Origin of the sequence: Rhizobium sp. BK377 (assembly GCF_014193935.1) — a bacterium.
In the GTDB taxonomy this organism is placed as follows: Bacteria; Pseudomonadota; Alphaproteobacteria; order Rhizobiales; family Rhizobiaceae; genus Rhizobium.
The window spans coordinates 172,074-229,744 of sequence record NZ_JACIAC010000006.1 but is presented as its reverse complement, the minus strand read 5'-3'; the positions used below and the strand labels follow the sequence as shown (position 1 = coordinate 229,744).

Here is a 57,671-nt window from a genome sequence, read left to right as displayed (position 1 = left end):
GGCAATGGCAGCGTCCGAACCCTTCATCCTGTTCCGGGACGACACGACCGGCGAAGTCATGCTCTTCGCCGGCCCGCAACACGTGATCGTTGCCCGCACGCGCGCCAAATTGCTGCCGGCGCTGGAGCGGATGGAAGAAGCGCGCAAAGCCGGTAAATGGCTTGCCGGTTACATGGCCTATGAGGCCGGCCATCTCTTCGAAGAAAAGCTTGCCGCCTTCGCCGAAGAGGACCGGGAGACGCCCTTGCTGCTGTTCGGCGTCTTCGATGCGCCGCAACCGGAAAATCATCCCCTCGCAACACCGCGTCAGCGGCGCGAAAATGAAGAGTTCCTGACCGCACCCAAGGCAGCCTGGAATTTCTATATATATAAAGAGCGTTTCGAACGCCTCCATCAGCATCTGCGCCTCGGCGATATCTATCAGGCCAACCTGACGATGCCGATCGAAGCCCGCTGGAGCGGTGATCCGCTTGCCGCCTTCTGGTCGCTGATCGACCGCCAGCCCGTGAAATACGGCGCGTTTGCCAATCTCGGCGGCCCCATCATTCTTTCCCGCTCGCCGGAACTGTTTTTCCGCACGGACCAAGATGGCTGGATTGAGACCCATCCGATGAAGGGTACGGCCAAGCGTGGTGCGACACCGGCCGAAGATGCCCAAATCGTCGAAGCCATGAAGGCCGACATCAAGACACAGGCGGAAAACCGCATGATCGTCGACCTCTTACGCAACGATATCTCGCGCATCAGCGAGGTTGGCACGCTCGACGTTCCAAAACTCTTTGAAATCGAGACCTATCCGACCGTCCACCAGATGGTCAGCCACGTTCAGGCGAAACTCCTGCCCAACCTTTCCGTCCGAGACATCTTTGCCGCCCTTTTCCCCTGCGGCTCGATCACAGGCGCGCCGAAGATCCGCGCCATGGAAATCCTCCACGATCTCGAGGATGGTCCGCGTGATGCCTATTGCGGCGCAATCGGCATGATCGCGCCCAGTGGCGCGATGCGCTTCTCCGTTGCGATCCGCACCATGACGCTCTTCGGCGGCGGCAAAGCAGTCTTCAATGTCGGCGGCGGCATCGTCTTCGATTCCACTGCTGAAGCCGAATATGAGGAATGCCTGCTCAAGGCCCGCTTCGCCGTCGGCGACCAATGGATTGCCTGATGACGGATTTTTCGCTGATCGAAACGCTACGCTGGCAACCGGACGAAGGGTTCATTCGCTTGCCCCTTCATCTCGCCCGCCTCTCCCGCTCCGCCCGACGCATCGGTTTTCCCGAGCCAATGGAAGTGGTCGCGAAACTGGAAGATGCGGTAAGGGATGACAAGGAGCCGCGCCGTGTCAGGCTGATCTTCGACGGCCAGGGCCGGATCGATATTACCACCGCGCCCTTCACCCCGCTGCCGCAAGTGACAGTCTGGAAACTCCGTATCGCCAGCACGCGTCTCGATTCCACCGACAAACTGCTGCGTATCAAGACCACATGCCGGGCTGTCTATGAAGCGGCCCGCGCCGAGTTCACGCCGCAGCAAGCAGATGAAATCATCCTGCTCAACGAACGGCAGGATGTCTGCGAGGGAACCATCACGTCAGTCTTCCTTGATGACGGTTCCGGCATTCTCAGAACACCGCCGATCTCCTGCGGCCTGCTCGCCGGCGTGCTGCGCACCGATCTCATCTGCCAGCGCAAGGCCCGCGTCGGTCGCATCACGCTCGATGATCTGGAAAATGGTATGCTTTACGTTGGAAATTCGCTGCGCGGCCTGATCCGCGCTACGCTGCAAAAGGACTGACCTTGCTGATCCTCTCCCTGAATTATGTGAAGCCGAACGAAGAGGCCGACAAGCACATGGAGCCTCATATGGCCTGGGTGAAGGAAGGATATGCAAAAGGCTGGTTCCTCGCTTCCGGCCGCAAGGTCCCGCGCACCGGCGGAGTCATTCTCGCCGTCGGCGAGCGCGCCGAGATTGAAGCCTATGTCGCAGCCGATCCCTTCACCATCCACGGTGTTGCCGAATACGAGATCATAGAAGTCGGGTTGACGACGGTGACGGAAGGGCTGGAGACCCTGAAGCGCTGAGCCACCAACCACGTGCGGCGAAGGGAACTCGTGCGGAGATTGCGCGCAGTTTGCAGCGCCGATATTTAACCTTTGCAGGGGGATCGCTCTTTATTGTGACGCCGTTTTGTGATTAGAGCCGGTCACTTCGCGAGCTTCGCGGCATCTTCACATGAATTCTTTAGGCTGAAAGCCTTCGTTCCCTTCCAATAGGAGAAAAGAATGACGGAACAGAACTATCCGGTATATGGCGAAATTACCGGTCCGATCGTCATGATCGGCTTTGGCTCCATCGGCCGAGGCACGCTGCCCCTGATCGAGCGCCACTTCAAATTCGACAAGAGCCGGATGGTCGTCATCGACCCGCGCACGGATGATGCCCACATTCTGGAAAAGCACGGCGTCAAGCACATCCAGGCGTATGTGACGAAGGACAACTACAAGGAGCTACTGAAGCCGCTGCTGACCGAAGGCGAAGGCCAGGGCTTCTGCGTCAATCTCTCGGTCGACACCTCGTCGCTCGACATCATCAAGCTCTGCCGCAAGCTTGACGTGCTCTACATCGACACCGTCGTCGAGCCGTGGCTCGGCTTCTATTTCGACAAGGACATGAAGAACGAGGAACGCACCAACTACGCGCTGCGCGAAACCGTTCGCAAGGAAAAGGCCAAGAATCCCGGCGGCACCACCGCCGTTTCTACCTGCGGCGCAAACCCGGGCATGGTTTCCTGGTTCGTCAAGCAGGGGCTTTTGAACCTTGCCCGTGATATCGGGCTGAAGTTCGATGAGCCGGGCCAGGACGACCGCGAAGAATGGGCAAAGCTCATGAAGAAGGTCGGCGTCAAGGGCATCCACATTGCCGAACGTGATACCCAGCGCACCATCCACCCGAAGCCGCTCAACGTTTTCTGGAACACCTGGTCGGTCGAAGGCTTCATCTCCGAAGGCCTGCAGCCGGCAGAACTCGGCTGGGGCACCCACGAAAACTGGATGCCGAAAAACGCCAAGAAGCACAAGAAAGGCTCCAAGGCCGCCATCTTCCTGGAGCAGCCTGGCGCCAACACCCGCGTTCGCACCTGGTGCCCGACGCCTGGCCCGCAATATGGCTTCCTGGTCACCCACAACGAATCGATCTCGATCGCCGACTTCTTCACGGTCAGAGACAAGGACGGCGACGTCACCTATCGTCCGACCTGCCACTACGCCTATCACCCGGCGAATGACGCAGTTCTCTCGCTGCATGAGATGTTCGGCAACGGCGGCAAGCCGCAGCCGGTCCTGCACGTTCTCGATGAGAATGAACTGGTCGACGGTATCGACGAGCTCGGCGTATTGCTCTACGGCCATGACAAGAACGCCTACTGGTACGGTTCGCGCCTGTCGCTGGAAGAGACCCGCCGCATCGCCCCCTACCAGAACGCGACTGGTCTGCAGGTAACTTCTGCCGTTCTCGCCGGCATGGTTTGGGCGCTTGAAAACCCCAAAGCCGGCATCGTCGAAGCCGACGAGATGGATTACAAGCGCTGCCTCGAAGTGCAGCTGCCCTATCTCGGCCCAGTCGAAGGCCACTACACCGACTGGACCCCGCTCGATGGCCGTCCGGGTCTTTTCCCGGAAGACATCGACACCAAGGATCCGTGGCAGTTCAAGAACATCCTGGTTCGCTGATCCTTGCCCTAAATGCTTTCGAAGATGCCCGCTGTCAGGCGGGCATTTTTGTAACGCCTGCTGTCTAAATGCCGGCAGACCTCCGTCGAAGGCTTGCCTTCGCGGAAGGCCCGCGCCATGTTTTTGGCGGACTGTCGCGGAAAGCTTCCGCCTAGATTCGCCGGAGAAGTCTTATGAAAGTAAAAACTGGTCTCGTTCTTGCGGTTGCATCCGCAGCGCTTGCCGCCTGCGTTTCCTCCGGTCCGCGCCCGCTCCCAACCGCATCGGCGCCCGCTCCTGCCGGTGTCGAAGGAAACTGGGCCGATCCGAATGGCATCGTCTCCACCTTCCAGGCTGGCACCTTTACGACGCGAACGACCGACAGCAACCAGCTTCTGGCCTCCGGCACCTATACCAATACCTCGCCCACGCTGGTGGAAATCAACATGACCTCGCTGGTTCGTAACAAGCAGTCGAAGGTCAATTGCGCGCTCGTCACTACGAGCCAGCTGAACTGCACCTCGGACGCCGGCGCACAGTTCGTCCTGACTCGCCGCAGCTGAAAAGGGCATGGGTAAAGGCTAAGCACACATGCGGCTTTCGCCGGTTATCCCGTCCTGCTGCTCGCAATGCCGCTTGCCGCGGCGATAGCAATCCGGCTTTTTTGCCCGGCTCCCCTTGGAAAGCGGTTCTCCTGGCCCAGCTTTCCCTTGCGGCCGTGCATCGTCCGATGGAACATCCGCATGCCGGGAACCCCCGGCTGACTATGGAAGGGACTGGCGAGGATCAGGGGGATCTTCGCCCTTTTAATCAGGAGAACAGGGATGACGAAGTCTTTCAGCTTCGGTCTTTTGACCGCGTCCATGCTGGCGCTGAGCACAGGCGCTGCTTTCGCGGATTACGAACTCAATATTCTTCATATCAACGATTTCCATTCACGCATTGAATCAATCAACAAGTTCGACTCCACCTGCTCGGCCGAGGAAGAAGGCAAGAACGAATGCTTCGGCGGCGCCGCCCGCCTGAAGACCGCCATTGATCAGCGTCGTCAGGCTCTGACTGGTAAGAACGTGCTGCTGCTCAACGCCGGCGACAATTTCCAAGGCTCGCTGTTCTACACGACCTACAAGGGCGCGGCTGAAGCTGAAATGCTGAATCTCATGAAGTTCGATGCCATGACGGTCGGCAATCACGAATTCGATGACAGCGAGGATGGGCTGGCGACCTTCCTCGACAAGGTGCAGTTTCCCGTCGTGACCGCGAACGTCAAGGCGACAGCTGCCTCCAAGCTCGGTGACCGCGTCAAGCCTTCCCTCGTACTTGATGTCAGCGGCCAGAAGATCGGTATCGTCGGTGCCGTCACCAATGACACGCCGGAGCTTTCCTCGCCCGGCCCGAACGTGACGATCGCCGATGACGTCCAGAGCATTACCGCAGAAGTCCAGAAGCTGAAGGGCGAAGGCGTCAACAAGATCATTGCGCTGACCCATGTCGGCTATCCGCGCGACCTTGCCTTGATCGCCAAGATCCCCGATGTCGACGTGGTCGTCGGTGGCCATTCGCACAGCCTGCTGTCGAACACTGATCCGAAGGCCGAAGGTCCCTACCCGACAATGGTCGACAATCCCGGCGGCTATAAGGTGCCGGTGGTGCAGGCAGCTTCATATAGCAAGTACCTCGGCGATCTCGTCGTCAATTTCGACGACAACGGCGTCGTCAAGGAAGCCAAGGGCGATCCGATCCTAATCGATTCCACCTTCACGCCGGACCAGGCTGTCGCCGCGCGCATCGTCGAACTGGCAAAGCCGATCGAAGAGCTGCGCAAGAAGGTAATCGGCTCCTCGGAAGGCCCGATCGAGGGCGACCGCAAGGTCTGCCGCGTCAAGGAATGCTCGATGGGCAATCTGGTGGCTGATGCCATCCTTGACCGCGCCAAGAACCAGGGCGTGACCATTGCCATCCAGAACGGCGGTGGCCTGCGCGCCTCCATTGATGGCGGCGACGTCACCCAGGGCGAAGTCATCACCGTGCTGCCCTTCCAGAACACGCTCGCAACCTTCCAGCTAACCGGCGCCGATATCGTCAAAGCGCTCGAAAACGGCGTCAGCCAGATCGACCAGGGCGCCGGCCGTTTCCCGCAGGTCGCCGGTCTGAAATTCACCTTCGACCAATCGAAGCCGGTTGGCAGCCGCGTCAGTGACGTCCTCGTCAAGGACGGGGACAATTTCGTGCCGATCGACAATGCCAAGACCTATGGCGTCGCCACCAACAACTTCATGCGAGCCGGCGGCGATGGCTATGTTGCCTTCAAAGACGGCCAGAATGCCTATGACTTCGGTCCGGACCTGGCCGACGTGACAGCCCAATATATCGCGGCGCATTCGCCCTATAAGCCTTATACGGACGGCCGTATCACCGAAATTGCGCAGGCGGCACCTGCTCCCTCCGCAGAGCAGGCTCCTGCAGCCCCTGCACCCGCGGCACCGGCTCCATCTGCCGAACCGACCCCAACTCCTGCAGCACCAGCCCCGGCGGCTCCCGCTCCAGCAGTTGAACCTGCCCCGGCAGCCTCCGCATCGGCCACGCCCTCGACCCACGTCATCGCTGCCGGCGATACGTTCTGGGATCTCGCCAAGACCTTCTACGGCGACGGCGCCGAATGGCGCAAATTGTCGGAAGCCAATGGCAGCCCCAACCCGCGCCATCTCCGGATCGGCGAGAAAATCCAGGTTCCGGCCAAGTAAGACGATTTGTCCCGATCATCAGAGCCGGTCCGGGGTTCCCCGGGCCGGCTTTTCTTCCTATAGGGTGAACCGTGACCGGCCGGCTGCGTATGAGCCGGCGAGGCACGAAAGCGCGTTGGGGCCAGAATGACAGATACTTCACTCCGCCCGGCGGATCATCCCGCCGTCAAATTCGGCAAGGTCGGCGTCCTGCTGGTCAATCTCGGCACGCCTGATGGCACCGATTACACGTCCATGCGCCGCTACCTGCGCGAATTCCTGACCGACAAGCGCGTCATCGAATGGTCGCCCTGGAAGTGGTACCCGATCCTGTTCGGCATCGTGCTCAATACGCGCCCGCAGAAGGTGGGCAAAGCCTATGAGACGATCTGGAACAGGGAATTTAATGAGAGCTGGCTGCGCACCTACACCCGCAATCAGTCGGATTTCATGGCCGAACGCCTGAAGGACCTGCCAAACGTTAAGGTCGATTGGGCGATGCGCTACGGCACCCCTTCGATCCCCTCGCGCATCGATGCGCTGAAAGATGAAGGCTGCGACCGCATCCTGCTCTTCCCGCTCTATCCGCAATATGCGGCCGCCACCACCGCAACCGTCAATGACAAGGCCTTCCGGAAGCTGCTCACCATGCGCTGGCAGCCGGCATTGCGCACGGTTCCTGACTACCATGACGACGAGACCTATATCGAAGCCTTGGCAAAATCCGTCGAGCAGCATCTCGCTTCCCTCGACTGGAAACCGGAGATGCTGCTCGCCTCCTTCCATGGCATTCCGCTCTCCTATTTCCAGCAGGGCGATCCCTATTACTGCCAGTGTCAGAAGACCGGCCGCCTGCTGCGCGAGCGCCTCGGCCTGACGAAGGAAAATTTCATGGTCACCTTCCAGTCCCGCTTCGGACCGGAGGAATGGCTGCAGCCCTATACCGACAAGACCGTCGAGAAGCTGGCACAGGACGGCGTCAAGCGTATCGCCGTCATGAATCCTGGCTTCGTTTCCGACTGTCTGGAGACGCTGGAAGAGATTGCCGAACAGGCCGCCCATTCTTTCAAGCACAATGGCGGCGAGCAGTTCACGCATATTCCCTGCTTGAATGACAGCGAGGACGGCATGCAGGTGCTGGAAAAAGTCGTGCGCCGTGAGCTGCTGGGCTGGGCATGATGACAGACGCGGCGCCAGATTTTCTGGCGGCCTGCAATAGATAAAAACGTCCCTCGCACCAGATCTAAGGAATGGCCGATCGCAATCGCGTCAGAGGCGCGATTGCGGCCCGTGGATTCGTGGCCTGCTGCTTTGTCGATCTGGACGTACTTTATGATTTCGGGTTTCAGAAAATTGATTGTCATCGCCTGCCTGCTCATCATGGCAGGTGGCGGTTATCTCGCGTGGGAGCACTATCAGCGGGTCTATGCCAACGCCCCTCCCAAAGGCATTGTCGGTCAGGTCGCATGTCAGCTTCGCCTCCACGATGTCAAAACCAGCAGTCCGAAGCTGGATGACCAGCCCTTTCTCACCAATTGCCTGATGGGCGGCTACATCACAAAGAGCGACCTGGACGATGCCGGCCTATCACCCTGATTTGACAGGCGAGGCTGTCATTCCTTCCTTGCAAAGAACGTGCTAACTCACCACGTCAGATAGGTGGGCCTAGGGAGGAATGCATGCTGCTCGGCGGCTTCGATATCGTCGTGATCGTATTGGTGGTTTTTGTCATCCTGGTGCTCTTTGCAGGCATCAAGACGGTTCCGCAGGGCTACCGTTATACGATCGAGCGTTTCGGCCGCTATACGCGGACGCTGGAGCCCGGCCTGAACCTGATTACCCCTTTCATCGAACGCGTCGGCGCCAGGATGAACGTGATGGAGCAGGTGCTGAACGTGCCGACCCAGGAGGTGATTACCAAGGACAATGCCTCAGTCTCGGCCGATGCCGTGTCCTTCTTCCAGGTGCTGAATGCCGCTCAGGCCGCCTATCAGGTTTCCAACCTGGAAAATGCCATCCTGAATCTCACCATGACCAATATTCGATCCGTCATGGGCTCTATGGATCTCGATGAGCTGCTCTCCAATCGCGATGCGATCAACGACCGGCTGCTGCGTGTCGTGGACGAAGCCGTGCAGCCTTGGGGCATCAAGGTCACCCGCGTCGAGATCAAGGATATCCAGCCGCCGCGCGACCTCGTCGACGCGATGGCCCGGCAGATGAAAGCCGAGCGCGAGAAGCGCGCCCAGGTGCTGGAGGCCGAAGGCGCGCGCAACGCGCAGATCCTGAGAGCCGAAGGCGCCAAGCAGTCCGCCATCCTTCAGGCCGAAGGCCAGCGCGAAGCCGCCTTCCGCAATGCCGAAGCCCGCGAACGCTTGGCCGAAGCCGAAGCCAAGGCGACGAAGATGGTCTCGGAAGCGATCGCCGCCGGCGACGTCCAGGCAATCAACTATTTCGTTGCCCAGAAATACACCGAGGCGCTCGCTTCGATCGGCTCGGCACCGAATTCCAAGATCGTCATGATGCCGATGGAGGCTTCTTCCATTCTCGGTTCGCTTGGCGGCATCGGCGCGATTGCCCGAGAAGTCTTCGGCGAAAGCAACAATCCGCCCCCGCCGCGTCCGAGTCCAGGTCCGGTGCGCTCCACACCGCCGGTCGCTCCGCCTCCGCCCAATCCCTTCAGTCCCAACTCGGAGCGATAAGCCATGCTGGCGAAAATCGTCGGCGAACTTGGGCCGTGGAGCTGGTGGGTGGCAGGCCTCGTGCTGCTGGCAGCCGAGATGATCGTGCCGGGCTTCTTCCTGGTCTGGATCGGGCTTGCCGCCCTTGCCGTCGGTATTCTGTCACTGCTCTTCTGGGATACCGCCTTCTGGGTTTGGGAGCTTCAGGCAATCCTCTTCGCCATCCTCGCGGTCGCCGCCACGCTCATCGGCCGGCGGCTGACGCTGCGCAACGCCACGACGGACGAGCCGTTCCTCAATCAGCGCGGCGCGAGCCTCGTCGGCCGTACCGCGACGCTGCACGAGCCAATCCGCGAAGGCCGCGGCCGTATTCGTCTCGACGATACGACGTGGCAGGTCATGGGGCCGGATCTTCCGGCCGGAACGCAGGTCAAAGTGGTTTCGAGCAACGGCCGCGACCTAACGGTTGAGCCAACCTGATCAGGCGACGCCGATCCGCAAGAGATCGTGGAAGTGAACCAGCCCGATCGGCCGCTGCTCGTCGTCCACGACGATAAGCGCACCGATCTTGTATTGCTCGAGCAGCGCCAGGGCCGCCGTCGCCAGTATCGTCGGCCTAACCGTCTTCGGCGCGCGCGTCATGATGTCGTCAACCGTCAGCTCCGCGAGATTGCGGTTGAGGTTGCGGGACATGTCACCATCCGTGACGATGCCGCAAAGCCGGCCCTCCGCATCCAGCACGCCGACACAGCCGAAATGCTTGTGCGACAGTACCTTGATCGCCTCAGGCACGGATGTGCCCGTTACGACCAGCGGCAGGCGGTCACCGGTGTGCATGATGTCAGCAACATGCATCAGGCTCGCCCCCAGCTTGCCGCCGGGATGGAAAACATGGAAATCCGTCGCCGTGAAGCCGCGCGCGTCCAGAAGCGCGATCGCCAGGGCATCGCCGAGCGCAAGCTGCATCATCGTCGACGTGGTTGGCGCCAGCCCATTGGGACAGGCCTCTTCCTCATTGGGGATCAGCAGCGCAATATCCGCAGCCGTCGCCAGTGAGGACTGCGGGCTGCAGGTCATGGCGATCAGCGGAATGGAAAAACGCCGCGTGTAGGAAATGATACTCTTCAGTTCCGCGCTCTCGCCGCCCTTGGAGATCGCAAGGACTACATCGTCGCCGGCGATCATGCCGAGGTCGCCGTGATTGGCTTCCGCCGCATGCACGAAAAAAGCGGGCGTTCCCGTTGAAGCGAAGGTGGCGGCGATCTTGGTTCCGATATGGCCGCTCTTGCCGACGCCGGTCACGATCACCCGGCCGGTATTCTCTCCGATCATCTCGATCGCACGTGTAAAGGGACCGGCAAGCCCGTCATCGAAAGCACGTTCCAACGCCTCGAGGGCGCGTCTTTCGATACTGACGGTGCGCTTGCCCGACTCCAGCACGCTGTTTTCGACGAGTTTTACCGCTCTCCTGATCATGGCAATGCGTTAGACCTTTTCACTTTACCTGTCCACCCGACAATGTTTCCCATGTGTGAACGCGCGACCCGCGCAGCAACGAATGGTTAACCACAAGGCTTTACGCTTGAGTAAGACTTCGAAGCATTTCAGGCGCGGATTGAATGGGCCAGGGAAAACAGACGAGCAGTGTGACGCCGCTCCGCGCCATGAGCCGTGCCGTCTCCATCACGGCTATCAGTCTGCTGGTCGCGCCCTCAGCTTTCGCACAGCAGATCACGCAACAACAATCGGCGGGCACGACGAATTCTCGCACCACGGCCACCTCCGCCACGCAACGCACCGGCGCAAACAACGCGGCGCCGGACGCCGATGGCGCAGGCGATGATACGACGGCCCCCGCCAACCCTTCTGCGCAGGCCCGGGATACGGAAAGCGCAATTGCACCCACTCTGACGACACAGCCCGACGACCAGACGACCGGCTCGATCCTCGACGAGGATATGCGCAGGCTGAACACCCGCGAACCGCGCCTCGATGAGACCCCGGTACGCAGGGTGCCTGAGAGCGTCTCGACCGAGCAGACGCCAGGCATCCCCGTCGGCAGTTTCGTGCTGCGCCCGAGCGTCACGCAAACGATCAACACCGAGACCACGAAGGACGGCGGCACAAAAAAGAGCCGCGGCTTCCTCGAAACCGATATGGGCGCAACGTTGACCTCCGACTGGAGTCGGCATCAACTGACCGTCACCTCCGAGGGCGCTTGGCAGAAGAACATCAGCGGCGAGGGTGAAGAACAGCCATCCTTCAAGATCAATGGCGATCTGCGGTTGGACCTGACGCGCGACACCGTCGGCCATATCACCGGCGGCTATAATTTCTACCGCGAGGATACGGATGATCCGGATGCGATCACCAATGCCGATCAGCAATCTGATGTGCAGGAATTTACCGGCGGCGCTTCCATTGAGCATGACTTCGGCATCTTGCGCGGAACCGCCGCCGTCGCACTCTCGCGCTCGATTTATTCCGACGCCGTGCTCTCGAACGGCACGACAGTCTCTCTGAGCGATCGCAACCAGACTACAGGAACCGTGCGCGGCCGTATCGGCTACGAACTCTCGCCGGCACTCATTCCCTTCATCGAAGCGTCGATCGGCAAGACCAATTATGATGAACGCACCGATTCCTCGGGTTACCAGCGTTCCGGAGATAGCTACGGCGCCAAGGGCGGCGTCCAGGTCGATATGGGTGAAAAGCTGAAGGGCGAGGTCGCGGTTGGTTATGCGACGGCGGATTTCGATGACGACAGACTGAAATCGATCGATACAGCGACACTCGATGCCAGCCTGCTCTGGTCGCCGATCCGCGGGACGAATGTCAATCTCGACCTCCAGACCAGCATCCAGCCTTCCACGGCAGCCGGCGAAAGTGGTTATGTCTCACATCAACTGAGATCCACGGTCGATCATCAGCTGCGCGACAATCTGGTGGCGACGGTCATCGGTGGCGTGACGCTGCGCGATTATCCGAGCGGCAGCACAATAAGCGACGAGACGGTTTACACCGCCTCGACTGGTCTTGTCTGGAATATCAACCGCTATCTCGACTTCACCAGCACGCTTGGCTACGAGCTGACGACACGCAAGGAAGGCGACGACTCGCAGCAATGGCGAGCCGGCGTCGGTCTCAAGGTGAAGCGCTGAACAACTTTACTTCAGGCGAGCAAGCAGGTTCTTGAAGCCGTCTTCGACGGTCGGACGGATGTCCGCGCGCTCGAGAGCGAAGGCGACGTTGGCGAGGATGAAACCATCCTTGGCACCGCAATCGTAAGTCTCACCCTTGAAGTGGTAGCCTGCAAAATCCTGTTCCTTGAGCAGCTTCAGCATGCCGTCGGTAAGCTGGATTTCGTTGCCGGCGCCGCGTTCCTGGGTTTCCAGGATCTTGAAGATTTCCGGCTGCAGGATGTAACGACCGTTGATGAAAAAGTTGGACGGAGCCATACCCTTGGCCGGCTTCTCGACCATGCCGGTGATGCGGAAACCTTCGCCAACGGATTCGCCGACACCAACGATACCGTATTTATGTGCCTGGTCGGGAGCGCATTCCTCGACGGCGATAACGTTGCCGCCGCTATGCTCGTAGAGCTCGATCATGCCCTTCATGCAGCCCTTTTGATCCTTCATGATCATATCGGGCAGCAACAGAGCAAAAGGCTCGTCGCCGACGATCTCGCGGGCGCACCAGACGGCGTGGCCGAGGCCGAGCGGCTCCTGCTGACGGGTAAAGCTCACCGTGCCTGCCTTGGGAAGCTGCTGCTGCAGCAGGGTGATTTCCGCCTTCTTGGCGCGCTCCTTGAGCGTCTGTTCAAGTTCGAAATGAATATCGAAGTAATCTTCGATGACATGCTTGTTACGACCAGTAACAAAAACCAGATGTTCAATGCCAGCTTCAAGTGCTTCGTCGACAACATACTGAATGATTGGTTTATCGACGACCGTAAGCATTTCCTTTGGAACCGCTTTAGTGGCTGGAAGGAACCGCGTTCCCAGACCTGCGACTGGAAATACTGCCTTGCGAACTTTCTTATTCAGAGCCACACCGACCTCCTGTTTTGACTATACCGCTTTTAATTCAACGCTATATCGATTTGAACTAGTATAGAATTGCTACCGTTTTGCAAATGGTGACTGGACCGGCCGCCCATGGTAAAGAATTTGTTGACTCCGTTCCTGTAATTTCGGCGTAGGACGGACATGACGTACCGCCCCGGCTAAAACTGAAGATGACGGATACGACTGCCGATGACCCAGAAATACGCACACTCCCTTCGTGGTCTTGCTCTCGCCCTCGTTGTCGCCACCGCGACCGGACTGGCCCCTCATAACGCAAAAGCGGATGCCCGGTTCCAGAAGTGGATCGCGGACTTCTACCAAACTGCCGCGCAGAGTGGCATCAGTAAGGCAACCTATCAGAAAGCCTTTTCTGGGGTAAGCGACCCAGACCCGACGGTACTGGAAAAGGCGACCTATCAGCCTGAATTCACATCGAAAATCTGGGATTACATCGATTCCCGCGTCAATCCCTACACTGTGGAAATCGGCCGCAAGATGGCCGCCAAATATGCCAAGACGCTGGATGCGATCCAGCGCCAATCCGGTGTCGACAAATCGATTCTACTCGCTATCTGGTCGATGGAATCGAATTACGGCGCAGTTCTCGCTAAGGATGAGCGCCTTCACTATGTGCCGCGCGCATTGGCAACGCTTGCCTATGCCGACCCGAAGCGTGCCAAATATGCCAAGAAACAGTTGATTGCAGCGCTGAAGATCCTGCAGAACGGCGACGTGCCCGCCAAGGAAATGACCGGGTCCTGGGCCGGCGCCATGGGCCACACCCAGTTCATCCCGACAAGTTATCTTCTTTACGCTGTCGATGCCGATGGCAACGGTCATCGCGACATCTGGAATTCGGTGCCCGATGCGCTGGCGACTTCGGCCAACCTCCTGATGAAGAACGGCTGGGACACCGGCAGGACCTGGGGCTACGAGGTCGCGGTGCCGGCATCCGCCGCCCAGCAGGTCGGCAAGACGCGCACGCTCGCCCAGTGGGCGGCCCTCGGCCTGAAGCGTCCGAATGGCAAGCCTTTCAAGGATGGCGAAACCCGCGCCATGCTGAAGATGCCGGCCGGTAGCGATGGCCCGGGCTTCCTGATGACCGCGAACTTCTTCACCATCAAGAACTACAATGCCTCGGATAGCTACGCTCTTGCCGTCGGCCTTCTTGCAGACCAGATCGCCGGCTTTGGCGGGATGCAGCAGCGATGGCCGCGTCCCGAAGGGTCGCTGGACATAACCGAGAAGTTCGAATTGCAAACGCGACTGAAGACGCTTGGCTATTATAGCGGCGATGTCGACGGCAATTTCGGATCCGGCTCCAAGGCAGCCATCGCCGCCGTTCAGGAGCGCATCGGCATGCAGCCGGATGGCGAACCCTCACTTTCGCTTCTCCACGCGCTGCGCCGTTAAAGCGCGACACATCCAGACACATGAAGGACGCCATAACTCCTTGAATTTACGCATCGTGCCGCCCGGAAATCGATTATGATTTTCAAACCGATACCGTAGAAGCGCGGAAAGCCTGACCTAAATCATACGGGTAGAGTGGACGGAAAGCTGCTGCCTATGCAAAATGCCCGGCAGATGCGGAACTGCCCGATGACGATACAAATTGACCGGACGCGATGGATTCGTCGGCTTGCGCTTGCCGCGGCCACGTTGTCTTTTTGCCTGGGTTCGATGCTGCCGGCGGACTATGCTGAGGCGCAGGAGCTCCGATACCAGCGCCGCTCCATCCTCGATTTCTTTCTCGGCCGGCGTTACATCGACGAGAATCCACAGCCCGAAATGCGGGACCAACCGCGGCGGCAACAGCAGCCACGCAGGCGCCCACCCACGCAGAAGGCCGTGACACCAATGCGCACGGCGCCCGTCGCGCCCGCTGAACCCGTGGTTCAAAAGCAGGACAACGCCCAGAAAATCCTTGTCGTTGGTGACTTTCTCGCCGGTGGCCTGGGGGATGGCCTCGCCGCCGCGTTCGAAACCTCACCCGGTGTCGTGGTCGAAGCCCGCAGCAATGTCTCGTCCGGCCTCGTGCGCGACGACTACTACAACTGGCCGGGCGAATTGCCGAAGATGATCAACGAACTGAAGCCGGCAATGGTGGTCGTCATGATCGGCACCAATGATCGGCAGCAGATGGTAACGGATGCCGGCAAGGAGAAATTCCGCACCGACGGCTGGTTTACCGAATATCAACGCCGCGTGCTGGCCTTCGGCAAGGAGGTCACGAGCCGAAAGATCCCGCTGCTCTGGGTCGGACTTCCTGCCTTCGAATCCGATTCGATGACGGCCGATGCCGTGCAGATGAACCAGCTCTACCGCAATCAGGTGGAAAGCATCGGCGGCGAATTCGTCGACATCTGGGACGGCTTCGTGGACGAGAACGGCAAGTTCATCGTCACCGGCTCCGATGTCAACGGCCAGCAGGTGCGCCTGCGGACCGCTGACGGCATCAACCTGACCCAGGCCGGCCGCCGCAAGCTCGCCTTCTACGTGGAAAAGCCAGCGCGCCGCCTTCTCGGCACTCAGGCAAGCCCCGATCTCGTGCGCCTCGATCCCGGCAACCTGCCAGCGCTGACGCTGCCAGCCAATCCAGTGGAACATACGCAACCGATCAGCTTGTCCGACCCGAATCTTGATGGTGGAGCTGAATTGCTCGGCGCCAGCAGGACGCCGGTCACGCTGACGAAATCGCCACGCGATCTTCTGGTCGAACAGGGAGAGATGGCTCCGGCGCCGACAGGCCGCATAGACGACTACCGTATGCCGACGCCAAAGACGACGGCAGAAGTTTCGGTGAAGTGAGAAAGGGCCGCTTGAGCGGCTCTCATCGATCTTCCGGACTTACCTGGCCGTCACCTGCGGCCAGGTCAGGTAGTAGTAGAAGTCGGAGCCGATCTGGCCGAAATAGGCATCGCTGCCGTCGAGCTTATCCACAGAGTGAGTGGCCTGCCTCGGCCTCCGGTCAGTCGCTGCAGGCCGGTTCGGACCTGCCTACGCAGGAAAACTGCAGCTCGACAATTACAGGAAGCTTGCCGGAAGCCGCAGCGCGTCACCGGTCTTACCACGAGAAACTCCGCCGGAATGCGGCGGAGTTTCTTGTTCGACGAATTGTTTGAGGCGGATCAGCGCGGCAGGACGGTGGAGCCCATCAGCGCCTCGTCGATCGCGCGCGCCGCCTGGCGGCCTTCGCGGATCGCCCAGACCACCAACGACTGGCCGCGGCGCACGTCGCCTGCCGTCCAGAGCTTGTCGACCGAGGTCTTGTAGTCGCGATCGTTGGCAACGACGTTGGTTGATCCGCGCTTGTCGATATTGAGCGTCAGTTTGCCGTCGAGTTCCTTCAAAACGCTGTCATTGAACGGACCGCTGAAGCCGATCGCAATAAAGGCCAGATCCGCCTTGATGACAAAATCGGTACCCGGAACCGGGCGGCGGCGCTCGTCGACTTCGCAGCACTTCACGCCAGTCAGCACACCATCTTCGCCGACGAATTCGAGCGTCGCGACCTGGAATTCGCGGATCGCGCCTTCGGCCTGCGAAGAGGAGGTACGCATCTTCGTGGCCCAGAATGGCCAGACGGCCAGTTTGTCTTCCTTCTCCGGAGGCTGCGGACGAATGTCGAGCTGGGTCACCTTGACCGCACCCTGACGGAAGGCCGTGCCGACGCAGTCCGACGCCGTGTCACCACCGCCGACAACGACGACATGCTTGGCGCCGGCCAGGATCGGATCGGATGGCCAGCCGGTGCTATCGATATTTTCGCGGCCGACACGCTTGTTCTGCTGAACCAGATACGGCATCGCATCGTGAACACCGGAGAGATCGGTGCCTGGAATACCGGCAGCGCGTGGCGTTTCGGAGCCGCCGCAGTAAAGCACGGCATCATAATCGGCGAGCAACTGTTCGACCTTCACGTCAACGCCGACATTGACGCCGCAATGGAACGTCACGCCCTCGCCCTTCATCTGCTCTACCCGGCGATCGATGAAGTTCTTCTCCATCTTGAAGTCCGGAATGCCGTAGCGCAGCAGGCCGCCCGGCTTCGTCTCGCGCTCATAGACGTGCACGTCATGGCCGGCGCGGCCGAGCTGCTGGGCAGCAGCCATGCCGGCGGGGCCGGAACCGATGATCGCGACCTTCTTGCCGGTATGTATCGTTGCCGGTTGCGGACGGATGAAGCCGAGCTCGTAAGCCTTGTCGGCAATTGCCTGCTCGACCGTCTTGATGGCAACAGGTGCATCCTCGAGGTTCAGCGTGCAGGCTTCTTCACAGGGGGCAGGGCAGACGCGGCCGGTGAATTCCGGGAAGTTGTTGGTCGAATGCAGGTTCTGGATCGCCGCTTCCCAGTTGTTGTTGTAGACGAGGTCGTTCCAGTCCGGAATCTGGTTATGAACCGGGCAGCCGGTCGGGCCGTGGCAATAGGGGATGCCACAGTCCATGCAGCGGGCTGCCTGTTTCTGCACTTCCGGGTCCGACATCGGGATCGTGAATTCGCGGAAATGACGGATGCGATCCGACGCCGGCTGATACTTCGCTACCTGCCGGTCGATTTCCAGAAAACCTGTAACCTTACCCATATTTTCGTCCCTTACCCTCATGACCGCCTCGCCCGCGGCCAGTTGTCTGTTCAGCCTCGGTCGCGGAGGCAGGTTGTTTGTCTTGACCGTCATCAGAACATATCTCCTGTCGCCATCCACGCTGTTGCGCAAGCTTCAGGCTCGCGGCTGATCGTCGTTGAGTCATTGAGATATTTCGGTCATCCGCCACGCGCTTCCGGCGTGGCGGATTGTTCGGTGCAATTATTCGGCAGCGATGCCCATCCGGCTGCGTTCCATTTCCTCAAGCGCGCGCCGATACTCGACGGGCATGACCTTACGGAATTTCGGACGATGGTCGGCCCAATGCTCAAGGATTTCCTTGGCGCGGGTGGAGCCCGTGTAGTGCAGATGGTTGGAGATCAGTTGGTAGAGGCGCTCCTCGTCGTGGCGCGTCATGTCACCGGAGACGTCGACCCGTCCCTTGTGCATGAGGTCGCCGCCGTGATGGTGCAACTTCTCCAGCATGTCGTCCTCTTCCGGAACCGGCTCCAGCTCGACCATGGCCATGTTGCAGCGGCTGGCGAAATCGCCGGCCTCGTCGAGAACATAGGCTACGCCGCCGGACATGCCGGCCGCGAAGTTGCGGCCCGTTGCGCCGAGCACGACGACCACACCGCCCGTCATATATTCGCAGCCGTGGTCGCCCACCCCTTCGACGACAGCGATGGCACCGGAGTTGCGCACCGCGAAACGCTCGCCCGCGACACCGCGGAAGTAGCATTCGCCCTCGGTCGCGCCGTAAAGAACGGTGTTGCCGACGATGATCGAGTTCTCCGCGACAATCCTCGAATTTTCCGGCGGGCGAATGATGATCTTGCCGCCCGAAAGGCCCTTGCCGACATAGTCATTGCCGTCGCCAATCAGGTTGAAGGTCACGCCGCGTGCCAGGAATGCGCCGAAGCTCTGGCCGGCCGTGCCCTTCAGGGTGACGTTGATCGTGTCTTCCTTCAGGCCGCGATGGTTATAACGCTTGGCCACTTCGCCCGACAGCATCGCACCCGCCGAACGGTCGACGTTCTTGATATCGACTTCGAAGGCGACAGGCGTCTTCGATGCCAGTGCCGGCTCGGCGGCCGCAATCATCTTGCGGTCGAGAATGTCGTCGATCGGGTGCTTCTGACGGGTCGTCCAGTAGGTCTCTTCCTTCGGTGCATCAACCTTGTGGAAGATCTTCGCGAAGTCGAGTCCCTTGGCCTTCCAGTGCGCCAGCATCTCATCCTTCCCGAGCAGCTCAGAAGCGCCGATGATGTCATCGAGCTTGGTAAAGCCGAGGGAGGCCAGAATTTCGCGCACTTCGTTGGCGACGAAGAAGAAGTAGTTGATGACGTGCTCGGGCGTGCCCTTGAAGCGCTTGCGCAGAACGGGATCCTGCGTCGCCACGCCGACCGGACAGGTGTTCAGGTGGCACTTGCGCATCATGATGCAGCCGGCCGCAATCAGCGGAGCCGTCGCAAAGCCGAATTCGTCGGCGCCGAGCAGCGCGCCGATGACGACGTCGCGACCAGTCTTCAGACCACCATCGACCTGGAGGGCAACGCGCGAGCGCAGCCCATTCAGCACCAGCGTCTGCTGGGTTTCGGCAAGGCCGATTTCCCAGGGTGAACCGGCATGCTTCAGCGAGGTGAGCGGCGATGCGCCGGTACCACCATCGAAACCGGCAACCGTGATATGGTCGGCGCGTGCCTTGGCAACGCCGGCGGCAACCGTGCCGACACCGACTTCCGAGACGAGCTTGACCGAGACATCCGAGGTCGGGTTGACGTTCTTCAGGTCGTAGATCAGCTGCGCCAGATCTTCGATCGAGTAGATGTCATGGTGCGGCGGCGGCGAAATCAGGCCGACGCCCGGCGTCGAATGACGGGTCTTGGCAACGACGGCATCGACCTTATGGCCGGGCAGCTGGCCCCCTTCGCCGGGCTTGGCACCCTGCGCAACCTTGATCTGCAGCACATCGGCATTGACGAGATATTCCGTCGTCACGCCGAAGCGGCCGGATGCGATCTGCTTGATCGCAGAGCGCTCGGGGTTTGACGAACCATTCGGCAGCGGCATGTAGCGGTCGCTCTCTTCGCCACCCTCACCGGTGTTCGACTTGCCGCCGATCCGGTTCATGGCGATCGCCAGCGTCGTATGCGCCTCACGGCTGATCGAGCCGAAGGACATGGCGCCCGTGGAGAAGCGCTTGACGATATCGACAGCCGGCTCGACGCTGTCGACCGGCACCGGCTTGCGGCCGAGTGCCTCGGCACTTTTGATCTTGAAGAGGCCGCGGATCGTGTTCATGCGGAGCGCCGACGTGTTCACCATCTCGGCGAATTCGCGGTAGCGATCCTCGGCATTGCCGCGCACCGCATGCTGCAGGGCAGCCACGGCATCCGGCGTCCAGGCATGGCTTTCGCCGCGCATGCGGTAGGCATATTCGCCGCCGATATCGAGGTTGCTTGCGAGGATCGGATCGCGGCCGAAGGCTGACTTATGACGGGCAACCGTCTCGTTGGCGATCTCTTCGAGACCGACGCCTTCGATGGTCGTTGCCGTGCCAAAGAAATACTTGTCGACGAATTCCGACTGCAGGCCGATCGCATCGAAGATCTGCGCACCGCAATAGGACTGATAGGTCGAGATACCCATCTTCGACATGACCTTCAGGATGCCCTTACCGACAGCCTTGATGTAGCGATAGACAACTTCGTTGGCGTCGACTTCCTTCGGGAATTCACCCTTGGCATGCATGTCGAGCAGCGTGTCGAAAGCGAGATAGGGGTTGATCGCTTCCGCACCGTAACCGGCCAGCAGGCAGAAATGATGCACTTCGCGCGGTTCGCCGGTCTCGACGACGAGGCCGACCGACGTGCGCAGCCCCTTGCGGATCAGGTGATGGTGCACGGCAGCAGTCGCCAGCAGCGCCGGGATCGCGATGCGATCCGGACCGATCTGGCGGTCGGAGAGCACGATGATGTTGTAGCCGCCCTTGACTGCCGCTTCCGCACGCTCGCACAGACGGTCGAGCATCTCAGGCATGCCTTCGGCGCCGCGCTCGACATCATAGGTGAAATCCAGCGTCTTGGTGTCGAAACGGTCTTCCGTGTGACCGATGGAGCGGATCTTTTCGAGATCGCCATTGGTCAGGATCGGCTGACGCACTTCGAGGCGCTTGGCGTTCGCCATGCCTTCGTGGTCGAGAATGTTCGGACGCGGGCCGATGAAGGAAACGAGGCTCATGACGAGCTCTTCACGGATCGGATCGATCGGCGGGTTCGTCACCTGCGCGAAGTTCTGCTTGAAATAGGTGTAGAGCAGCTTCGACTTCTCGGACATGGCCGAGATCGGCGTATCCGTGCCCATCGAGCCGATCGCTTCCTGACCCGTCGTCGCCATCGGCGACATCAGGATCTTGGTGTCCTCGGTCGTGTAGCCGAAGGCCTGCTGGCGATCGAGCAGCGAGACGTCGCGGCGAAGCGCGCGCGGCTCGACCGGCTTCAGATCTTCGAGAATGAGCTGCGTGCGGTTGAGCCAGCTGCGATAGGGATGCGCGTTCGCAAGCTGCGCCTTCACCTCGTCGTCGGAGATGATCCGGCCCTCTTCCATGTCGATCAGCAGCATCTTGCCGGGCTGCAGGCGCCACTTCTGGATGATGCTCTCTTCGGCAACCGGCAGCGTGCCGGCTTCGGAAGCCAGGATGACGCGGTCGTCATCGGTGACGAGATAGCGCGCCGGACGCAGGCCGTTGCGGTCGAGCGTCGCACCGATCTGCTTGCCATCGGTGAAGGCGACGGCGGCCGGTCCATCCCACGGCTCCATCAGCGCGGCATGATATTCGTAGAATGCCTTGCGCTCCGGCGACATGGACTGGTTGCCGGCCCAGGCCTCGGGGATCAGCATCATGACTGCATGCGACAGCGAATAGCCGCCGCGCAGGAGGAATTCGAGCGCGTTATCGAAACAGGCCGTGTCCGACTGGCCCTCGTAGGAAATCGGCCAAAGCTTGGAAATGTCCTCACCGAAGAGCGGGGAGGAAACCGAAGCCTGACGTGCTGCCATCCAGTTGACGTTGCCACGCAGCGTGTTGATTTCGCCGTTATGGGCGACCATGCGATAGGGGTGCGCGAGCTTCCAGGACGGGAAGGTGTTGGTCGAGAAGCGCTGATGCACGAGGGCGACCGCGCTTTCGAAACGCGGGTCTGACAAGTCCTTATAGTAGGCGCCAACCTGGTAAGCCAGGAACATGCCTTTGTAGACGACGGTCGTGCTGGACAGCGAAACCGGATAGAAGTGGCTCTCCTCACCGTCGAACTCATCATAGATCCGGTTGGAGATGACCTTGCGAAGCGTGAAGAGCCGGCGCTCGAATTCGTCGTTCGTCGCAGCATCCTTGCCGGCGCCGATGAAAACCTGCACGTGATGCGGCTCGGTCGCGGCAATCGCCGGAGCTTTGGAAAGCGAGGAATTATCGACCGGCACGTCGCGGAAGCCGAGGAAGATCTGACCTTCTTCGGTGATTACGTCCTTGATCACCTTCTTGAAGTGTTCGATCTGCTTTTCATCGCGCGGCATGAAGATATGGCCGACGCCATATTCGCCGGCCTTCGGAAGTGTAATGCCCTGCTTGGCCATTTCCTCGCGGAAGAAGCGGTCGGGAATCTGCACGAGAATGCCGGCACCATCGCCCATCAGCGGATCGGCGCCAACGGCACCGCGATGCGTCAGGTTCTCGAGAATGAAGAGACCGTCCTTGACGATCTGATGCGACTTCTGCCCCTTCATATGCGCGACAAAGCCGACGCCGCAGGCGTCATGCTCATTGCGCGGATCGTAGAGCCCCTGTTTCTTCGGAAGACCGGAGGCAGATTTACGCGTATTGGCCGTTGCGCGCACGTCTGCTGCTGCGAACCGGTCAATCTGCGTGGATGGCGTCTTCTTCGTCATCGTCTTTCCTCCTGTCGAAGCCCGCGGGGCTGCGGGCGGCTTTTCGTCGCGCACCGCACCTTTAAAGATAGGTCCGGCGCGTGACGGCGCTGTTGCGTTATGAAGATCCGGGCGCAGACATCTGCTTTTAAGGAAAGCAAACCGTCGCGTTCCGCGCTGCCATTCGCTTCCGCGCGCCGCCATGTGAAGGCTTGACGCTCGAAAGAACTATAGCGTGAAAGCCGCTCTGTTCCAGGGCTTTCGGCGCCTCTTCGGCCATGAAGACCAAAATAGGACAGCAACCCTGTCCTAGTTCACCCGTTCAATGCCAGAAACAATTCCTCTTCGCAAGAGCGGCATCTTAAAAAAATGTCAGTTTGCGACGGAAGATTGCCAAATCAATCAAAATGGCGACATAAAATTACCTCTCACCTTATCATTTCGTATATTGATTGCGCAGTTCAATTTTTGTGATGCATCCAGGTTTCCGCCCTTGATCCTGTGAAGCTTTGGCGTAGTGTCCAATCCCGAAACTCCCGCCCCATCATTTTCAATGGTTTTCTCAATGATTTTTGCTTCCGACAACTGGGCTGGCGCCCATAAATCCATTGCCGAACGCCTGCTCGCCGAATCCACCGGTTTTGCCGCCGCTTACGGCAACAGCGATCTCGACAGACGGGTGGAAGCCCGCTTTTCGGAAATCTTCGAGCGCGAGGTTTCCGTCTTCTTCGTTGCGACTGGCACCGCTGCCAACTCCCTGGCGCTGGCGAGCGTCCAGCGCCCTGGCGGGATCACCTTCTGCCATTCGGAAGCCCATGTGATCGAGGACGAATGCGGCGCGCCGGAATTCTTCTCCGGCTCAGCCCGTCTCATCGCCGTCGACGGCGAAGCCGGCAAGATTGATCCGACCAAACTCTCGGCAAAGATCGCGCACTTTCCCGAGGATGCCCTCCGTCATGGCCGCGCCACCGCTGTGACCATCACCCAATCGACCGAAATCGGCACCGTCTATTCGCTGCCGGAAATCGGCGAGATTTCCGCGATCGCCAAGAAGCGAGGACTACCCCTGCACATGGACGGCGCGCGCTTTGCCAATGCGCTCGTTGCATTGAATGCAACACCTGCCGAAATGACCTGGAAGCGCGGCGTCGACATCCTCTCCTTTGGCGGCACCAAGAATGGCTGCTGGTGCGCGGAAGCGATCGTCTTCTTCAATCCGAAGCAGGCGAAGGAAATGCACTTCATCCGCAAGCGCGCGGCCCAGCACTTCTCCAAGTCTCGCTTCATCTCCGCCCAGTTCGACGCCTATTTCGAAAACGGTCTCTGGCTCGATCTCGCCCGACACTCCAATGGCATGGCCGAACGTCTGCGTGCCGGCATCGGCGCCAGCAATTCGGCCCGGCTCGCCTGGCCGACCGCGTCAAACGAAGTTTTCGCGGTCATTCAGAAATCAGCCGCAAAGACGGCTGAGGGCAAGGGCGCAAAATTCTACGAGTGGCCGCTCCCGGCCGGCATGCCGGACCTCGTTTCGGAGGGCGAAATGCTCGTCCGCCTCGTCACCTGCTTTGCAACGACCGAAGCGGATGTCGACGGCTTTCTGAAGTGCCTGGCAGCCTGATTTCGCAAACGCCCGGAACGCCCGCTCAAAAGAGCCCGTATCCAGCCACTACGGAACAAAGTGCATTTCTTTGGCATTCCTTTCTCAATTCATAGGCGGTCCGTGTCACCCGTTTCCTATGAAGAGGTGAAGAAATGAAGAAGTTGGCAATCATCGTCCTGACCGTGGCGACGGCTTTTACCAGCGTCGCACCGGCGCAGGCCTTTCCGACAATCGCAAAGCCTGATGTGCCCCAAGTTTCGAATGTCGAGCAGGTTCAGTATTATCGCCGGCACTGGGATCGCTATCGTTACGACGACGATAGGTGGCGCTATCGTTATGATGACGACAGGTGGCGCTATCGCCGGCACCACAGGCACAACAACGCTGGCGCGATCATCGGCGGCCTTGCCGCAGGTGCCATCATCGGCGGCATCATAAGCTCGCAGCGCCAGCCGCGTTATTATTACTCCAGCGGCAGCTACCACATCCGCTGGTGCTATTCGCGCTACCGCTCTTATCGCGCCTACGACAACACCTATCAGCCCTATTACGGTCCGCGCCGCCAATGCGTTTCGCCGTAAAGTCCTGATTTCGAAAACCAAAGTCCCGCCTTTGCCGGCGGGATTTTTGATGTGAAGGTGTTTAGGCCGATCGCAGGCCCCTGACCTTCTTCAGAATGTCATCCGAAAGGGCCGCCACAAGCGCCTGATCGGCACCCTTTCGCGGCACCAGCACGAATTCGACATCCTCAAGCACCGGTAGCCTGGCCGGCGCGATTTCCTTCAGCCCGGAAGGCGCCATGCTGCGTGGCTGCACGAGTACGCCCATGCCGGCACGCGCGGCGGCCGTCAGCCCGCTCAGACTGCCGCAGGTGCAGACGATGCGCCAGGCGACACCGTGCCGGCCGAGCGCTTCCAACGCAATGGCGCGCGTCACACTCGGCGGCGGGAAAGCGATCAAAGGCAGTGGGTGGGATGCGAGCACATGCTCCGGATCCCGCGCCAGCCACACCAGCGGCTCCCGGTAGACGAGCTTTCCGTGCTCATCACCGAGCCGTCGCTTGGCAAGCACAAGGTCGATAGCTTCCGCATCCTGCATTTCGTACAGAACACCTGAAAGCGCCACCGTCAGTTCCAGATCGACGGAGGGATGCGAGCGCACGAAGTCTTCCAGCACCGCCGGCAGTTGGCTCGTTACGAAATCTTCGGAAACGCCGAGCCGCAGGCGTCCGCGCAGGCTGCCGCCCTTGAACAGTGATCGCACCTGCCCTTCAATCGACAACATGGACCGCGCATGCGACAGCAGCGCCTCGCCATCGCTGGTCAGCACCACCTTATGCGTATCGCGTTCCAGCAGCCGGCGCCCCAGCGAGGTCTCCAGTCTTTGGATATGCTGGCTGACCGTCGACTGCCCAAGACCCAGTCTCTCGGCTGCCAGCGTGAAGCTGCCCATCTGTTCGACGGTGACGAAACTGCGAAGCTGCGATAGGTCCAGCATATGCGCAATCCTGACTCGTGATAACTGTTATTCGTTGCATCCTGTATCATAATGAGCGACAGAATAACGACTGATTTATTCCAGCGAGACTGTCATGCGCCGCTTTCTGCCCGATACATTCACGACCCTGCTCGTCTGCACAGTCGTCCTCGCCTCAATCTTTCCGGCGAGCGGCACTTTTGCAAGCTGGTTCGGTGTGGCGACCGATATCGCCATCGCGCTTTTGTTCTTCCTGCACGGCGCGCGCCTCTCGCGCGATGTCGTCATCGCCGGCTTGCTGCACTGGCGGCTGCATCTCGTCATTCTGCTAACGACCTTCGGCATCTTTCCGATCCTCGGCCTGGCGGTAGGCTTCATCCCGGATTCGATCCTGCCGCAGCCGCTTTATCTCGGCATCCTCTTCCTCTGCGTGCTGCCGTCAACGGTGCAGTCCTCGATCGCCTTCACCTCGATGGCAGGCGGTAATGTGCCGGCAGCGATCTGCTCGGCATCGGCTTCCAATATTTTCGGCATGTTCCTGACGCCGCTGCTCGTCGGCCTGCTTTTCTCGGTCGGCGGTCATGGCGGCTTTTCCTTCGATGCGCTGGAACAGATCCTGCTGCAGTTGCTGGCTCCGTTCGTCGTCGGCCAGATCCTGCAGCCCTGGATCGGCGAATGGATCCGCTCCAAGAAGAAGATCCTGATGCCGGTCGACCGCGGCTCCATTCTGATGGTCGTCTACCTGGCCTTCTCGACCGCCGTTGTCGAAGGGCTGTGGCACACCTTCTCGATCGCCGATATCGCCGCCGTCATCGTCGCCGACATGGTGCTGCTGGCGCTCGTTCTCGTCCTCACCATGTATGGCAGCCGCTGGCTGGGTTTCAACAAGGCCGATGAAATCACCATCACCTTCTGCGGTTCGAAGAAGAGCCTCGCAAGCGGCGTTCCAATGGCGAACGTCATCTTCGCCGGCCAGTCGATCGGCGCGATCGTCCTGCCGCTGATGCTGTTCCACCAGATCCAGTTGATGGTCTGCGCGGTCATCGCCCAGAAATATGCGGCAGCAGCAGCCCGCCGCGCCTCGGAAGAAGAACTGGAAGAAGCCGCAAGTCCGGCCTGAACGAGCGCAACAGGCGCAGAACAAAAACGGCGCCATCGTTGGCGCCGTTTCCCGTCTGATTCGTAAGAAAGCGGATTAGCTATTGACGACCTGCGCTTCAATTGCCTTGGGAGCTTCGACCGGCTCAGCGGCAATAGAAATCTTGCGGGGCTTCAGAGCCTCTGGGATGCTGCGCAGAAGGTCGATGTGCAGGAGGCCGTTCTTCAGCGAGGCGGCAGTCACCTCGACATGATCGGCAAGCTGAAAGCGGCGCTCGAAGGCGCGCTTTGCAATGCCGCGATACAGATACTCGCTGCTATCGGCATTTTCCTCACGCTTTTCACCCTTCACGGTAAGAGCGTGAGCATGTGATTCGATGGCGAGTTCGGTTTCGTCGAAGCCGGCAACGGCCATGGTGATGCGATAGGTGTTCTCACCGGTTCGTTCGATATTGTACGGCGGATAGGTCGGAACCTGATCCGGCTGAGCGAGGCTGTCGAGCATCGTGAAGAGACGGTCGAAGCCAACGGTGGAACGATAAAGGGGAGAGAAGTCTACGTGACGCATGATGTCCTCCTAGGGAAGCGACGTGTTGCGATAGGATGCCCCAGAAACCCCGTTCTTGGCGGTTTCGGGACGGCTGTGCGGACCCTTCCGGCGCCCGCAAAGTTCAGATGGGGATAGGTTTCCGAGACTTCAAGCCCCTCTCTGAGGCACTGCCTTTGCTGCGTGAACCCTGTATGAACGGCAGGTTCGGCGAAGGTTCAGGCGATGCTCGCTAGAAATAGGTGCATCGGGTGACACTGGCCCGAAGGCTGAAGTGTATCGTCCCTTCTTCTTCAGCCTCAATTCGGCCGGCAGCGAGCCCCTCAGCTCCGCCGGCCTTTTTTCTCAAAGACTTGCAAGTCGAAAGATGACTGTCGCTCTCATTGTCGCCATTGTGCGAAGGCGGCGCGGTTCGGTCGCGCTAACCTTGGCGTGTCTCTTTTTCGAAGCTTGTCGTATGGAACACCATATATATTATAATTATCTGATATTAAGGACCATTTCGACATTGATTTTCCCTGTCCCTGCGCTATCCCCTAGTATATCTCTCACGCGAAGAAACACTCTGCTCATGGAACAGGTTCTTTACTCCACTCCAGACAATCCGGCGCCGGAGAACCGCACCGAGGGGTTTTTCGAGACTTACGACGGCCATAGGTTGCGTTATGCCGTCTTCCGTTCGCAAACACCAACCGCCCATGGAACAGTGGTGCTCCTGCACGGACGCAGCGAATATATCGAGAAATACTTCGAAACCATCCGCGATCTCACCGCCAAGGGCCTCTGGGTTGCCACCTACGACCTTCGCGGCCAGGGAGGTTCGCCGCGACTGCTCAAAAAGCGCAATCACGGCCACATCCGCCGCTTTTCCGATTACGAGCGCGACCTCGACACTTTCCTCGAAAAGGTCGTGCTGCCGGATACCCGATTGCCCTTCTACATGCTCGCCCATTCCACGGGCGCGCTGATTGCGCTCTCCGCCGCACCTTATCTATCGACTCGCATCGAGCGCATGGTGCTGTCAGCCCCTTTCCTTGGCCTTATTGGCCAGGCTGCGTCCGAGGGTATCATTCGCGCGGTGTCGGCCACACTCAGCGCTGTCGGTCTTGGTGGCGTGCCGCTCGGCAAGATGAAAGAACTGCAATTCCTTGATAATCCACTGACATCGGATGAGACGCGTTTCGAGCGCAACGCGGCGATCGCAAAGGCCCACCCGGAACTCACACTGGGAGCGCCAACTGCCCGCTGGATGCATGAATGCATGAAGGCGATCGACCGGGTGACCCAGCCCTACCACCTCTTCTCGATCACTATTCCTTCTGTCGTCATCGCGCCGACGCGGGACGGGCTGGTGCCCTATACGGCACAGGAGCGGCTTTCTCGCTACTTCCGCGCCGGTCAGCTCGTGCCGATCAACGGTGCCCGCCACGAGATATTCCAGGAAAGGGATATGTATCGCACCGCCGCGCTCGCGGCCTTCCATGCCTTCATTCCCGGCAGCGACGCCGAGGCCACCGAAGAGGTGACAGCGATCGGCGCCTGAGCCTTTAAAACGCCTCGTGATCTTCAGGATTTACTTAGGCTTCAAGTCCTTGTTTCGCGTCTGCCGTTATCGCGCGGCACAATGTTACGCGACATGCTCAGCGCTGCAGGATGGCGATCGCCTCTTCGTAGACCGCCCTGCTGCCGGCAGCGATAATGGAGCCGCCATTTTCCGGCCGCCCGCCGTCCCAGGTGGTCATAATACCGCCGGCGCCCTCGATAACGGGGATGATGCCGCCGACGTCGTAAGGTTTGAGGCTGTTCTCGATGACGAGATCGACATGGCCTGCCGCCAGTAGTGCATAGGCATAACAGTCACAGCCATAACGGAAGAGTCGCACCTGGCTCTCGATCTGGCGATATTTCTCCATCTCCTCGCCGACGAACAAATGTGGCGAGGTGGTGAAGAGGATCGCGTTGGACAAGGCGTCGCAGTCACGCACCTGCAGCCGGCGCTCGCCCTCAGGCCCGCTATAGGTCGAACCATTTTCGTCGCCGAAATAACGCTCGCCGGTAAAAGGCTGCTCGATCATGCCGGCGACCGCCCGGCCGTTCTTCTGCAGGCCGATAAGCGTGCCCCAGACCGGAACGCCGGAGATGAAGGCCCGCGTCCCATCGATCGGGTCGATCACCCATACATGCTCGCGATCGAGGCCGATATCGCCATGCTCCTCGCCCAGAATACCGTGCTCGGGGAAATGCGCTTCGATCAGCGCGCGGATCGCTGTCTCCGCCGCCCTGTCGCCTTCGGTGACCGGATCGAAGCCGGAAGACAGCTTATTGGTGACAGAAATGCCCGAACGAAAACGCGGCAGTGTTTCCGCCTTGGCAGCTTCGGCGAGACGGTTGAAGAACGAACGGTCAGGAAGCATGAAGAAATCCGTGACTGGCGGGAAATGGCGTTTTTCATAGCGAAAAAGCGGTGAAATGCAAATACAGCAGGCAATTTCCGGCTCGCTGCCTAAATATTTCGCAGCGCAATATAATGCTTGACATTTGTGCAGCGCAGCAGTAGTTTCCTGCTACAGTCTTCTGACTGTAAATACCCTCCTTGGGTGTTTCCTCCCTAGACTTAGCCGCGCTCACAAAGCGCGGTTTTTTTTGACCTGAGGCGAAGGATTACTCGGCCGCGAGCGCCTGATCGCCGAAGAATTTATCGACATAGTCGGCCATCTGCCGCATGAATGATGTGATGGCCGTCGCAACGATGCCGAAATCGGGCCGCTTCTCCAGCGTTATTTCGTCGACATAGATCGAGCGGTTGACCTCGATCTGCAGCGCATGCAGCCCGCGTGACGGGCGGCCGTAATGTTCGGTGATGAATCCGCCAGCATAGGGCTTGTTGCGGATCGCCGCAAAACCCATTTCCTCGAGGATGCCGATTGCCGTCCGCGAAAGCTCTGCCGAAGCGCTGGTGCCGTAACGGTCGCCGATGATGAAATCGGGCCGCGCGTTGCTGCCGGCAACCCGAACGTTGCCCGGCATGGAATGGCAGTCGATCAGGACGCCGAAGCCAAACTGCACATGCGTGCGCGCAATCAGCCGCCGCAACGTCGAGTGATAGGGCTTGTAGACGCTTTCCACACGTTCCAGCCCCTCCTGAACGGGCAGCCGGCGCGCATAGATTTCCATATTCTCAGCCACGATGCGCGGAATGGTGCCAAGTCCGCCGGCAACCCTCAGCGAGTTGATATTCGCATAGGGCGGCAACAGCCCGTCGAACATGCGTGGATCGAGCTCATAGGGCTCGCGATTGACGTCCAAATAGGCGCGCGGAAAATTCGCAAGAAGGAGTGGCGCACCAATATCCACGGCTGCGCCGAACAGCTCATCGACATAATGGTCTTCGGACCGGCGTATCGAGATCCCTTCCAGCCGCGACTGCGCGATGAATTCCGGTGGATAAATGCGGCCGCTATGAGGGGAGTTGTAGACGAAGGGAATGGTCTGCGACACGGGCTCATGCACTTCAAAAAGCTCGTATTCGCGTATTTCCGGCACTTTCTGCCCTCTTTACCATGTCACCAACTGGCTGTGACGGCCATGTTGCCAGTTGCCTGCCCTTAAGTCCATACTACATAGAAGGGATGGCGGTCGCGGCCAGGGCGATTTCACCGGTTGTTTACCGGGCGAAGTGTAGTGTAGACGGCTGGTATCCCATAAAAAACACTAGTGATCAGCGGTCCGGATTAATGACTCAGAAGATACTTCTCGCCGAAGACGACAACGACATGCGCCGCTTCCTCGTGAAGGCGCTCGAAAAGGCCGGATACAAGGTCCTTTCGTACGACAACGGCGCTAGCGCTTATGACCGCCTGCGTGAGGAGCCGTTCTCCCTGCTCTTGACCGATATCGTCATGCCGGAAATGGATGGCATCGAACTAGCACGCCGTGCGACCGAACTCGATCCCGACCTGAAGGTGATGTTCATCACCGGCTTCGCAGCCGTTGCTCTGAACCCTGATTCGAAGGCTCCGAAGGATGCGAAGGTCCTTTCCAAGCCGTTCCACCTGCGCGATCTCGTCGACGAGGTCAACAAGATGCTTGCCGCGTAAGGCGTCTTGGCGGCTCGTCACAAAACTTCAAAAAAGCCTATTGACGGCTCCGGAGGTTTTGTGATCTATGCGCCGACATCGGATGGGCGTGTAGCTCAGCGGGAGAGCACTACGTTGACATCGTAGGGGTCACAAGTTCGATCCTTGTCACGCCCACCATCCTAATTCGCTGTAAAGCAAAGGCCTTTCGAGAAATCGAAAGGCCTTTTTAGTTTTGGCGATATGCCTCGTATACCCCCCTCAGAGTTACGTGACGTACCTACCCGAAGTCATGTGGACTTTACCGAAGTCAGGCTTGACCAACAGGTTGCAATGTTGTTTCGCTTTCCCTCATTGGGGGTGCACATGAAAATCACTTCTGGACTGATATTGCTATTGGTGCTGAGCTGGAGCCCGGCTTCCGCAAAGGAAGATATGAAGTTCCGCACGCTGATGGAAAGCAAGCAGACAAGCGTCGTCGAAATGCTGATCGGTGCAGCCGGACTGACACTTTTGTTTGTGAACGACGAACTCAAAGATGCAGGCCAACCGCCGCTATACTGCCCACCGCAAAACCGCGCGATTTCAAACACCGAATATGTTGCCGTTGTGAAGAAATATCTGGAACTGCACCCAGATATCGGCGAGGAAACGTTCCAGGTGTATCCCTATGTCCTACTCACATCGCTCAAGCACATGTATCCCTGCTAAGCGATCGCCGAAACCAAATTCGGACACAGAGCCATGCCATGCGCGATAATGGAGCCTGAGGTGTTGATTCGCCTCGCCAGGACATGGGGTTCAAATCGAAATGAAATTATCTGCGCTTGCCATCGCCGCCTTCTCCACCCTCACTTTTGGTGCTGCAGCACAGGCGGATGACAATTTTCCGGGTGCGCCCGGCGTCATCGCGCTTGGCGGCAAGTGCCAGAAGCTGGTCGTCGCCAAGTTCGACGCAACGAAGGGCTGCAAGGGAGAGCTGGCAAGTGTGACGCTGATCAACGGCACCGTCACCTTCATCTTCACGTCTGATGGCAAGCTGCTGGGCTTCCAGGGCGATGGGAAGGGCATCAAGCCCGCATCCAATGGCAATGCCCGCTTGCCGCTCAGCCTCGTCACCACAGGTGTCGGCAACAAGATGACGGGCGAGGTGAAGGTTGCAGGCTTCTGCACCTTCGGCAATCCCTATGCCGGCAAGCCGACTGCCATCGAATGCACGGCGGAAAGCAAGGATTCGGCCTTCACAGGCAGCTTCCGCACTAGCGGCAAGGCGCCGGCACGGAAAAACGGTGGAAAATAAGAGATCGTTGGACTGACGGCGTCAGGCGCACCAGGAGCCTGAGGCAGAGCCCGGCTTCTTCGCCAGGCCCTCGTCGATAAGACGCGTACCGAAAGAGCGCCCGTCACGCGAAATGACTCGCGGCGCACCACGGTCATCCGGCTTGCCGGCGGCATTCATGTTGAACGGACCGGCATTCAGCAGCGCGAGCAGCCGGGATTTGGCGGCAAAGGCGATCTTCCGTTCGTCTTCACAGCGCGCGCGGTCGACATCCGGGCTCACCATATCAGCGATGACGATCTTCTCACCCTTGTACCAGAAGGTGCCGGCATCGCCGACGCAATTGATATGCTCGCCCTGCCCGCAATATCCAAAGGCCGCTTTAGCCGTTTCCGGAGAGGGCGGGGCAACGGGGGAGATAGAGGCCGGCACGATCTTTGCCGTCGGCACCGGCGCCGAGGGGATCGCCGCAGGTGGCACCGGGTCGTTTGTCTGCCGCGGCTTGGCGGCTGGTGCTGTGACGGCAACCTGTTTGGGCGCTTCCTTGGGCGCTTGAGGCTTGGCTTCAGCCGCCGCGCGGATGACTGCGGCAGGTGCCTTGCCAAGCATCGGGCTGATGCTCTTCCAATTGTCATAGGCGGCAATGGCGCCCACCGCAGCGATGCCGATCACCATCCAGGGCATCGCGCCGCCGGAGGACGCGCTGCCCTTCCTTTTTGCCGGTGCCTTGCGGCGTCCGCGTGTTGCTGTCTTGGCCATCGATCCGATTCCCTTGAACGGGCCGGATTATCGCTGCCCAATCCTTTCGGAAAGGTTGGCAAGACATGGCCGTGGATCGCTTTCCCGAACCAGAACTGGTCGGAACGAAACGCCCGGCGCATGGCCGGGCGTCTCATTCAACCGTTCCCTGTGTTCAGCAGCCTTGCGCGGGCGAAGGTGCCGCAGCCGGCTTTGCGGTTTGCCCGCCTGGCTGGATGGACGGCGTCTCGCGCTTGCCTATATCGATCCGGCGTTCGGCCGCCTCGCGCACGGCCTGCCACTCATATTCGTGCTGGATGAAGATATCGCGCGGCACAAGATTGATCGTCATTCGTATTTCACCTGTCTCGTCGGTTGCGGAACTGGCTTTCAGCGCACGGGCTTTGCGACGTTTGCATCGTCGCTCTTGATATCGAGCCCGCCCTTGGAAAGATCGCCGCCGGTCATATGTGCCGGCACATGAATGTCGTGGATCGCGCCCGGGGTCAGCGTCAGGTCCACCTGATGCGGGGGCAGAACCTGCGCCCTCTGCATACGGTTTGGTTTGGCCCGCTTCATACGGTCTGACGCTTCCGTGCGCCTATCGGGAACATGGGTCGAATTATGCATCGTCGCCCTCCTTCAGAAGTATCTGAGTGTTTCATCGGCTCAGCTAGGACTGAACGGGTGAGCGCCAGTATGGTTCCAAAGAAATCGGCAACCTTGCCTGACGGCGCTTCTTGACTGGCGCAGCAACTTCACTACCTAGTGAGACACCCGCGGCCTCCAGACATCGGCTGCGGGGGAACCTGGTGCCGGGCCCCTCTGGCGAGAGTTTTTACGGCGCTCTCGTGATGTCGGTACCGCCTGCAAATTAGCCGGCGGATTTTTCATCGATGAAAAAGCTCATCATGCCAATCGCGCATGCCCATTGTGGTATGCGTTTTTCTGCTCTTACCCTGTCCTTCGAACCGGTTTGCGGCTGTGGGGTGCAGCCATGAACCAGCCTCAGTCCCACAAATCCTCGCTCGGCTACTTCCGCTGGGCCTTCATCGTCACGGCGCTCGGCCTCGCGCTCGGCGCCGTTCTCGGCTGGCAGTCGACCGGCACGCTGGGTGGCATGGCCACCGTCTTCTTCATCTGCACGGTGCTCGCCGTGCTGGAGATCTCGCTTTCCTTCGACAACGCCATCGTGAATGCCAACAAGCTGAAAGAAATGACCCCCGTCTGGCAGCATCGCTTCCTGACCTGGGGCATCGTCATTGCCGTCTTCGGCATGCGCATCGTCTTCCCGCTGGCAATCGTCGCCATCGCGGCAAAGATCGGTCCATGGGAGGCGCTCGTGCTTGCGGCACGTGAACCGACCGAATATGCCCGCATCATGAATGATGCGCATCTGCCGATCGCAGCTTTCGGCGGCACGTTCCTGATGATGGTCGGCCTCACCTACTTCTTCAACCACGAAAAGGAAGTTCACTGGATCGGTTCGCTGGAGCGATTGATGGCTCGCTCGGCAACGATCAAGGGCATCGAGATCGCCTTCGTGCTCCTGCTGATCCTGCTCTTCTCCTATCTCCTGGAAGGAGAGGACGCGACGACCTTCGTCTACTGCGCCATCTACGGTCTGTTGACCTTCCTGGTGGTGGAAGTCATCGGTGGCATCCTCGATGCGTCGCAGCGCGCGATGAGCGAGGCGGCAAAGGGTGGCCTCGGTGCCTTCATCTATCTGGAAGTGTTGGATGCCAGCTTCTCCTTCGACGGCGTCATCGGCGCCTTCGCGCTGACGCAGAATCTCTTCATCATCGCCATCGGCCTTGGCATCGGCGCCATGTATGTGCGCTCCATGACGATCATGCTGGTGGAAAAAGGAACGCTCGCCGAATACCGCTATCTGGAACATGGCGCCTTCTACGCGATCCTGATCCTCTCGGTGATTATGTATGTGCAGACCTTGACGCACATTCCCGAGGTCATCACCGGCCTTGGTGGTGCTGCCCTGATCGGTATCTCGCTCTGGTCCTCGATCCGCTACAACAGGCAGGAGCGGCAGAAGGAAGCGCATGTTCCCGAGCGGGAGCGCCTGCACGCCTGATAGTCAAAAAGCCGCGCGGTCTGGGGCTGCGGCTCGCATACCAAAAAACAAGGCCCGCGACCAGCGGTTGCGGGCTCATTCATTCAAAATATGGGTCGGATGCTTCTTAACGGATGACACGGCCGAAGCTTACCGGATCGATACCCAGTTCCTGCAGGTCACGGGCGCGCGGCTTGCGACCGCCTTCAACAGCGGCGCTGACTGCGTTTGCGGCACCGAGCGCTGCAAAGGCGCGTGCCAGGAAACCATTGTGGATCGACTTTCTGATAGCGGACATCTTCTTTTCCTCTCTTTGATTGACCCTTCCTAGGTGGGAAAATCTGCATGCACCTACAATGCGCAGGAAATCACCGCTGCTATGCAAAAAGCGCATATTTCTTTTGCCGGCGAAAGAAAAAAGCTTGAGGGAATCCGCAGGATGTCAAATTTTAACATTTGAATTCAATAGCTTGAAAAAAGAAGCGCCGTTCAGTCTCGAATACAAAAATGACAAATGCCAAAGAAACGGCCGGCCATGTCGCCACGGCCGGCCTGAATTAGGGGTCAGGTTGGTCTTTTTCTTTTAGTCTTCATTTGCCGCCAGCTGAGAGAGAACCTGGCCACGGCCACGCAATCTCAGGATCAGCGGAATGAGGAAGGCAGCGGCAGCAACGATCAGCAGGCCGCAGGCGATCGGCGACATGACGAGCGTCGTCACATCGCCCTGGCTGATCGACAGAGCACGACGAAGCTGCTGCTCGGCCAGTGGCCCGAGAATGAGGCCGACAACGGCAGGCGCGATCGGATAACCGAAGATCCGCATCATGTAACCGAGCAGGCCGAAAGCGAGCAGCATGCCGAGCTCGAAAACCGACGGATTGGCGCCGATCGTACCGAGCGTGGCAAACAACAGGATGCCGGCATAGAGCCACGGCTTTGGAACCGTCAGCAGGCGAACCCAGAGGCCTATCATCGGCAGGTTCAGCACCAGAAGCATCGCATTGGCGATAAGCAGGCTGGCGATGAGACCCCAAACGAGCTGCGGATTGGTTGCAAACAGCAGCGGACCTGGCTGCAGACCGTATTGCTGGAAGCCGGCGAGCATGATCGCCGCCGTCGCAGACGTCGGCAGGCCGAGCGTCAGCAGTGGCACCAGCGTGCCGGCGGCCGAGGCATTGTTGGCGGCTTCAGGGCCGGCAACGCCTTCGATAGCGCCTTGCCCGAATTCCTCGGGGTTCTTCGACAGGCGCTTTTCCGTGGCGTAGGAGAGGAACGTGCCGATTTCCGCGCCACCAGCCGGCATCGCACCGATCGGGAAACCGATTATCGTGCCCCGCAGCCATGGCTTCCACGAGCGCGCCCAGTCCTGCGCATTCATCCAGAGCGAGCCACGCACCGCTTCCACCTTGTCCTCGCCGCGGTTGCCCTGAGCGGCGATATAAAGCGTCTCTCCGATCGCGAACATGGCCACTGCAAGCGTCGTCACCTCGATACCATCAAGCAGGTCGGGGATGCCGAAGGAAAGGCGCGCCTGGCCCGTCTGCTGGTCGATGCCGACCATAGCGAGGGCAAAGCCGATAAAGAGCGAGGTAAGACCACGCAGCGCCGAATCCCCGAAGGCCGAGGAGACGGTGACGAAGGCAAGCACCATCAGCGCGAAATATTCGCGTGGGCCGAAGATAAGGGCGAGCTTCACGATGTAGGGCGCGACGAAGGCAAGGCCGAGCGTCGCGATGAGGCCGGCGACGAAGGAACCGATGGCCGCTGTCGCCAGTGCTGGTCCACCACGGCCCGCACGGGCCATCTTGTTGCCCTCGAGCGCGGTGACGATCGAGGAGCTTTCACCCGGCGTGTTCAGGAGGATCGACGTGGTCGAGCCGCCATACATGCCACCGTAATAGATGCCGGCGAACATGATGAGCGAGCCGCCTGGATCGAGCTTGTAGGTGGCAGGCAGGAGGAGCGCTACGGTGAGCGCCGGGCCGATGCCTGGCAGCACGCCGACGGCGGTACCAAGGGTCACGCCGATGAGGGCGTAGAGCAGGTTGATCGGTTGCGCGGCAACCAGAATGCCCTGCCAGAGGAATTCGAATGTGCTCATGTCTTTGTCCCAAGCGGCGGCTCCTGAGGGGCACTAGGACCGTCCGCGAAAAAAGCAAAAAACCGAGAGCGCCCGATGCGAGGCGAGCGCTGTCAGAAGAACAGATGTTCGAGCGGCCCGGCCGGCAGCATGAGCTGCAGGAGCTGCGAGAAGATCGCCCAGACGATGAAGCTCAGCACGATGCCTACGGGCAGCGAGATCCAGATCTGGCGCTTGCCGAAACCGCGTGCGGTCAGCGCAAAGAGCACACCGGTCGCAATCGAGAAGCCGGCGGTGCGCAAGAGCAGCATCTGCCCGGCAAGGCCTGCGACGATCCAGATGACGGGCGCCACTTCCTGATGCTCACGTTCCGGAAATTCTCCGCGCCAGCTTTCGAATACCGTCCAGATGCCAAGACAGAAGAGGCCGAGGGCGATGGCCTTCGGAACGGTAGACGGACCGATGCGGTCATATTGCGCGATCGCCTTCAGATGCGTGGCATCCCAGAATACGACGCCGGCCAAGGCAATGAGGAAAACGGCAATAATCAGCGCCGCCCAATCGGGGCGGCGCTTCGTTACCGATGCGTGATCGGCTTCGCTCATTGGACGAGACCGATCTCTTTGAGAATGCCTTCGGTGGCAGAGATATCCTTTTCGAGCTGCGCCTTGAAGGCGTCGCCTGCGAGGTAGGTGTCGGCCCAGCCTTTGGTCTTCAGGATTTCCTGCCATGCGGCAGACTTGTGCACCTTGTCGAAGTCGGCGGCGATCGAGGCGACCTCTTCGTCGGTCAGGCCTGGAGCAGCAGCGACCATGCGCCAGTTCTGGATGGAAACATCAGTGCCTGCTTCCTTGAGAGTCGGTGCATCGACGCCGGGGATGCGCGCATCGCTGGAAACGGCAAGCAGGCGAAGCGTACCGGCCTTGACCTGCGATTCGAACTCGCTGTAGCTCGAAATACCGGCCGTAACCTGGCCACCAAGGATAGCAGCGAGCGCTTCGCCACCACCCGAGAAGGCAACGTAGTTGATCTTCGTCGGATCGACGCCGGACGCCTTGGCAATCAAGCCGGCGGTAATATGGTCCGTGCCGCCGGCAGAACCACCGCCCCAGGAAACGGCGCCGGGATCGGCCTTCAGCTTGGTAACCAGATCGGCAAGCGTCTTAATGTCGGACGAAGCCGGAACGACGATGGCTTCATATTCTCCGGTCAGACGAGCGATCGGGGTGACGTCCTTGAGCGTAACGGCCGACTTGTTTGTTAAGAGAGCGCCGACCATGACATAGCCGCCGACGATCAAGGCGTTCGGATTGCCGGCGCTCTGGCTGCTGAACTGTGCGAGACCGATAGAGCCGCCGGCGCCCGGTACGTTCTGAACCTGAACGCTCTTGGAAATGCCTTCCTGCTGCAGCACCGTCTGCAGCGAGCGGGCTGTCTGGTCCCAGCCGCCACCCGGCGCTGCCGGAGCGATGATGGTGTAATCGGCCGCGTAGGCCGGCAGTGCGATGGCTGCTGCCAAAAGGGTTGCGATGAAAGTATGCTTCACGATGTGTCCTCCGTGCTGCGGCTGAGCGAACCGCCAGTGCTCTTTATTTGAAAATGAGGAGAGATCACCGATCGGTGGACGCAATTGTCCTGATAGCGAGCGGAAGTCCTCCCGGAATTCTTCAACTCTCCGCCTCCACGGAGAAGAAGTAGCCCAAGCCATCATATGAAGCTGTCATTTAGCTGACATCGGCGGGATATCCAGTGTGGCAAGACACTTTTTTGCCGTAATCCGGTCGAACCAGTCCGCCGGTTGCTGCATTGTCCGTACCGAACACAGTCCGGAACGACTTACCGGGACCGCATAGGATGCCTAAGATGCATGGGTTGTTCCCTCCCCTACGTGAGAGATGTCAGCCACATATATGACAGCTAATGAATCTGACATTTTCTGGAGAGCGTAGGAAAATGCCTATGCATCCTATGCAGGCCTCGCAATTGCTGGATGTGAGCTTTTACTGCGTGCGCAGCACTTCATTCCAGTGGGCAATCAGCCGAGCCCTCTTCACCTGATCGAGATAGACCATCAAGCCGGGGCTGACTGGCACGGGGCGCAACTGTGCGCCGAGCAGTTCCTGCAACGTATTGGCGGTGTTTTCACCAGCCACTTCCGGGCTGACGGCCGGGATCTGCAGCTCGCGAGCCATGATCGTCTGGCCTTCCTTCGACATGAAGAAGGCGAGGTAACGCCTTCCGAGTTCCGGCTCGGCCGCAGCCTGCGGCACAAGGCCGATGCGAGACATCACGACGGTATAATCCTTCGGCAGCACGATGCCGACATCGGGGTGACGCGAGGCCCAATCGGCTGCGTATGAGCCAAGGATATTGTAACCGAGCACGAAGCGCCCATCAGCCACGCGCTCAAGGATCGCCGAACTCGTGGAGTAGAGTTTGACGCCTGCAGCCCCCATCGCGCCGATCACCGACCAGATGTCGCCGAACTGTTCCTGGTCTCGCGCCATGAAAAGGAAGCCGACGCCGGAACGCTCGATGTCATAGGTGCCGATCCGTCCATAGACTTCGTTGCCCTTGCGCTTCAGATAATCGACGAATTCCGCACGCGAACTCGGCACCGTTTCATGGACAAAACTCGGCTTGTGATAGACGAAGACCGCGGGTTCGAAGGTTAGCGCATAGGCCGTGTTGCGCCAGTTTGCCCATTTCGGCCACTGAGCGCTCATCGGCAGATTGCTGACTTGCGCATAGCCGTCGTTAGAAAGCTTCACCTGCAGGTCCATGGCGGAAGAGAAGGCAAAGTCCGCCGTCTTATGGCCGGCATCCGTCTCGCGGACGATCCGATCGTAGATATCGCCGGTCAGCATATCCTCATATTTCACCGCCACATCCGGATTGGCCTCCTGAAAGCCACGGATCATCGGCTGCGCGAGCGGTTCGTCGAGCGAGGAATAGACGGTCAGCACCGGCGCATCGGCATTGCCCGATTGCGCCCGATAGAAGATCGGCTCCGCGGCTGCAAGACCGGGCGCCAGACACAAAAACAGAATGAAAAGGCTCCTCATGAAGAGAGAATGCCTGAGCAGACAGAGTGAAACAAGCAAAGCATCAGAGCTCGCGCTCGAAGAAAACCAAAATTGGCTTGAGATCGTCAGGGACCGCATAATAGACATCCCGCTCGCGAAAACCCAGCCGACGGTAGAGTTTCTGCGCCGCGATCTGCCGATAGCCTGTGTCGAGCCGCATCACGCCGAAGCCGTCTTCTTTCGCTCGGGCCAGCGAAGCTTCGCAGAGCGCAAGCGCCGCGCCGCTGCCACGCGCCTTCTCGGAAACGAAGAGACGCTTCATCTCCGAAATGCCGGGCGCAATCTCATGCTGCATCACGCAGCCGACGCTTTCTCCATCGAGACGCGCCAGGAACATCGAGCCTTTCGGCCTTGCATGAATGCGGGGCAGTTCCGCGAGCAATGCCTCGAACTTTTCGGGGTTATAGTGAAGTTCGATCTGTCGCCGTTCGGCTGGATAATTGTCGTAGAGCCACTGCCTGAAGGCGCGACTGAGATGCCGCACAGCATCAATCTCTTCCGGAGTTTCCGCAAGCTCGACTGACAGGTCCCCCATCTGCAAAGTCTCCCCACGCAGCCTCTCGACCTTACCATGACGACCTGCATCTCGCCATTGGCATCGCGGAGCGTTGAAAGTGGTCCAGGTCGAAGAGAGCCATTGACAAATCAAAGTTTGATGTCATTATTAGTGACATGAACACACAACTAGTGACAAAATATGAAAGTCCATTGAGGGCTGAGCAGGCACAGGCCACCCGGGAACGTATCCTGGCGGGTGTGCGCACCATGTTCGAACAGGATCCTGATAATGCTCTGGGCTTTGACGAACTCGCTACCGTCTCCGGCGTCAACCGCCGGACGATCTTTCGGCACTTCCCCACCAAGGAGGCGCTGCTGGAGGCTTTCTGGAACGACGCGAATGCCTCGCTCGGCGTCCGTTTCTGGCCGCAAAGCGAAAAAGATCTGACTGAGCTGCCGCCGGCGCTTTTCGCGTCGCTCGACGGTATCGAAGGCATCGTGCGCGCGTCGCATGCGAGCGGTGCCGGCCGGCAGATGCGCCTCCAGGCCAATGAGGAACGGCAGGCCGCCTTCCGCAAGAGCCTGGCAGAAGTTTCGAAAGACTTAGTGCCGGAACGCGCAAGGCAGCTGGAGGCCGCCGTGCAACTGCTGTTCAGTGCCACCGCCTGGCAAACGATGAAAGATTATTGGGGTTTCTCCGGCGAGGAAGCCGGCAAGGCCGCCGCATGGGCAATAGAAGCCCTGCTCGATGCGGCAAGGAGAGACGGGCTAAACAGGACGAAAGAACCGAAATGAATACCAACAGCTCAGCAAAAGTCCATCCGCTGGCCGCCGCCAATACCTTCTGGGTCATGGGCGACCAGGTCCGCAAGCGCGGCAAGCTCGAAGGCACGGCCTTCAATGTCGTCGATGTCATCATCCCCCCCGGCAGCGGTACGCCGCCGCACACCCATGCCTCGCCGGAAATCTTCCGCATCCTGGAAGGCACGGTGCGCATCTGGAGCATGGTTGACGGAAAGCCAGTCGAAACCGATGCTGTCGCCGGCGATGTCGTGACCATTCCAGCCCACGCACCGCATGCCTACCAGAATGCCAGCCCGGTCCAGGCCGTCATGATGTCAATCGTCGATGACGAGATGATCGCCTTCTTCGAAGCCGCCGCATCGAACGAAGCACCGAAAGGGCCACCGACGCCGGAAGCGATCGGCCGCATCATGAGCCTGACCGCCAGCCACGGCATCAACATTCTTCAGGCAGCCTGATCAACCTTCTTGTGTGAACGGAGCGCCACTCTCCTCGCCAGACGAGTCGAGGGGAGTGGATACGCCTTGGGATCTTCCGTTCACCAACTCCCAGAATCGCTGTGACAGCCGGTTGCCATCCCTGATAAACTCCCCGAAAAATCGAGGAAAAGATCCGTTGCGCATCCTGCTTACCGAAGACAATATCGCGCTGGCCGATGGCCTGTCGGCGATCTTGCGCGGCACCGGTCATGCCGTCGATGTCGTCCATGACGGAGCTTCGGCCAACGCGGTGATCGCAGCGGAAAATTTCGATCTGATCATCCTCGATCTGAACTTGCCCGAGATGGATGGGCTCGACGTGCTGCGCGCCATGCGCGCCCGCGGTAGCCGGGCTGCCGTCCTCATCCTGACGGCCCGCGGCTCGCCGGAAGAACGTGTGAAAGGGCTGGATCTCGGCGCCGACGACTATCTCATCAAACCTTTCGACATTGCCGAATTCGAGGCGCGCGTCCGCGTGCTGCTGCGCCGCCAGGCGGGATTGCATTCCTCGACCATCAGTTTCGGATCGATCTCGCTCGATCTCAATTCCCGCGCCTTTTCTGCAGGCGCCACGCCGCTCGATATTCCCGCCCGCGAACTCGGCCTGCTCGAAATCCTCTTCATGCGAGCCGGCAAGGTCGTCGCCAAGGAGGCAATCATGCAGTCGCTGACCGCTTTCGATGACGACATATCGGCCAATGCCATCGAGCAATATGTCAGCCGCCTGAGAAAGAGGCTTTCGCCGCATGGCCTGACGGTCAAGACTGCCCGCGGCATCGGCTATTATCTCGATAAACTGCCCGAGGCCCCATGACGGCAGCCTATTCGCTCCGGCGCCGGTTGCTTTTCTGGCTGCTCGTCTCGACTGCCGTTATCGGCACGCTGGCACTCGCCGATACCTGGCGCGAGGCCGTGCAGACCTCGAATATCGTTTCCGACCGCGTGCTCGCAGGTTCCGCGCTCGCCATTGCCGAACGTGTCGTCGTTGCCGAAGATGGCACACTTGAGGTCGATATTCCCTATGTCGCGCTGGAAATGCTGACTTCGGCGGCACAGGATCGTGTCTTTTACCGGGTTGACGGCCCACCCGGAGATTTCATCACCGGTTACCAGGCGCTTCCCGTACTGAAGGAAACGCAGGGCGATACGGCTGCCTTTGCTGACGACATCTTCCGCGGCGAGCCGATCCGTGTCGCGACATTGAGGCGCTCCGCCTCGACCGGCATCCGCTCCGTGCCCTTTGTCGTCACCGTCGCCGAAACCACCATTGCCCGCCGTCACCTGGCGCGGGCAATTCTCGTCCGCTCGGCGCTGCGTCTTGCGCTAATGATTGCCGGCGCGGCCGTCATCGTCTGGATTTCCGTTACAGTGGCGCTGCGGCCGCTCTACAAGCTCGGCGATGCCATCGGCGAACGCAGCCCCGATGACCTGCACCCGATCGAGCAATCCGTGCCGAGCGAGGTGCAGCCGCTCGTCGATACTGTCAACTCCTTCATGGTGCGCCTGCAATCGGCTCTCGATGCGCTGCGCAATTTCACCGGCAATGCCAGCCATCAGCTGCGCACCCCGCTTGCCATCATCCGCACGCAGCTTGCACTCTCCGCCCGCGCCGGCTCCCTGAATGAGGCACAGCACGCTGCCCTCAAGGGCGATCAAGCCGTTGCCCACGCCGAGCGCATCCTTGCGCAGCTTCTGCTCATGGCCAAGATCGATGCCGCCACCGCCAAGGAAGCACTGACGGCCTCGGCCATCGATCTTGCCGCCATCGCCCAGGAGATCACCGGCGAGCAGATCCCGCGTGCTGCCGAAGCCGGCATCGATCTCGGCTTCGAGGGTGAAGGCCCTGCCATGATCCGCGCCGAACCGCTGCTGATCGGCGAAATGCTGCGCAATCTTGCCGGCAACGCCATTGCCTATGCCGGCCAGGGCGCAGAAGTGACCGTGCGGATCCTTGAAGATGCCGAGACGGTGCGGCTGGAGGTCGAGGACAACGGCCCGGGCATTCCACCCGAAAAGCTCGAAGCGGTCAGAAAGCGTTTCTCGCGCGGCAGTGAATCCGGTGCGCCCGGCGCTGGTCTCGGCCTGCCGATCGTTGAGGAAATCGCCCATCTTTTCAACGCTAGACTGACACTCATCCCCGGCCGCGGCGGCAGGGGCTTGAAGGCGTCGGTGACCTTCAACAGAGCCGCCTGAACGTCATCCCCGCGTTAACCTTTCTGCCTTGCATTCTTTCGCTGCATTGCACACACTGGCTTTGGGAACAGCTAAGCCGATCAACGGCGCGCGGACAAAAGAGCAATATGTCGATCAAAGCCAGCATCTATCATCTGACCCATTATCAATATGACAAACCGGTCCGCCTCGGCCCACAGATTATCCGCCTGAAGCCTGCCTCGCATTCGAAGACGCGGGTGCTGAGCCATTCGCTTAAGGTTACGCCGTCGAACCATTTCGTAAACCTGCAGCAGGATCCATACGGCAACTACCTCGCCCGCTTCGTCTTCCCCGACCCGGTGACCGAATTCAAGATCGAGGTCGATCTCGTCGCCGACATGACAGTTTACAATCCCTTCGACTTCTTCGTCGAAGAGGAATCGACGATGTGGCCTTTCGACTATCCGGAAACGATCCGTGAAGACCTGTCGATATACATGAAGCCGGATGAGCCCGGCCCGCGTCTGAAGGCCTTCCTCGAAACGCTCGACCGCTCAGTGCAGAAGACCGTCGATATGGTCGTCGGCCTTAACATGCGCTTACAGCAGCAGATCGGCTATGTGATCCGCATGGAGGCCGGCGTCCAGACACCGGAGGAGACGCTCGAAACTGCCAAGGGCTCTTGCCGCGACACGAGCTGGCTGCTCGTCCAGATATTGCGGCACCTCGGCCTCGCCGCGCGCTTCGTCTCCGGTTATCTCATCCAGCTTACCCCGGACCTCAAGGCGCTCGATGGGCCCTCTGGCACGGAATATGATTTCACCGACCTCCATGCCTGGGCGGAAGTCTATCTTCCCGGTGCCGGCTGGATCGGCCTCGACCCGACCTCAGGCCTTTTGACAGCTGAAAGCCATATCCCGCTTGCGGCTACGCCGCATTACCGCAACGCCGCGCCGATATCAGGCGGCTATTTCGGCGACGCCGAGACTGAATTCGCCTTCGACATGAAGGTTGCCCGCGTCGCCGAACATCCGCGCATCACCAAACCCTTTTCGGACGACGCCTGGGACCAACTCAACGAACTTGGCGAAAAGGTCGACCGCATCCTCGAAGTCGAAGACGTGCGCCTCACCATGGGTGGCGAACCGACCTTTGTCTCCATCGACGATTTCCAGTCCGATGAATGGAACACCGAAGCCGTCGGCCCGACGAAGCGCGAAAAGGCGGATGCCTTGATCCGCCGTCTGCGCGCCCGTTTTGCTCCAGATGGCTTCCTGCACTACGGCCAAGGCAAGTGGTATCCGGGCGAAAGCCTGCCGCGTTGGACCTTCTCGCTCTACTGGCGCAAGGATGGCCTGCCGATCTGGTCGAATGACAATCTCGTTGCCACTGAAGGCCGCAACTATCAGGTCACCGAGGACGATGCCGGCCGGCTGCTGACTGCGATCGCAGGCGAACTGGACATTTCACCTGATTATGTCGCCCCCGCCTTCGAAGATCCGGCCGAATGGCTGGTCAAGGAAGCAAGCCTGCCGGAAAATGTCGATCCGTCAAATTCAAAGTTGAAGGATGCCGAGGAACGCACACGCATCGCCCGCGTCTTCGATCGCGGCTTGACCCGCCCCACCGGCTATGTTCTGGCCGTTCAGGCTTGGAATGCGCGCGCCAACGGCCGCAACTGGATGAGTGAGAAATGGTCGACGCGGCGCGGCCGCATTTTCCTCGTCCCAGGCGATAGCCCGGTCGGCTACCGCCTGCCGCTCAATTCGCTCGCCTATATCCCACCCTCGCAATATCCCTACATCAACCCGCTGGATCCCTTCGTGCAGCGGCCCGAACTGCCGGATTTTGGTCAGGACAGCGGGCGTCCGCTGCAGGCTGCGCACTTCCAGCCCTTCACCGGTCAGCAGCCGACCATGCCTCAGTCCGCCAACGAGATCGGCGGTTACGTCCGCACCGCAATTTCCGTCGAGCCCCGCGACGGTCGCCTCTGCGTGTTCATGCCGCCAACAGAGACGCTCGAAGATTATCTCGATCTCATCGCCTCGACCGAACGCGCCGCCGCCGCTCTCGGCCTTGCCGTCCATATCGAAGGATACGCGCCGCCGCAGGATGAGCGCATCAACGTCATCCGCGTGGCACCCGACCCTGGCGTCATCGAGGTCAATATTCATCCTTCCTCGACATGGAAGGAAACGGTCGACATCACCACCGCCATCTACGAGGAAGCGCGGGAGAGCCGCCTCGGTGCCGACAAATTCATGATCGACGGCCGACACACCGGCACCGGCGGCGGCAACCATGTCGTCGTTGGCGGCAGCAATCCGAACAACAGCCCTTTCCTGCGCCGTCCCGATCTCCTGAAGAGCCTGGTGCTGCACTGGCAGCGCCATCCATCCCTCTCCTATCTCTTCTCCGGCCTTTTCATCGGCCCGACTAGCCAGGCGCCGCGTATCGACGAAGCACGCCACGACAGCCTCTACGAATTGGAAATCGCGCTCGCGCAGATTCCGGCGCCCGGTCGCGGCCTGCAGCCCCTGCCCTGGCTGGTCGACCGCCTGTTCCGCAACCTCTTGATCGACGTGACCGGCAATACGCACCGGGCCGAAATCTGCATCGACAAGCTCTTCTCTCCAGATGGGCCAACCGGTCGCCTCGGCCTCGTCGAGTTCCGTGGCTTCGAAATGCCGCCGAATGCCCGCATGTCGCTCGCCCAGCAATTGCTGGTGCGTGCGCTGATTGCCCGCTTCTGGATGAGGCCGGCCGATGGCAAGTTCGTCCGCTGGGGCACCTCGCTGCATGACCGTTTCATGCTCCCGCATTATGTCTGGCAGGATTTCCTCGATGTACTCGCGGACCTCAGCGAAAACGGCTTCGACCTGAGCCCCGAATGGTTCAAGGCACAGCTCGAATTCCGCTTCCCCTTCTGCGGCGAAGTCGAATACGAAGGCTCAAAACTGGAACTGCGGCAAGCGCTGGAACCCTGGCATGTCATGGGTGAGCAAGGCGCGATCGGCGGCACGGTGCGTTATGTCGATTCGTCGGTCGAGCGCCTGCAGGTCCGCCTCGAAACCGGCAATGCCTCGCGCTATACCGTCACTTGCAACGGTCGGATCGTGCCTTTGACGCCGACAGGCACATCAGGCGTTTCCATCGCCGGCGTGCGTTTCAAAGCCTGGCAGCCAGCTTCCGGTTTACATCCGGTACTGCCGGTGAATACGCCTTTGACTTTTGACATTTATGATACATGGTCGAAACGTTCGATCGGCGGCTGCATCTATCACGTTGCCCATCCGGGCGGGCGGAACTATGACACCTTTCCGGTCAACGGCAACGAGGCGGAAGCGCGCCGACTCGCCCGCTTCGAACCGTGGGGACACACGGCGGGCGGTTATATTCCGCGCGCCGAGGCGGTCTCGCCTGAATTCCCGCTCACGCTGGATCTGAGGCGGCCCGCCGGAATTTGAAGAAACTGGGTCTGATGGGCAAGGAGCCTGCACTGGAACTGAGGGACGAAATCGAAGAACCGGCCGGCGGGGATGCGGTCTTCGACTATGAGCCCTTGCCCGGCATCGCCGACGAGATGGTGGACAATAACGGCACCATCCGCCCGGTCTGGCAGCGCTTCCTCGCCCATCTGAACATCATGCCGGAAAAAGATCTGGCCGAGCGGTTCGCCCGCGCCGACCGCTACCTGCGCGACGCCGGCGTTTTTTATAGGGCTTACGGCGCCAAGGGCAGTGGCGAGCGTGCCTGGCCGCTCTCCCACATTCCGGTGCTGATCGACGAGCGTGAATGGCAAGCTCTTTCCTCAGGTCTCGTGCAGCGTGCCAATCTCCTCGAAGCGATGGTTGCCGATATCTACGGCGACAACAGGCTCGTCGAGGAGGGCATCGTTCCGCCCGCCCTCATTGCTGCCAATCCGGAATTCCAGCGACCTCTGGTCGGCGTAAAACCGGCAACCGGGCACTATCTGCATTTCTGCGCCTTTGAGATCGGCCGTGGCCCTGACGGTAATTGGTGGGTACTTGCCGACCGCACGCAGGCGCCTTCGGGCGCCGGCTTCGCACTGGAAAATCGCGTGGCGACCACCCGCGCCTTTTCCGATATTTACGCCGAAACGCCGGTTCACCGCCTCGCTTCCTTCTTCGGCGCCTTCCGAGACGCGCTGCAGACGATGAAACATTCGGGCGACGACCGCATCGCGGTTCTGACCCCCGGCCCGGCCAACGAAACCTATTATGAACACGCCTATATTGCCCGCTACCTCGGCTTCATGCTGCTGGAAGGCGAAGATCTGACTGTCGTCAACGGCCGCGTCATGGTGCGCACCGTCGCCGGTCTGAAGCCGATTGGCGTGCTGTGGCGACGTCTCGATTCTGCCTATGCCGATCCGCTGGAATTAAATCAGAACTCGCATATCGGCACGCCCGGCCTTGTAGAGTCGTTGCGCGCCGAAACCGTCACCATCGTGAACGCGCTCGGCACCGGCGTTTTGGAAACGCGCGCCCTGCTCGCCTTCATGCCCGCCGTCTGTCGCCAGCTGCTGGGCGAAGATCTGCGCCTGCCGTCCATTGCCACGTGGTGGTGCGGCCAGAAGGACGAGCGTGATCACGTGGCTGCCAATATCGAGAAGATGGTGATCGGCCCGGCCTATTCCCGCGCGCCCTTCTTCGATGACAGCGGCGAATCCGTCCTCGGCTCGTCGCTACGCGCCACCGCAAAGAATTCGATTGCAGACTGGCTGACAAGCGACGGTGCAAAGCTCGTCGGTCAGGAAGTCGTCACGCTCTCGACTACACCCGCCTGGGTCAACGGCAAGCTGACGCCGCGGCCGATGTCGTTGCGCGTATTCGCCGCCCGTACCGCCAACGGCTGGCAGATCATGCCCGGCGGCTTTGCCCGCATCGGTTCCGGAGACGATGTCGCCGCCATCGCTATGCAATCCGGTGGCGCGGCCGCCGATGTCTGGATCGTCAGCGACAAGCCGGTCGAGCGCCACACACTGTTGCCCGCCGAGGGCAGCTTCACCCGCAATATGCCGGGCAGCCTGCCGAGCCGCGCAGCCGACAACCTCTTCTGGCTGGGCCGCTATATCGAACGCGCCGAAGGAGCGCTGCGCATCCTGCGCGCCTGGCACGCACGCTACGCCGAGGCAGCCGACCCGAACCAGCCGCTGCTTGCCGACGTCACCAATTATCTTGCCGCCGTCGATATCGACACCGCCGAGCCGGTGCCGGAATCGCTGCTGCGCAATATTGACAGCGCCGTCTATTCGGCGAGCAATATCCGAGATCGCTTCTCGCCGGACGGATGGCTGGCGCTGAACGATCTTGCCAAGACCGCCCGCCGCTTCCACTCGACTATCACCGCCGGTGACGATGCCAGCCATGCGATGACCATCCTGTTGCGCAAGCTCGCGGGCTTTGCCGGTCTCGTGCATGAAAACATGTACCGCTTCACAGGCTGGCGCTTTCTCTCGCTTGGCCGATACATCGAGCGCGGTCTGCACATGACGCGGCTTCTCGGCCATATGTCCGGCCCGGAAGCGCCCGACGGCGCGCTCGACATGCTGCTCGAGATCGGCGACAGCGTCATGACCCACCGCCGCCGCTACAACGTCAACACCGCGCGGCTGACCGTCACCGATCTCCTGGCGCTCGATCCTCTCAATCCGCGCTCGATCCTCTTCCAGATGAACGAGATCCATCGGGAGGTCGAGCAGCTTCCGAACGCCTTCATGAACGGCCAGATGTCGCCCTTCTACCGCGAGGCGATGCGCCTGCATTCGGGCCTCGCCGTCATGACTCCGGAGACGATGAGCGGTGAGGTCTATCACCGGCTGGAGCGTGAACTGGAACAGCTCTCCGACCTTCTGGCGCAGACCTATCTCGGATGACGGCCGTGCTCTACGATCTCACTTTGCATATGGGCTATGCCTACGACACGCCGGCGTCAGGTGCGCGCCATATCATGCGCCTCATGCCGCTCTCGCTGGCAAACCGCCAGCGGCTTGTCGCAGGCTCGATCAGCATTTCGCCGCAGCCGGACGAACAGTCGCATTTTGTCGATTTCTTCCAGCATCCGGCAACATCCTTCCTGCTGCGCTCGCCGCATGAAACGCTCGACATCCGCATGCAGGCCCGCGTGCAGGTCGAAAGCCAGGTCATGTCGGCGGACTTCTCGCCGTTGCTGGCCGACCTGCCGGAGGAAGTTGCCGGAATCTGGTCGCTCGATTCTGGATCGCCCCACCATTTCCTTGGCGACAGTCCGCGCCTGACGGAAACCAAGGCGATCAGCGAATATGCAAAGACCTGTGTCCAACCCTCGCTGACAGTCATGCAGATCGCCTATGCGCTTTGCGCCCGCATCAACGAGGATTTCACCTACGATCCGGAAGCGACGAGCGTCGACACGACTCCGCTGGAGTCCTTCAAGCTGAAGCGCGGTGTCTGCCAGGATTTCACCCATGTGATGATCCTGGCGCTGCGCAGCCTCGGCATCCCCGCCGGTTACGTTTCCGGCTTCCTCCGCACCATCCCACCGCCCGGCAAGGAGCGGCTGGAAGGGGCTGACGCGATGCATGCCTGGGTCCGCATCTGGTGCGGCGAGACGGTCGGCTGGATCGAACTCGATCCGACCAACAATATCCCTGCTGGAACCGACCATATCGTCGTCGCATACGGCCGCGACTACGCCGATGTCGCACCCGTTATCGGTGTGCTCAAGAGCTACGGCAGCCAGCGTTCCGTGCAGGCAGTAGACGTAATTCCACTCAAATAATCCCGAAATTGGAAAAAACAGCCACTTGCCTACAATTTTAAATACTGGCTTTAGCACCCATTAGAGTCATCTGGTCCATCAAGAGCCCAATAGCGCTCCTTTGAACCGGTGGACATGATGAACACCTTGCATTCGCTTCTTGATCGGCTGCGGCGCGACCGTGGCGGCAATTTCGGAATCATGACGGCTATCTTGCTGCCGGTGCTCATCGGTGCCGCGGGCTTCGCGATTGATACCATGAACATCATGGCTTCGCAGCGCCAGCTTCAAGAAGCAGCCGACGCCGGAGCTCTTGCAGCAGCGTCCGCACTTTCTGCCGGCAAAGTCACCACCGACGATCAGGCAAAGACCCTCGCCAAGGATTTCGTGATCGGCCAGATGGCAAACCATGTCGATGCAGCAACTATCAGTGCTTTGGAAACATCGACGGCCGTGAGCATCAACACGACAACCTCGTCAGGCGGCAAAAGCTACAAGATCTCGGTCAATGCGTCCTATCCGCTGAGCCTGACACCATTCATGAACGTGCTAGGATTCAAAACGTCCAATATAGCGGCGGCAGGCACCTCAACCGGCGGGATCAGCCAGGAGCGTAGCGCGGTTTCCATGACGCTCGTTCTCGACGAATCCGGCTCGATGCTCGCAAATACCGGCACCAAGATTGTGCCGACAACGAGTTGCAAGCAATACAATACCAGCGGTCAGTCGATCGGTACGAAGAGCCCGTGCTATATTAAGAAAATTGAGGCATTGAAGACGGCTGCCAACCTCCTTCTCGATCAGTTAGACAAGGCCGACCCGCAATCCAAATACGTTCGCACCAACGCAATCGCCTGGAGCGGCAGCATCCAGGACTCTAATAGCTTCAACTGGGGCACTTCCAAAACGAGGACCGAAGTCATCAATACGATGTCGGCAGGCGGCAACACGGAATCGTCAGTGCCGATGGAGAAAGCCTATAATGGCCTGAATTCGACAGGCGGAGGCTCGGAGTCGAAAATTCAGGCTGATGCCGGCAACAACAAGCTAACGAAATATATCGTCTTCATGACGGACGGTGAAAACAACAATTCTGCGTCCGACACAAAGACGCTGGCCACCTGCGCCAATGCCAAAAAGGATGGGATCAAAATCTATTCGATCGCATTCATGGCCCCCGAAGCGGGAAAAAACCTCCTGAGCACGTGCGCCAGTGGCCCTACCTACTACTTCCAGGCAGAAAGTATGAACGACCTTATTGCCGCCTTCCAGGCCATTGGGCAGAACGCGGCGGCCGACAAAACCCTGCTGACGCAGTAATCAAAGCCCCCGTTCTCACAATCAAAAAGCCGCTCCCGGAACAAACCAGGGCGGCTTTTCGTTTGAACGTTACTCCGCTCATCAGATCGGGAAAACCGATTGAAATCAAGTCCCTTAAGCCGCTCGAATGTGAAGGTTCCGCAAATTTTTCGTTTGTCCAATTCCCTTGTTGCAAGTGCGTGATAACGGTGCATAAACTGCCCTGTCAGCTTGAGCGACAAATCGATTGAAGCAGGCGTAAGATACTGTAACCAAATCAAAATTGGTGAGACCTGACCATGAATACTGTTTCGAAGCCGATCATTCTCTCACCAGCTCCGCGCAGTTCCCGACCAGAAATCCTCGCGGAGGAAATCATCGAGCGTCTGACCTACCGCATCGGCAAGGATGCCAAGGTCGCCAAGCCGCACGACTGGCTGACGGCAACCATTCTCGTAGTGCGTGACCGCATCATCGACAAGTGGATGGAATCCACCCGCAAGGTCTATGAAACCGGTGCCAAGCGCGTCTACTATATGTCGCTCGAATTCCTGATCGGCCGCCTGATGCGCGATGCCGTCTCCAACCTCGGCCTGATGGAAGAGGTAAGGGACGCACTTGCTTCGCTCGGCGTCGATATCAACGTCATCGCCGGCCTCGAACCGGATGCTGCCCTCGGCAACGGCGGTCTCGGTCGTCTTGCCGCCTGTTTCATGGAGTCGATGGCAACTGTGGATGTCCCGGCTTACGGCTACGGCATTCGCTACGTCCACGGCCTCTTCCGCCAGCAGATGGCGGATGGCTGGCAGGTCGAACTGCCGGAAAACTGGCTTGCGCACGGCAACCCCTGGGAATTCGAACGCCGCGAAAGCGCCTACGAAATCGGTTTCGGCGGCTCGATCGAGGTCATCGGTGGCCATGACGAGCAACCGCGTTACGTCTGGAAACCGGCCGAGCGAGTCATTGCCGCGGCTTTCGATACTCCTGTCGTCGGCTGGCGCGGCAAGCGCGTCAATACGCTGCGCCTCTGGTCGGCCCAGCCGATCGACCCGATCCTGCTCGACGCCTTCAATGCCGGCGACCATATCGGCGCGCTGCGCGAAAGCAACAGGGCCGAAAGCCTGACCCGCGTTCTCTACCCGGCCGACGCAACGCCTGCCGGCCAGGAACTGCGCCTGCGCCAGGAATATTTCTTCTCGTCCGCCTCGCTGCAGGACATCCTGCGCCGTCACCTGCAACAATATGACGACTTCACATCCCTGCCGGACAAGGTGGCGATCCAGCTCAACGATACCCACCCAGCCGTTTCCGTTGCCGAACTTACGCGTCTGCTCTGCGACGTGCATGGCCTGGATTTCGATACGGCCTGGGATATCACCCGCCGCACCTTCTCCTACACCAACCACACGCTTCTTCCCGAAGCGCTGGAAAGCTGGCCGGTTCCGCTCTTCGAGCGTCTGCTGCCGCGCCATATGCAGATCATCTATGCGATCAACGCCAAGATCCTGATCGAGGCGCGCAAGACGCGGAATTTCTCCGACACGGAAATCCGTTCGATCTCGCTGATCGATGAAAGCGGTGACCGTCGCGTTCGCATGGGCAACCTCGCCTTCGTCGGCTCGCATTCGATCAACGGCGTCTCGGCTTTACACACCGACCTGATGAAGGTCACAGTCTTTGCGGACCTGCACAAGCTCTATCCTGATCGCATCAACAACAAGACCAACGGCATTACGCCGCGTCGCTGGCTGCAGCAATGCAACCCCGGCCTGACCGGCCTGGTGCGCGAAGCGATTGGCGATGAATTCCTCGACGACGCCGAAAAGCTGCGGGCGCTCGACAAATTCGCCACCGACCCGAGCTTCCAGCAGAAATTCGCGGCCGTGAAGCGTGCGAACAAGGTGGCGCTCTCCAACCTCGTCGCCAGCCGCATGGGCGTGAAGCTCGATCCTTCGGCCATGTTCGACATCCAGATCAAGCGCATCCACGAGTACAAGCGTCAGCTCCTGAACATCATCGAAGCCGTTGCGCTCTACGATCAGATCCGCTCGCATCCGGAGCTGGATTGGGTGCCGCGTGTAAAACTCTTCGCTGGCAAGGCTGCGCCGAGCTATTACAACGCCAAACTCATCATCAAGCTCATCAACGATGTCGCCCGTACCATCAACAACGACCCATCGGTCCGCGGCCTGCTGAAGGTCGTCTTCGTGCCGAATTACAACGTTACGCTTGCCGAGGTCATGGTCCCGGCCGCCGACCTTTCCGAGCAGATCTCGACGGCCGGCATGGAAGCGTCGGGTACCGGCAACATGAAGTTCGGCCTGAACGGTGCGTTGACCATTGGCACGCTCGACGGCGCCAATGTCGAGATGCGCGACAATGTCGGCGAAGACAACATCGTCATCTTCGGCCTGCAGGCCGACGAAGTCGCCAAGATCCGCAGCGAAGGCCACAATCCTCGTGCGATCATCGAAGGCTCGCGTGAGCTGTCTCAGGCACTTGCCGCCATCAGCTCGGGCGTCTTTTCTCCGGATGATCGCAACCGCTACACCGGTCTCATCGATGGCATCTACTCACACGACTGGTTCATGGTTGCTGGCGATTTCGATGCCTATTCCGCCGCCCAGCGCGAGGTCGACCAGATCTGGACCAACCAGTCCTCCTGGTATGAGAAGACGATTAACAATACGGCGCGGATGGGCTGGTTCTCCTCTGACCGTACGATCAGACAATATGCAGACGAGATCTGGAGAGCCGGATGAAGCCGCCGAAAGCCGCCCCTGAAGTGAAGCTTCCCTGGGAAATTTCGGCAGACGAAATCGCGGCAATCCTCAGTGGCTCGCATGCCAATCCTTTTGCCGTCCTGGGCGTGCACCAGGTCAGCGGGACTTTCATCACCAGGTGTTTTCTTCCGGGCGCCGAGGAAGTCACGGCGATGACGCTGGATGGAACACCGATCGGCGATCTCCACCAGCTTCATCCGGACGGTATTTTCGGCGGCGAGGTCTCCATCTCCAAATTCCAGCCCGTGCGATATCGCGCGCGCCGTGCCGACGCGGAATGGGCTGTGACCGATGCTTATAGTTTCGGCCCTGTACTCGGTCCGATGGACGATTATTACGCCCGACAAGGTTCGCACCTGCGGCTTTTCGACAAGATGGGCGCCCATCGAATTAAGCATGAAGGCGCAACCGGCATCCACTTTGCCGTCTGGGCACCGAATGCGCAGCGCGTCTCCGTCGTCGGCGATTTCAACAATTGGGACGGACGGCGTCACATTATGCGCTTCCGTTCCGACAGTGGCATCTGGGAAATCTTCGCTCCCGACGTGCCGCTCGGCGTTCCCTACAAATTCGAAATCCGCGGCCATGACGGCGTGCTGCTGCCTCTGAAGGCGGATCCCTTTGCGCGCCGCAGCGAACTTCGCCCGAAAACAGCTTCTGTAACAGCCGCCGAGCTAGCACAGGAATGGCAGGACGAGGAGCATCTGAAACACTGGCGCGAAGCCGACAAGCGTCGGCAACCGATCAGTATCTATGAGGTCCATGCGGGCTCCTGGCAGCGTCGACAGGACGGCTCCATGCTGTCCTGGGACGAGCTCGCCTCAAGCCTCATTCCCTACTGCGTCGATATGGGCTTCACCCATATCGAATTCCTGCCGATCACCGAACACCCCTATGACCCCTCCTGGGGCTACCAGACGACCGGGCTCTACGCGCCAACCGCCCGCTTCGGTGAGCCGGAAGGTTTCGCCCGTTTCGTCAATGGCTGCCACAAGGTTGGCATCGGCGTCATTCTCGACTGGGTACCGGCACATTTCCCGACCGACGAACATGGTCTCGGTTGGTTTGACGGTACCGCTCTTTACGAGCACGAAGACCCGCGTAAGGGTTTTCACCCGGACTGGAACACGGCAATCTACAATTTTGGCCGCACCGAAGTCGTATCTTACCTCGTCAACAATGCGCTCTATTGGGCTGAGAAATTCCATCTCGACGGCCTGCGCGTCGATGCGGTCGCCTCGATGCTTTATCTCGACTATTCGCGCAAGCACGGCGAATGGATTCCGAACGAATATGGCGGCAATGAAAATCTCGAAGCCGTCCGCTTCCTGCAGAACCTCAATACCCGCATTTACGGCGAACATCCCGGCGTCATGACCATCGCCGAGGAATCGACCTCCTGGCCGAAAGTTTCCCAGCCGGTCCATGAAGGCGGCCTTGGCTTCGGCTTCAAGTGGAACATGGGCTTCATGCACGACACGCTGAGCTACATGAGCCGCGAACCGGTGCATCGCAAGCATCATCACAATGAGCTGACCTTCGGGCTGCTCTATGCCTATTCGGAAAACTTCGTCCTTCCGCTGTCCCACGACGAAGTCGTGCACGGCAAAGGTTCCTTGATCGCCAAGATGCCTGGCGACGACTGGCAGAAATTCGCCAATCTGCGCGCCTACTACGCCTTCATGTGGGGCTATCCAGGTAAGAAGCTGCTCTTCATGGGGCAGGAATTTGCCCAATGGGCCGAATGGAGCGAAAACAAGTCGCTTGATTGGAACCTCCTGCAATATCGTATGCACGAAGGCATGCGCCGGCTTGTGCGCGACCTCAACTTCACCTACCGCAGCAAGGCGGCGCTCCATGCGCGCGACTGCGAAGGCGACGGCTTCGAATGGCTCATCGCAGACGATTATGAGAACTCGGTTTTCGCTTGGCTGCGCAAGGCGCCCGGCCAGAAGCCGGTGGCCGTCATCAGCAACTTTACACCCGTCTATCGCGAGAACTACTCGATCCGGCTGCCTTCTGCCGGACGCTGGCGGGAAATCCTCAATACCGATGCCGATATTTATGGCGGCAGCGGAAAAGGCAATGGCGGGCGCGTGCAGGCCGTCGATGCCGGCGGCGAGATAAGCTGCTCGATAACCCTGCCGCCGT

At 59.8% G+C, this 57,671-nt stretch carries 48 protein-coding genes and 1 tRNA gene (1 of these 49 only partly in view); 32 read left to right on the top strand and 17 right to left on the bottom strand.

The genetic code is table 11. The features are described from left to right. The first annotated feature begins 4 nt into the window (after window positions 1-4). The 10 genes from FHT92_RS22840 (at window position 5) to FHT92_RS22795 (ending at window position 9,588) form a co-directional block, all read left to right on the top strand. Window positions 5-1,162 carry an aminodeoxychorismate synthase component I gene (locus FHT92_RS22840; protein WP_183829596.1) on the top strand — a complete coding sequence of 386 codons (1,158 nt, stop codon included), beginning with the start codon at window positions 5-7 and terminating at the stop codon, window positions 1,160-1,162. Then, entirely contained in the window at window positions 1,162-1,791 is a 630-nt protein-coding gene (locus tag FHT92_RS22835) for an aminotransferase class IV family protein (protein ID WP_183829593.1), read from the top strand. Before FHT92_RS22840 ends, FHT92_RS22835 begins: the two co-directional genes overlap by 1 nt. Window positions 1,792-1,793: 2 nt before the next feature. Next, window positions 1,794-2,078, top strand: a complete 285-nt coding sequence (locus FHT92_RS22830; RefSeq protein WP_183748707.1) for a YciI family protein — start codon at window positions 1,794-1,796, stop codon at window positions 2,076-2,078. Between the two features lie 201 nt (window positions 2,079-2,279). After that, window positions 2,280-3,725, top strand: a complete 1,446-nt coding sequence (locus FHT92_RS22825; RefSeq protein ID WP_183748705.1) for a homospermidine synthase — start codon at window positions 2,280-2,282, stop codon at window positions 3,723-3,725. Between the two features lie 173 nt (window positions 3,726-3,898). Next, complete coding sequence (gene omp10, locus FHT92_RS22820; RefSeq protein ID WP_183748703.1) at window positions 3,899-4,267, top strand: outer membrane lipoprotein Omp10; 369 nt, start codon at window positions 3,899-3,901, stop codon at window positions 4,265-4,267. A gap of 261 nt (window positions 4,268-4,528) precedes the next feature. After that, a complete protein-coding gene (locus tag FHT92_RS22815; protein ID WP_183829590.1) occupies window positions 4,529-6,448 on the top strand; it encodes a bifunctional metallophosphatase/5'-nucleotidase in 1,920 nt (639 codons plus the stop codon). Window positions 6,449-6,574: 126 nt separating this feature from the next. After that, window positions 6,575-7,606, top strand: coding sequence for a ferrochelatase (hemH, locus tag FHT92_RS22810; protein WP_183829587.1), 1,032 nt, complete (start codon window positions 6,575-6,577; stop codon window positions 7,604-7,606). Between the two features lie 153 nt (window positions 7,607-7,759). Further along, the gene (locus FHT92_RS22805; protein ID WP_183829584.1) at window positions 7,760-8,023 is read left to right on the top strand and encodes a hypothetical protein; all 264 of its coding nucleotides are present in this window, start codon (window positions 7,760-7,762) and stop codon (window positions 8,021-8,023) included. 83 nt (window positions 8,024-8,106) lie between these two features. Next, complete coding sequence (locus tag FHT92_RS22800) at window positions 8,107-9,129, top strand: SPFH domain-containing protein (protein ID WP_183748695.1); 1,023 nt, start codon at window positions 8,107-8,109, stop codon at window positions 9,127-9,129. A gap of 3 nt (window positions 9,130-9,132) precedes the next feature. Beyond that, on the top strand, window positions 9,133-9,588 hold the full coding sequence (locus FHT92_RS22795) for an NfeD family protein (protein ID WP_183748694.1): 456 nt from the start codon (window positions 9,133-9,135) through the stop codon (window positions 9,586-9,588). Here the strand turns inward: FHT92_RS22795 and FHT92_RS22790 are convergent, their stop codons facing one another. Continuing rightward, complete coding sequence (locus tag FHT92_RS22790) at window positions 9,589-10,584, bottom strand: SIS domain-containing protein (RefSeq protein ID WP_183748692.1); 996 nt, start codon at window positions 10,582-10,584, stop codon at window positions 9,589-9,591. It lies immediately after the preceding gene. A 143-nt stretch (window positions 10,585-10,727) separates the two neighbouring features. Here FHT92_RS22790 and FHT92_RS22785 point away from each other — a divergent pair, with 143 nt between their 5' ends. Next, the gene (locus tag FHT92_RS22785; RefSeq protein ID WP_183829581.1) at window positions 10,728-12,269 is read left to right on the top strand and encodes an outer membrane beta-barrel protein; all 1,542 of its coding nucleotides are present in this window, start codon (window positions 10,728-10,730) and stop codon (window positions 12,267-12,269) included. 6 nt (window positions 12,270-12,275) lie between these two features. Here the strand turns inward: FHT92_RS22785 and galU are convergent, their stop codons facing one another. After that, the gene (gene galU, locus FHT92_RS22780; protein WP_183829578.1) at window positions 12,276-13,163 is read right to left on the bottom strand and encodes a UTP--glucose-1-phosphate uridylyltransferase GalU; all 888 of its coding nucleotides are present in this window, start codon (window positions 13,161-13,163) and stop codon (window positions 12,276-12,278) included. A 204-nt stretch (window positions 13,164-13,367) separates the two neighbouring features. Here galU and FHT92_RS22775 point away from each other — a divergent pair, with 204 nt between their 5' ends. After that, complete coding sequence (locus tag FHT92_RS22775; RefSeq protein WP_183829575.1) at window positions 13,368-14,591, top strand: lytic murein transglycosylase; 1,224 nt, start codon at window positions 13,368-13,370, stop codon at window positions 14,589-14,591. 189 nt (window positions 14,592-14,780) lie between these two features. Beyond that, entirely contained in the window at window positions 14,781-15,989 is a 1,209-nt protein-coding gene (locus FHT92_RS22770; RefSeq protein WP_183748684.1) for an SGNH family hydrolase, read from the top strand. A 320-nt stretch (window positions 15,990-16,309) separates the two neighbouring features. Here FHT92_RS22770 and FHT92_RS22765 read toward each other — a convergent pair whose 3' ends face one another. Together FHT92_RS22765 and gltB are read right to left on the bottom strand one after the other, a co-directional pair. Then, window positions 16,310-17,764: a glutamate synthase subunit beta gene (locus FHT92_RS22765; RefSeq protein WP_183748864.1), complete on the bottom strand. Its 1,455-nt coding sequence runs from the start codon at window positions 17,762-17,764 to the stop codon at window positions 16,310-16,312. Window positions 17,765-17,986: 222 nt separating this feature from the next. After that, the gene (gene gltB, locus FHT92_RS22760; RefSeq protein WP_183829572.1) at window positions 17,987-22,711 is read right to left on the bottom strand and encodes a glutamate synthase large subunit; all 4,725 of its coding nucleotides are present in this window, start codon (window positions 22,709-22,711) and stop codon (window positions 17,987-17,989) included. Window positions 22,712-23,255: 544 nt separating this feature from the next. Here gltB and FHT92_RS22755 point away from each other — a divergent pair. Together FHT92_RS22755 and FHT92_RS22750 are read left to right on the top strand one after the other, a co-directional pair. Beyond that, window positions 23,256-24,308, top strand: coding sequence for a low specificity L-threonine aldolase (locus tag FHT92_RS22755; RefSeq protein WP_183829569.1), 1,053 nt, complete (start codon window positions 23,256-23,258; stop codon window positions 24,306-24,308). A gap of 134 nt (window positions 24,309-24,442) precedes the next feature. Further along, window positions 24,443-24,871, top strand: coding sequence for a BA14K family protein (locus FHT92_RS22750; RefSeq protein WP_183829566.1), 429 nt, complete (start codon window positions 24,443-24,445; stop codon window positions 24,869-24,871). A gap of 61 nt (window positions 24,872-24,932) precedes the next feature. Here FHT92_RS22750 and FHT92_RS22745 read toward each other — a convergent pair whose 3' ends face one another. Continuing rightward, the gene (locus tag FHT92_RS22745; RefSeq protein WP_183748677.1) at window positions 24,933-25,787 is read right to left on the bottom strand and encodes a LysR family transcriptional regulator; all 855 of its coding nucleotides are present in this window, start codon (window positions 25,785-25,787) and stop codon (window positions 24,933-24,935) included. Window positions 25,788-25,881: 94 nt separating this feature from the next. Between FHT92_RS22745 and FHT92_RS22740 the strand changes: the two genes are divergently transcribed. Next, window positions 25,882-26,886, top strand: a complete 1,005-nt coding sequence (locus tag FHT92_RS22740; protein WP_183748675.1) for a bile acid:sodium symporter family protein — start codon at window positions 25,882-25,884, stop codon at window positions 26,884-26,886. A gap of 75 nt (window positions 26,887-26,961) precedes the next feature. On the opposite strand, the gene FHT92_RS22735 is transcribed toward FHT92_RS22740, so the two are convergent. Next, complete coding sequence (locus tag FHT92_RS22735) at window positions 26,962-27,432, bottom strand: Hsp20 family protein (protein WP_183829563.1); 471 nt, start codon at window positions 27,430-27,432, stop codon at window positions 26,962-26,964. A gap of 550 nt (window positions 27,433-27,982) precedes the next feature. Here FHT92_RS22735 and FHT92_RS22730 point away from each other — a divergent pair. Further along, window positions 27,983-28,954, top strand: a complete 972-nt coding sequence (locus tag FHT92_RS22730; protein ID WP_183829560.1) for an alpha/beta fold hydrolase — start codon at window positions 27,983-27,985, stop codon at window positions 28,952-28,954. 97 nt (window positions 28,955-29,051) lie between these two features. Here FHT92_RS22730 and hisN read toward each other — a convergent pair whose 3' ends face one another. After that, window positions 29,052-29,825, bottom strand: a complete 774-nt coding sequence (hisN, locus tag FHT92_RS22725; RefSeq protein ID WP_183748669.1) for a histidinol-phosphatase — start codon at window positions 29,823-29,825, stop codon at window positions 29,052-29,054. Between the two features lie 247 nt (window positions 29,826-30,072). Beyond that, the gene (locus FHT92_RS22720) at window positions 30,073-30,954 is read right to left on the bottom strand and encodes an N-formylglutamate amidohydrolase (protein ID WP_183829557.1); all 882 of its coding nucleotides are present in this window, start codon (window positions 30,952-30,954) and stop codon (window positions 30,073-30,075) included. A gap of 191 nt (window positions 30,955-31,145) precedes the next feature. Between FHT92_RS22720 and cpdR1 the strand changes: the two genes are divergently transcribed. From cpdR1 to FHT92_RS22700, 4 genes are all read left to right on the top strand, one after another. Beyond that, entirely contained in the window at window positions 31,146-31,508 is a 363-nt protein-coding gene (gene cpdR1, locus FHT92_RS22715; protein WP_003542883.1) for a response regulator CpdR1, read from the top strand. An 84-nt stretch (window positions 31,509-31,592) separates the two neighbouring features. After that, a tRNA-Val gene (locus FHT92_RS22710) sits at window positions 31,593-31,667 on the top strand. A 186-nt stretch (window positions 31,668-31,853) separates the two neighbouring features. After that, window positions 31,854-32,198: a hypothetical protein gene (locus FHT92_RS22705; RefSeq protein WP_183829556.1), complete on the top strand. Its 345-nt coding sequence runs from the start codon at window positions 31,854-31,856 to the stop codon at window positions 32,196-32,198. Window positions 32,199-32,298: 100 nt separating this feature from the next. Continuing rightward, on the top strand, window positions 32,299-32,787 hold the full coding sequence (locus FHT92_RS22700) for a hypothetical protein (RefSeq protein ID WP_183748664.1): 489 nt from the start codon (window positions 32,299-32,301) through the stop codon (window positions 32,785-32,787). A 21-nt stretch (window positions 32,788-32,808) separates the two neighbouring features. Here FHT92_RS22700 and FHT92_RS22695 read toward each other — a convergent pair whose 3' ends face one another. The 3 genes from FHT92_RS22695 to FHT92_RS22685 form a co-directional block, all read right to left on the bottom strand. Next, a complete protein-coding gene (locus tag FHT92_RS22695) occupies window positions 32,809-33,525 on the bottom strand; it encodes a hypothetical protein (RefSeq protein ID WP_183829553.1) in 717 nt (238 codons plus the stop codon). A 154-nt stretch (window positions 33,526-33,679) separates the two neighbouring features. Then, a complete protein-coding gene (locus FHT92_RS22690) occupies window positions 33,680-33,856 on the bottom strand; it encodes a hypothetical protein (RefSeq protein WP_183829550.1) in 177 nt (58 codons plus the stop codon). Window positions 33,857-33,894: 38 nt separating this feature from the next. Further along, on the bottom strand, window positions 33,895-34,134 hold the full coding sequence (locus FHT92_RS22685; protein ID WP_183748658.1) for a hypothetical protein: 240 nt from the start codon (window positions 34,132-34,134) through the stop codon (window positions 33,895-33,897). A gap of 367 nt (window positions 34,135-34,501) precedes the next feature. Between FHT92_RS22685 and FHT92_RS22680 the strand changes: the two genes are divergently transcribed. Continuing rightward, a complete protein-coding gene (locus tag FHT92_RS22680; RefSeq protein WP_183829547.1) occupies window positions 34,502-35,596 on the top strand; it encodes a DUF475 domain-containing protein in 1,095 nt (364 codons plus the stop codon). 106 nt (window positions 35,597-35,702) lie between these two features. On the opposite strand, the gene FHT92_RS22675 is transcribed toward FHT92_RS22680, so the two are convergent. From FHT92_RS22675 to FHT92_RS22650, 6 genes are all read right to left on the bottom strand, one after another. Continuing rightward, the gene (locus FHT92_RS22675) at window positions 35,703-35,873 is read right to left on the bottom strand and encodes a hypothetical protein (protein WP_183829544.1); all 171 of its coding nucleotides are present in this window, start codon (window positions 35,871-35,873) and stop codon (window positions 35,703-35,705) included. 285 nt (window positions 35,874-36,158) lie between these two features. After that, on the bottom strand, window positions 36,159-37,676 hold the full coding sequence (locus FHT92_RS22670; RefSeq protein ID WP_183748653.1) for a tripartite tricarboxylate transporter permease: 1,518 nt from the start codon (window positions 37,674-37,676) through the stop codon (window positions 36,159-36,161). A 92-nt stretch (window positions 37,677-37,768) separates the two neighbouring features. Then, a complete protein-coding gene (locus FHT92_RS22665; protein WP_183829541.1) occupies window positions 37,769-38,260 on the bottom strand; it encodes a tripartite tricarboxylate transporter TctB family protein in 492 nt (163 codons plus the stop codon). Continuing rightward, window positions 38,257-39,201, bottom strand: a complete 945-nt coding sequence (locus FHT92_RS22660; protein WP_183748649.1) for a Bug family tripartite tricarboxylate transporter substrate binding protein — start codon at window positions 39,199-39,201, stop codon at window positions 38,257-38,259. The genes FHT92_RS22665 and FHT92_RS22660 overlap by 4 nt, the downstream gene beginning before the upstream one ends. 454 nt (window positions 39,202-39,655) lie before the next feature. Next, complete coding sequence (locus tag FHT92_RS22655; RefSeq protein ID WP_246735532.1) at window positions 39,656-40,720, bottom strand: ABC transporter substrate-binding protein; 1,065 nt, start codon at window positions 40,718-40,720, stop codon at window positions 39,656-39,658. Window positions 40,721-40,763: 43 nt separating this feature from the next. Next, a complete protein-coding gene (locus tag FHT92_RS22650; protein ID WP_183829539.1) occupies window positions 40,764-41,276 on the bottom strand; it encodes a GNAT family N-acetyltransferase in 513 nt (170 codons plus the stop codon). 173 nt (window positions 41,277-41,449) lie between these two features. Between FHT92_RS22650 and FHT92_RS22645 the strand changes: the two genes are divergently transcribed. The 10 genes from FHT92_RS22645 to glgB form a co-directional block, all read left to right on the top strand. After that, window positions 41,450-42,034 (top strand): TetR/AcrR family transcriptional regulator, encoded by a 585-nt coding sequence (locus tag FHT92_RS22645; protein WP_183829536.1) that lies wholly within the window; start codon window positions 41,450-41,452, stop codon window positions 42,032-42,034. Further along, on the top strand, window positions 42,031-42,501 hold the full coding sequence (locus FHT92_RS22640) for a cupin domain-containing protein (RefSeq protein WP_183829533.1): 471 nt from the start codon (window positions 42,031-42,033) through the stop codon (window positions 42,499-42,501). The genes FHT92_RS22645 and FHT92_RS22640 overlap by 4 nt, the downstream gene beginning before the upstream one ends. 157 nt (window positions 42,502-42,658) lie before the next feature. After that, window positions 42,659-43,336 carry a response regulator transcription factor gene (locus tag FHT92_RS22635; protein WP_183748641.1) on the top strand — a complete coding sequence of 226 codons (678 nt, stop codon included), beginning with the start codon at window positions 42,659-42,661 and terminating at the stop codon, window positions 43,334-43,336. After that, the gene (locus FHT92_RS22630) at window positions 43,333-44,715 is read left to right on the top strand and encodes a sensor histidine kinase (protein WP_183829530.1); all 1,383 of its coding nucleotides are present in this window, start codon (window positions 43,333-43,335) and stop codon (window positions 44,713-44,715) included. The genes FHT92_RS22635 and FHT92_RS22630 overlap by 4 nt, the downstream gene beginning before the upstream one ends. A 107-nt stretch (window positions 44,716-44,822) precedes the next feature. Beyond that, complete coding sequence (locus FHT92_RS22625; RefSeq protein ID WP_183829526.1) at window positions 44,823-48,143, top strand: DUF2126 domain-containing protein; 3,321 nt, start codon at window positions 44,823-44,825, stop codon at window positions 48,141-48,143. Between the two features lie 14 nt (window positions 48,144-48,157). Beyond that, the gene (locus FHT92_RS22620; RefSeq protein WP_183829522.1) at window positions 48,158-50,575 is read left to right on the top strand and encodes a circularly permuted type 2 ATP-grasp protein; all 2,418 of its coding nucleotides are present in this window, start codon (window positions 48,158-48,160) and stop codon (window positions 50,573-50,575) included. Then, on the top strand, window positions 50,572-51,459 hold the full coding sequence (locus tag FHT92_RS22615; RefSeq protein WP_183829519.1) for a transglutaminase domain-containing protein: 888 nt from the start codon (window positions 50,572-50,574) through the stop codon (window positions 51,457-51,459). Before FHT92_RS22620 ends, FHT92_RS22615 begins: the two co-directional genes overlap by 4 nt. A 117-nt stretch (window positions 51,460-51,576) precedes the next feature. Further along, window positions 51,577-52,758: a TadE/TadG family type IV pilus assembly protein gene (locus FHT92_RS22610; RefSeq protein WP_312858783.1), complete on the top strand. Its 1,182-nt coding sequence runs from the start codon at window positions 51,577-51,579 to the stop codon at window positions 52,756-52,758. 278 nt (window positions 52,759-53,036) lie between these two features. Beyond that, window positions 53,037-55,499, top strand: a complete 2,463-nt coding sequence (locus tag FHT92_RS22605) for a glycogen/starch/alpha-glucan phosphorylase (RefSeq protein ID WP_183748631.1) — start codon at window positions 53,037-53,039, stop codon at window positions 55,497-55,499. After that, a protein-coding gene (gene glgB, locus FHT92_RS22600) for a 1,4-alpha-glucan branching protein GlgB (RefSeq protein WP_183829513.1) crosses the window boundary here: on the top strand, window positions 55,496-57,671 show its 5' portion. It continues 32 nt past the right edge of the window; only the first 2,176 of its 2,208 coding nucleotides appear in the window; its start codon is at window positions 55,496-55,498; the stop codon falls past the right edge of the window. Before FHT92_RS22605 ends, glgB begins: the two co-directional genes overlap by 4 nt.

Bases quoted from the DNA above. Each gene is read 5' to 3' on its own strand.
- FHT92_RS22840 (WP_183829596.1), top strand. From the start codon at position 5: ATGGCAGCGTCCGAACCCTTCATCCTGTTCCGGGACGACACGACCGGC.
- FHT92_RS22835 (WP_183829593.1), top strand. From the start codon at position 1,162: ATGACGGATTTTTCGCTGATCGAAACGCTACGCTGGCAACCGGACGAA.
- FHT92_RS22825 (WP_183748705.1), top strand. From the start codon at position 2,280: ATGACGGAACAGAACTATCCGGTATATGGCGAAATTACCGGTCCGATC.
- omp10 (WP_183748703.1), top strand. From the start codon at position 3,899: ATGAAAGTAAAAACTGGTCTCGTTCTTGCGGTTGCATCCGCAGCGCTT.
- FHT92_RS22815 (WP_183829590.1), top strand. From the start codon at position 4,529: ATGACGAAGTCTTTCAGCTTCGGTCTTTTGACCGCGTCCATGCTGGCG.
- hemH (WP_183829587.1), top strand. From the start codon at position 6,575: ATGACAGATACTTCACTCCGCCCGGCGGATCATCCCGCCGTCAAATTC.
- FHT92_RS22805 (WP_183829584.1), top strand. From the start codon at position 7,760: ATGATTTCGGGTTTCAGAAAATTGATTGTCATCGCCTGCCTGCTCATC.
- FHT92_RS22800 (WP_183748695.1), top strand. From the start codon at position 8,107: ATGCTGCTCGGCGGCTTCGATATCGTCGTGATCGTATTGGTGGTTTTT.
- FHT92_RS22795 (WP_183748694.1), top strand. From the start codon at position 9,133: ATGCTGGCGAAAATCGTCGGCGAACTTGGGCCGTGGAGCTGGTGGGTG.
- FHT92_RS22790 (WP_183748692.1), bottom strand. From the start codon at position 10,584: ATGATCAGGAGAGCGGTAAAACTCGTCGAAAACAGCGTGCTGGAGTCG.
- FHT92_RS22785 (WP_183829581.1), top strand. From the start codon at position 10,728: ATGGGCCAGGGAAAACAGACGAGCAGTGTGACGCCGCTCCGCGCCATG.
- FHT92_RS22775 (WP_183829575.1), top strand. From the start codon at position 13,368: ATGACCCAGAAATACGCACACTCCCTTCGTGGTCTTGCTCTCGCCCTC.
- FHT92_RS22770 (WP_183748684.1), top strand. From the start codon at position 14,781: ATGACGATACAAATTGACCGGACGCGATGGATTCGTCGGCTTGCGCTT.
- FHT92_RS22765 (WP_183748864.1), bottom strand. From the start codon at position 17,764: ATGGGTAAGGTTACAGGTTTTCTGGAAATCGACCGGCAGGTAGCGAAG.
- gltB (WP_183829572.1), bottom strand. From the start codon at position 22,711: ATGACGAAGAAGACGCCATCCACGCAGATTGACCGGTTCGCAGCAGCA.
- FHT92_RS22755 (WP_183829569.1), top strand. From the start codon at position 23,256: ATGATTTTTGCTTCCGACAACTGGGCTGGCGCCCATAAATCCATTGCC.
- FHT92_RS22750 (WP_183829566.1), top strand. From the start codon at position 24,443: ATGAAGAAGTTGGCAATCATCGTCCTGACCGTGGCGACGGCTTTTACC.
- FHT92_RS22745 (WP_183748677.1), bottom strand. From the start codon at position 25,787: ATGCTGGACCTATCGCAGCTTCGCAGTTTCGTCACCGTCGAACAGATG.
- FHT92_RS22740 (WP_183748675.1), top strand. From the start codon at position 25,882: ATGCGCCGCTTTCTGCCCGATACATTCACGACCCTGCTCGTCTGCACA.
- FHT92_RS22735 (WP_183829563.1), bottom strand. From the start codon at position 27,432: ATGCGTCACGTAGACTTCTCTCCCCTTTATCGTTCCACCGTTGGCTTC.
- FHT92_RS22730 (WP_183829560.1), top strand. From the start codon at position 27,983: ATGGAACAGGTTCTTTACTCCACTCCAGACAATCCGGCGCCGGAGAAC.
- hisN (WP_183748669.1), bottom strand. From the start codon at position 29,825: ATGCTTCCTGACCGTTCGTTCTTCAACCGTCTCGCCGAAGCTGCCAAG.
- cpdR1 (WP_003542883.1), top strand. From the start codon at position 31,146: ATGACTCAGAAGATACTTCTCGCCGAAGACGACAACGACATGCGCCGC.
- FHT92_RS22705 (WP_183829556.1), top strand. From the start codon at position 31,854: ATGAAAATCACTTCTGGACTGATATTGCTATTGGTGCTGAGCTGGAGC.
- FHT92_RS22700 (WP_183748664.1), top strand. From the start codon at position 32,299: ATGAAATTATCTGCGCTTGCCATCGCCGCCTTCTCCACCCTCACTTTT.
- FHT92_RS22695 (WP_183829553.1), bottom strand. From the start codon at position 33,525: ATGGCCAAGACAGCAACACGCGGACGCCGCAAGGCACCGGCAAAAAGG.
- FHT92_RS22690 (WP_183829550.1), bottom strand. From the start codon at position 33,856: ATGACGATCAATCTTGTGCCGCGCGATATCTTCATCCAGCACGAATAT.
- FHT92_RS22685 (WP_183748658.1), bottom strand. From the start codon at position 34,134: ATGCATAATTCGACCCATGTTCCCGATAGGCGCACGGAAGCGTCAGAC.
- FHT92_RS22680 (WP_183829547.1), top strand. From the start codon at position 34,502: ATGAACCAGCCTCAGTCCCACAAATCCTCGCTCGGCTACTTCCGCTGG.
- FHT92_RS22675 (WP_183829544.1), bottom strand. From the start codon at position 35,873: ATGTCCGCTATCAGAAAGTCGATCCACAATGGTTTCCTGGCACGCGCC.
- FHT92_RS22670 (WP_183748653.1), bottom strand. From the start codon at position 37,676: ATGAGCACATTCGAATTCCTCTGGCAGGGCATTCTGGTTGCCGCGCAA.
- FHT92_RS22665 (WP_183829541.1), bottom strand. From the start codon at position 38,260: ATGAGCGAAGCCGATCACGCATCGGTAACGAAGCGCCGCCCCGATTGG.
- FHT92_RS22655 (WP_246735532.1), bottom strand. From the start codon at position 40,720: ATGAGGAGCCTTTTCATTCTGTTTTTGTGTCTGGCGCCCGGTCTTGCA.
- FHT92_RS22650 (WP_183829539.1), bottom strand. From the start codon at position 41,276: ATGGGGGACCTGTCAGTCGAGCTTGCGGAAACTCCGGAAGAGATTGAT.
- FHT92_RS22640 (WP_183829533.1), top strand. From the start codon at position 42,031: ATGAATACCAACAGCTCAGCAAAAGTCCATCCGCTGGCCGCCGCCAAT.
- FHT92_RS22630 (WP_183829530.1), top strand. From the start codon at position 43,333: ATGACGGCAGCCTATTCGCTCCGGCGCCGGTTGCTTTTCTGGCTGCTC.
- FHT92_RS22625 (WP_183829526.1), top strand. From the start codon at position 44,823: ATGTCGATCAAAGCCAGCATCTATCATCTGACCCATTATCAATATGAC.
- FHT92_RS22620 (WP_183829522.1), top strand. From the start codon at position 48,158: ATGGGCAAGGAGCCTGCACTGGAACTGAGGGACGAAATCGAAGAACCG.
- FHT92_RS22615 (WP_183829519.1), top strand. From the start codon at position 50,572: ATGACGGCCGTGCTCTACGATCTCACTTTGCATATGGGCTATGCCTAC.
- FHT92_RS22610 (WP_312858783.1), top strand. From the start codon at position 51,577: ATGAACACCTTGCATTCGCTTCTTGATCGGCTGCGGCGCGACCGTGGC.
- FHT92_RS22605 (WP_183748631.1), top strand. From the start codon at position 53,037: ATGAATACTGTTTCGAAGCCGATCATTCTCTCACCAGCTCCGCGCAGT.